A 43,411-nucleotide genomic window follows, 5' to 3' on the forward strand; every position below is an offset into this window, starting at 1 on the left:
CAGTGTCGCTGTACGCCTGGCCAGCATCGCTCTGGTCGTCGAGGATGACCGGAATACCTTGGTTGGATGCCTTGAGAACCGCTTGAGATTCGGGGATGACACCCAGCAGCTCGACCGAGAGGATTTCCTTGACGTCTTCGACGCCCAGCATTTCGCCTTTCTCGACCCGCTCCGGGTGGTAACGGGTGATCAGCAGATGCTCCTTGATCGGATCATCGCCTTGCTCTGCGCGACGCGACTTGCTCGACAGCAGGCCGATCATGCGGTCGGAGTCACGTACCGAGGACACTTCCGGGTTGGTCACGACGATGGCTTCATCGGCGAAGTACATCGCCAGGTGAGCACCTTTTTCGATACCGGCCGGGGAGTCGCAGACGACGAAGTCGAACTGCTCCTTGAGCTCCATCAGCACTTTCTCGACGCCTTCCTTGGTCAGCGCGTCCTTGTCGCGGGTCTGGCTGGCGGCCAGCACGAACAGGTTCTCGAGGCGCTTGTCCTTGATCAGGGCCTGTTGCAGGTTGGCTTCGCCGTTGACCACGTTGACGAAGTCGTACACCACGCGGCGCTCGCAGCCCATGATCAGGTCGAGGTTACGCAGGCCGACGTCGAAGTCGACGATGACGGTCTTGTGGCCGCGCAGTGCGAGGCCGGTGCCGATGGCGGCGCTGGTGGTGGTCTTGCCCACACCCCCCTTGCCGGAAGTAACGACGAGAATCTTGGCCAAGGTGTTTCACCCCTAAATAAGTCGGGACACGTGTCCCAGCAAAATGCAAAAAACGGCAACAGATAAAAAAGTTGCTCTAAAAATGACGGCAAGTATCCGTTAAAGACGGGTGATGTTCAACACATCACCGGACAGGCTGACTTGCACGCCGGCACCCCACAGCGGGTCGCGGCGCAGGTCCTCGCAGACCTTGTACTGCCCAGCGATGGAGACCATTTCGGCAGTCATCTGCTGGCAGAAGATACGGGCCTTGGTATTGCCCTTGATGCCGGCCAGGGCGCGGCCGCGCATGGGGCCGTACACATGGATGTTGCCATCGGCGAGAAGTTCCGCACCCGGGCTGACCGAGGCTGTGACCACCAGGTCGCCACCCTGGGCGTAGATCTGCTGGCCACCGCGCACCGGCGCGGTGATGATCCGGGTCGGGCGGATTTCCGGTTCCACCACCGGCGCCGGGGCCGGTGCAGGTTCGGGTTTCTTCACTTCAGGCTCCGGCTCCAGCGGCCGCTCGCGGGCGCCGGAGGGCGGCAGCACGGGCAGGTCGATGGCGATCGCCGCGGCGATGTCCTCGATGCGGTTGGCGCGGATGGCCAAGGTGCGCAGGCCGTGGTGGCGGCAGATGCGCATCAGCCCCGGCAGGTCGATGGCGCTTTCGTCGGCCGGCAACTTGTCCAGGGCCAGCACCAGCGGCGTGTTGCTGAAGAAGTTCGGCGCCTGGGCCACTTTCGCCGCCAGTTGGCGGTCGAGGGCTTGCAGGTCGTTGCGCCCCAGTTCCAGCACAGTGATGGCGAGCATGCTGCCCTTGAGCTGGAACACGGAGGCGGTGTCGGGTGTGTGGTTTGGGCTCATGGTCTGCATAGACGGCAAGTTGCGAAAAAAGTGCCCTGACTTATAACGATAAGACCGGTTGGCCGCAACCGGCGCAGATCCGATGTAGAATGCTCGGCCTTTGTCCTACCGGAAGCTTCAATGGAACGCCCGCGTTTTCGTCCCTATTTCCTGCACCCACGGTTCTGGGGCCTGTGGCTTGGCCTGGGCCTGCTGTGGCTGGTGGTGCAGCTGCCGTACCGGGCCCTGCTGTGGCTCGGCAGTGCCCTGGGCGCGCTGATGTACCGCGTGGCCGGCGAGCGTCGGCGCATCGCTGCGCGCAACCTGGAGCTGTGCTTCCCGGAACTGTCCGTCGACGAACGGCGCCGGTTGTTGAAGGCGAACTTCGCCTCCACCGGCATCGCCTTCTTCGAAATGGCCATGAGCTGGTGGTGGCCCAAGGCCAGGCTGGCACGCCTGGCGCACATCGAGGGCATCGAGCACCTGCAGGCGGCGCAACAGGCCGGGCAGGGCGCGATCCTCATGGCGGTGCACTTCACCACCCTGGAGATTGGCGCCGCGCTGCTGGGCCAGGCCCACACCATCGACGGCATGTACCGCGAGCACGGCAACCCGCTGTTCGACTTCATCCAGCGCAGCGGCCGCGAGCGGCACAACCTCGATTCGCTGGCGGTGGAGCGCGAGGACGTGCGCGGCATGCTCAAGCTGCTGCGCGCCGGCCGCGCCATCTGGTACGCACCGGACCAGGACTACGGCGCCAAGCAGAGCCTGTTCGTGCCGCTGTTCGGCATCCCGGCAGCCACGGTCACCGCCACCACCAAGTTCGCCCGCCTGGGCAAGGCGCAGGTCATTCCCTTCACCCAGAAGCGCCTGGAGGATGGCAGCGGCTATCGTCTGGTGATCCACCCGCCGCTCGAGGACTTCCCCGGTGAAAGCGAAGAGGCCGATTGCCTGCGCATCAACCAGTGGATCGAAGGTGTGCTGCGCGCGTGCCCCGAGCAGTATCTGTGGGCGCACCGGCGCTTCAAGTCGCGGCCCGAGGGTGCGCCGCGGCTGTATGACAAGAAAAAGCGCTGAGGGCGCGTTTGCAGGCCCGGCCCTATCGCCGGCAAGCCGGCTCCCACAGGTTTTGAAAAGTGTCGGGTAACTGTGGGAGCCGGCTTGCCGGCGATAGGGCCGGTGCTGACAACTTGAATCCAGGAAGGAATCGATGACCCCAACCACCGGCCTGATCCTCTCCGGCGGCGGCGCCCGAGCCGCCTATCAGGTCGGCGTACTGGCCGGCATCGCCGACCTGCTGCCCCCCGGCGCGGCCAACCCGTTCCCGGTCATCGTCGGCACCTCGGCCGGCGCCATCAACGCCGTGGCCCTGGCCAGCGGGGCCACGCGTTTCAGCGAGTCGGTGCAGGCGCTCACCCAGTTCTGGCAGGCCTTTCGCAGCCACCTGGTGCTGCGCAGCGACTGGCCGGGGGTGATCCGCCAGGCCAGCCGCTTCGTCGGCCATAGCCTGCTGGGCCTGGGTGGCCACGCACCGGTCGCCTTGCTCGACAGCAGCCCGCTGCGCCAGCTGCTGGAATCACGCCTGGACCTGGATGGCATCAGCCATGCCCTGGCCGCCGAGCACCTGCGCGCGGTGGCGGTGACCGCGTTCGGCTACGAATCCGGGCAGGCGGTGACCTTCTACCAGGGCCGCGGCACCATCGACCCCTGGCTGCGCCATCGGCGTATCGGCGTGCCCACGCCGCTGAGCATCGACCACCTGCTGGCCAGCGCGGCGATTCCGCTGCTGTTCGCGCCGGTGCGCCTGGGCGATGAGTACTACGGGGACGGCGCGGTGCGCCAGTCGGCGCCGATCAGCCCGGCGCTGCACCTGGGGGCCAGCCGGGTGCTGGTGGTCGGGGTCAGCGGCAACCCGCAGCGGCCGGCGCCGCCCTCGCCATCCCAGCGCGTGTTCAGCGGCCAGCAACCGAGCCTGGCGCAGATTGGTGGGCATATGCTCAACAGCACCTTCATCGACAGCCTGGAAGACGACATCGAGCTGCTGCAGCGGCTCAACCACCTCAGCCACCTGTTGCCCGCGCACCTGGATGCCCGGCGCTTGGGCCTGGCGCCGATCGAGGTGCTGGTGGTGGCGCCCAGCCAGCCGCTGGACGAGATCGCGGCGCGCCACCGGCGTGAGTTGCCGGCGGCGTTGCGCCTGTTCCTGCGTGGGCCGGGGGCGACGCGCACCAGTGGGGCGGGGGTGTTGAGCTACCTGCTGTTCGAGGCCAGCTACTGCAGCGAGCTGATCGAGCTGGGGCGGCGCGATGCGTTGGCCAAGCGCCGGGAGCTGGAGCAGTTTCTGGGGATTTGAGGGTGTTGCGGCTGGCCCTATCGCCGGCAAGCCGGCTCCCACAGGTACTGCACAGCGCTTGAAAGCTGCAGGGTACTTGTGGGAGCCGGCTTGCCGGCGATAGGGCCGCTGGCCATCACTCGGCTATCTGCAACTTGCGCGCCTGGGTATACACATACCGCACCTTCTCGTACTCGAACGGCGAGTTGAGCTGGCCATAGCGGAATTTGGTGGTATAGCGCTTGTCCACCGCCCGCAGCAGGAAGATCTCCGGGTGGTCGGTACTGGCTTCGGCCACGCCCAGGTAGTTGATCGCCTGTTCCCCGGCATAGTCCACCACCACCCCGGTGGTGTCGCGCAGGTTCGAAGGCCCCAGCACCGGCAGCATGATGTACGGCCCTTCCGGTACGCCATAGAAGCCCAGGGTCTGGCCGAAGTCTTCGCTCTGGCGCGGCAGGCCCATCTTGGTTGCCGGGTCCCACAAGCCGCCCACGCCGATGATGGTGTTGAACATCAGGCGTGCGGTGATTTCCGCCGAGCGCTTGGCCTTGAGCTGCAGCACGCTGTTGAACAAGTTGGGCACATCGCCCAGGTTGTTGAAGAAGTTGCTCACCCCGGTGCGCACGAAGCTTGGCGTCACGTACTGGTAGCCGCTCACCAGCGGCAGCAGCACCCATTGGTCGAGGCGGTAGTTGAAGTGGTAGATGCGCCGGTTCATCGACTCCAGCGGGTCGTACACGTTCAGCGCTTCCAGGGTCGAGCGCTCGAACTCGCGCTGGTCCAGCCCTGGGTTGAATTTCAGTTCGCGCAGCGGGTCGATGAAGCCGTCGGGCTCCGGTGCCAAGGGCTGCGCGGTCACTTGCGGGTCGGCTTCGATCACGCTGGCACGGGGTGCGGTTTCGGCGGCCAGGGCGTTGCCGGCAACCAGCAGGGCAGCGGCGAGGAGGCATTTGTTAACCACGGAAGAACTCCAGCATGGCGTCGCTGTTGACGCGATAGTTGAGGTTGCCGCAATGGCCGCCATGGGGGTAGAGGGTCAGGCGATCGCCGAACACCTTGCGCAGGAAACCGATATCGCCAGGGCCGAGGATGACGTCGTCGGCGTTGTGCATCACGGCGATCTTCGGGCTGTCGCGCAGGTAGTCCTCCAGCGCGTACAGGCTCACCTGGTTGACCAGCTGCAGGATGCTGTTGCCGTCGGTGCGCGCGCGCCACATCGGGATCACCTGCTCGGTCAGGTAGCAGTCGAAGTCGCACTGCAGGGCACGTTTGAAGAACGGCGTCAGGCTGCTGCCTTCGGTGATCGGAAACTTCGGCGGAATGATCAGGCCACGGCGGTTGATCAGGTCGGAGGTGAAGGCGATATCGGCCGCCGAGAAGCGGAACGAGGTGCCGATGAGCATCGCCATCTGCTCGTTGGACAAGTGCTGGCGCGACTGCTGGAAGTCGTACAGCAGGGCGTCGTTGAGGTCGATGTAGCCCTTGTCCTGGAAGTAGCGGGTGAGCTTGTTGAGCATCAGCTCGTAGAAGGTGGTGCTGCGGTCGATACCCTTGACCTGGGTCTGCACCAGCTTGTCGAGGTTGTTGATCGAGGTGTACAGGTTGACCGGCGGGTTGAGCAGCAGCACGCGCTTGAAGTTGAAGCTGCGCCGGGTTTCGTCCAGGCGGCTGACGAACGCCGCGTCCAGCGCCCCGAGGCTGTAGCCGGTGAGGTAGAACTCGCTGATCGGCAGGCGCGGGTGCTGGGCGCGCACGGCCTGCATCACCCGGTACATGTCTTCGGCGTCGTCCTGGCTGATGCCGGGGGTGGCGAAGCGCGAGGCGGCGCTCATGAAGTCCCAGCTGGTCGGCGACGACAGCTGCACCACGTGGAAACCGGCCTGGTAGAACAGCTTCTTGAGGTATTCGTTGATGCTGCTGGAGTAGGGTGCGCCGGTGCCGGCGATGAGGAAGATCAGCGGCGCCTCGTGGTCCTGGCGGGCCAGGCGGTACTTGAGCTTCTTCACCGACCAGAAGTTGTCGGGCAGGGTGAATTCGCGCTCCGGGCGCAGGTTGAGGCTGTAGTCGGACTGGTCGATTTCATCGTCGCTGGGCAGCGTCGGCCGCTGGTCGGGCGGCGTGGTGGCGATGGTCGCCTCGAACGGGTTGGTCAAGGGGAAACCGTAGCTTGCGGCGTCGATATCACGCGCCGATGCGGCTGCAGCCATGAGCAGGCCGCCAAGAAGGGCGGCAAGGCGCCAAGATCGAAGCATGTAATCCCCCAGAAGGAACAAGGTCGTGCAATACGCAGGCTAGGACCACCGGTGTGCCATCAAAGTTGCCAAGTGCGCTGGCCTTTGGTGTGCGGGTTATCTGCAACATAGCTGCAAGGCCATGATTTTGCCTTAGTGCAGGGCTTGGGCGATCATGTTTGTTTTTGCTCACCGCATTGGGAGAACTGGATGTCTCGTTCGCTGCCGGCCGCTTTGCTGCTGCTGTTTCTGGCGCTTTGGCTCGCTGCCAGTTATGGCGTGCGCTATGGCTTGATGGAGGATGGCCAGTGGGTCGGGCTGTGTAGCGCGCCTGGGGAGTACTGGCAGTGCCAGGTGCGCGCGCTGCTGGGGCTGGGGATTCATTTCCAGGTGCTGGCCTGGGCCGGGTTGGGTTTGGCCTTGCTGGCGCAGCTGGTGGCGGGCCGGGCCGGCTGGTGGTTGGCGGTGCTGGGGCTGGTGTTCGGGGTGCCGGCATTGGTCTTGTATACCGCGAGCATTGCGGTATTTGCGGTGGTGCTGGCGGGGTTGCGCCTGGTTCGGCAACCGCGGCGTGGCTGAGAGGGGCTGCTCTGCAGCCCATTCGCGGGGCAAGCCCGCTCCCACAAAGTGGACTGCTCCCGCAGGTACAGGTGATGAGGGTTCTGTGGGAGCGGGCTTGCCCCGCGAAGAAGCCGCCGCTGTCATCGCGCCTTGCGCAATCGCAGGCTGCGCCACAAGGCCGCAGTCATCAGCACACTGACCAGCGCCCAGCCCCAGGCCTGCTGATTCTCCAACCCCTCCCGATAGAGCTGTGGCATCACCCCAGCCCCCACGATAAACGCCAGCAATGCCACCTCCGCCCGCGCCGCCGGCACCGGCCGCAGCAGGTACACCACGGCCGGCAAGGCCAGCGCCGCGGTGGGGAAGCTGCGATAGCGCGGGTCGAACACCATCGCCAGCATGCTCACCGCCGCGGCAAAACCTGCCGCCAGCAACAGCCACCCGGCACGCGCCTGCAAACCGGCGAACAGCCGCTCGCGCCAGCCGGCCCGGCGCGCCAGGGCCAGCACCGCGTGGGCCAGCACCAGCAGGTTGAGCCCGGCCAGCGACACCGCCCACAGCCATTCCCCGGCAAAGCGGGCATGGGTGCGCATCAACTCGCCCCACAAGCCCAGGCAAGCTGCGCCAAACGCCGCCAGCAGCGGTAGCAGCAGGGCACTTGCAGCCGAGGCGGGGCGCCCGGCGAACACCAGCATGGCCGCCATCAGCGCCGCGCTGGCCAGCAACCACTGCGGCCAGTAGTGCAGGTTGCTCACCGGCCCTTCGAGCACGCCCTTGTCTTGCCGGTCGGCATCGAACAGCCCCCAGTAGCCGCCCACAGCCCCTTCATTGGCGCGCTTCCAGGGCTGGTCGAAGGCTTCGATCAGGTTGTAGTGCCAGCCGTTGGCCTCGGCCATGGCGACGAAGCCGCGCACGAAACGCGCTTCGTTGGCCCGGCTGGGGATGGCGGTTTCGCGCTGGCGGCCTTCGCTGGGCCAGCCGGTTTCACCGATGAAGATGTCCTTGGGCGCGAAGCGGTTGGCGAACACCTGGTGCACCTCGGCCACATGCGCCAGGGCGTCATCGATGCCGCGCGGGTCGTCTTCCCAGTAGGGCAGCAGGTGGATGGTCAGGAAGTCCACCGCCGGCGCCACCTGCGGGTGCTGCAGCCAGAACTCCCAGACATCGGCATAGGTCACCGGCACCTTGACCTGGCGCTTGACCTGGCCGATCAGCGCGGCCAGGCGCTCGCCGGTGACTTCCTTGCGCAGCAGCGCCTCGTTGCCGACGATCACCGCGCTGACCACGTCGGGGTTGGCGTTGGCCGCGTCGATCAGCAGCTGCACTTCCTTGTCGGTATCGACCGGGTTGGCATTCACCCAGGCGCCGAGCATCACCTTCAGGCCGTGCTTGCGCGCCAGCGCCGGGATTGCCTCAAGGCCGGTCATCGAATAGGTGCGGATGCACTGGAATCGCTCGGCCAAAAGCGCAAGGTCGGCGTCCATGCGTGCCGGGCGCAGGCGGAAGGGCTGGTCGTAGGGCGACTGGTCCTTGTCGAACGGGGTGTACGAGGCGCACTGCAGCTTGTGCGTGGGGCTGGCGGCGTCGGGCAGCTGCACGGGCTTGCCCAGCCCGTACCAGAGCGCCCCGAGCCCGAGCAGGGCGAGCAGGCAGGCGAGCAGGTAGAGCGGCAACAGCAGGCGGGCAGGGTTTGGCATCGGGCGGTCCATCGTCAGGCGCAAAACGGTAGATAGTAGCCCGGCGCCAAACCTTTGGCATGCAAGGATCGCGCAGAACCCAATGGCGGGGTGCCGCTAATGGCACAGTGCTGTCGCAATGGGTTGGGTACAGGTCGCAGCTGGAGCAGGTCGAGCGAAGTTGCAGGCACATGATGCAATCTCCAAGACCTGACGAGGGGATGGTTTGATGACTACGAAGAAAGTGCGACGTTTCCTGGGGGTGGGTACTGCCCTGGTATTGGCCATGAGCACTGCGCAGGCAATGGCCAAAGAGGTAAGCATCGGTTACGTGGATGGTTGGGCCGACAGCGTGGCGACCACCAACGTGGCTGCCGAAGTGATCAAGCAGAAGCTCGGCTATGACGTGAAGCTGCAGGCGGTGGCCGCAGGGATCATGTGGCAGGGCGTGGCCACCGGCAAGCTCGATGCCATGCTGTCGGCGTGGTTGCCGGTCACCCACGGCGAGTACTGGGCCAAGAACAAGGACAAGGTGGTCGACTACGGCCCCAACTTCAAGGACGCCAAGATCGGCCTGATCGTCCCCGAGTACGTCAAGGCCACCAGCATCGCCGACCTCAAGACCGACGACAGCTTCAAGCAGAAGATCGTCGGCATCGACGCAGGCTCGGGTGTGATGATCAAGACCGAGCAGGCGATCAAGGACTACGACCTCACCGGCTACAAGCTGCAGGCCAGCTCCGGCGCCGGCATGACCGCCGAACTTGGGCGCGCTTACCCCAAGCAGCAGTCGATTGCCGTGACCGGCTGGGTGCCACACTGGATGTTCGCCAAGTGGAAGTTGAAGTTCCTGGATGACCCTAAAGGGGTTTATGGCGCGGCGGAAACCGTCAACAACATCGGCAGCAAAGAGTTGGACAAGAAGGCGCCGGAAGTTGCCGCGTTCCTGAAGAAGTTCCAGTGGCAGTCCAAGGATGAGATCGGCGAAGTGATGCTGGCGATCCAGGATGGCGCCAAGCCTGAGCAGGCGGCCAAGGACTGGGTGGCCAAGCACCCGGACCGGGTCAAGGAGTGGACGGGCAAGTAACTGTTTCGAGGGCCAGTGTGGCCTTGTCGCCGGCAAGCCGGCTCCCACATTGGGGGCGCCGGCTTGCCGGCGATAAGGTCAAACTGGCCGCTACTTTGTTACTGATCCTGTAAAACAGTGTTGCATCTAAGACTAAGGTCGTCTGGTTGGCGTTCAACGGCAGCATAAAGTGACGGTGTGGGTTCCATCCCCTACCTGTGCTGCTAGGACAAAAACAATGAACGACAGCATTTACCTCTCGATACAAAACAGCCCCCGTTTCAAGGAGCTGGTCAGCAAACGCGAACGGTTCGCCTGGGTTCTCTCGGCGATCATGCTCGGCCTCTACTGCGCCTTCATCCTCCTGATCGCCTACGGTCCTCATCTGCTGGGCGCCAAGCTCAGCCCCGAGTCGTCGATTACCTGGGGCATTCCCCTGGGCGTCGGCCTGATCGTTTCGGCATTCGTCCTGACCGCCATCTACGTGCGCCGCGCCAACGGTGAATTCGATGAGCTGAACAAGGCCATCCTGAAGGAGGCGCAACAATGATTCGCCACGCCAAAGCCCTGGCCGTCCTGGCCTGCGGCGCTTTCGCACCCGCCGTGTGGGCCGCCGATGCCATCAGCGGCGAGGTGCAGAAACAGCCGCTTAACATTTCCGCGATCGCCATGTTCGTGGCCTTCGTCGCCTTCACCCTGGGCATCACCTACTGGGCCTCCAAGCGCAACAAGTCGGCCGCCGACTACTACGCCGCCGGCGGCAAGATCACCGGTTTCCAGAACGGCCTGGCGATTGCCGGCGACTACATGTCGGCGGCCTCGTTCCTGGGTATTTCCGCGCTGGTGTTCACCTCCGGCTACGACGGCCTGATCTACTCGATCGGCTTTCTGGTCGGCTGGCCGATCATCCTCTTCCTGATCGCCGAACGCCTGCGCAACCTGGGCAAGTACACCTTTGCCGACGTGGCCTCGTACCGCCTCGGGCAAAAGGAAATCCGCACCCTGTCGGCCTCTGGCTCGCTGGTGGTGGTGGCCTTCTACCTGATCGCGCAGATGGTCGGCGCCGGCAAGCTGATCGAGCTGCTGTTCGGCCTGGACTACCACGTGGCGGTGATCCTGGTGGGCATCCTGATGTGCCTGTACGTGCTGTTCGGCGGCATGCTGGCCACCACCTGGGTGCAGATCATCAAGGCGGTGCTGCTGCTCTCCGGTGCCAGCTTCATGGCGCTGATGGTGATGAAGCACGTGGGCTTCGACTTCAACACGCTGTTCTCCGAGGCGATCAAGGTGCACGCCAAGGGCGAGGCGATCATGAGCCCGGGCGGCCTGGTCAAGGACCCGATCTCGGCCTTCTCCCTGGGCCTGGCGCTGATGTTCGGTACCGCTGGCCTGCCGCACATCCTGATGCGCTTCTTCACCGTCAGTGACGCCAAGGAGGCGCGCAAGAGCGTGCTCTACGCCACCGGCTTCATCGGCTATTTCTACATCCTGACCTTCATCATCGGCTTCGGCGCGATCCTGCTGGTCAGCACCAACCCGGACTTCAAGGACGCCGCCGGCGCCCTGCTGGGCGGCAACAACATGGCGGCGGTGCACCTGGCCGATGCCGTGGGTGGCAGCATCTTCCTCGGCTTCATCTCGGCGGTGGCCTTCGCCACCATCCTGGCGGTGGTGGCCGGCCTGACCCTGGCCGGTGCCTCGGCGGTGTCCCATGACCTGTACGCCAGCGTATGGCGCAAGGGCAAGGCCAACGACAAGGACGAGATCCGCGTGTCGAAGATCACCACCGTCGCCCTGGGCGTGCTGGCGATCGGCCTGGGCATCCTGTTCGAGAAGCAGAACATCGCCTTCATGGTGGGCCTGGCGTTCTCCATCGCCGCCAGCTGCAACTTCCCGGTGCTGCTGCTTTCGATGTACTGGAAGAAACTGACCACCCGCGGCGCCATGATCGGCGGCTGGCTGGGCTTGATCAGTGCAGTGACGCTGATGATCCTCGGCCCGACCATCTGGGTGCAGATCCTCGGCCACGAGAAGCCCATCTACCCCTACGAGTACCCGGCGCTGTTCTCGATGGCCATCGCCTTCGTCAGCATCTGGTTCTTCTCGGTCACCGACAAGTCCAAGGCGGCCGACGACGAGCGTGCGCTGTTCTACCCGCAGTTCGTCCGTTCGCAAACCGGCCTTGGGGCCAGTGGCGCGGTTTCGCACTGATACCTGGCTGCACCTGAACCACGCCCCGGCTTGCCGGGGCGTTGTCGTTTCTGGGTGGTGGCATTTTGCATCGCTTGGGAAATTTCTTACATTCGCTGGGAACGGTCTTACTCAACGCACCTGGGCAACCACGAATAATTCGCCTTGCCAACTGCAATAACGCAGTTGCGCCAACACCCCCCTTTCAAGGAGATCTATTCGTGAAACGTCTTTTCATGGCCCTTCCCCTGGCATTGTTCACCGCCGCCGCCGCCCATGCCGCTGACCCCATCGAAAAGCAGGTTCAAGTCACTGCCCAGGTACCGACCGACAGCTTCTACGTTGAGCCGGTGGGCGGCAACTGGATGAACGACCCGCAGGAACTCGCCTGGAACTCGTTCCGCAGCGAGCTGCAACCGGTCAGCAAGCAGCTGCAGGTCAAGAGCACCATCGGCCCGATCTCGGCCTACCTGCTGTCGCCTGCAGCCATCACCAGTGGCGTCAACAGCATCGGCCTGGATGTGAAAGTGGCCGACACCACCCTGTCCACCACCCCCACCGAAGTGATCTCGCAAGCCCAGGCTGCACCGGGCGCGCTGGTTGGCTTCGAGATCGCCGCTCAAGCGGCACCTTCCACCGGCTATGTACCGGGCAGCTACCAGGGCCTTGTCAGCATGATGTTCGAAACCGCCGCGCCGTAAGGCCTGCGACGGCTCAACCTTTCATTCGTTGTGTTACCCGTCCTTCACCCCGGGGGTTGCCTCGGCGGTGAAGGTGGGGCCTGCCTGCCAATAAGAAAATGACCAAGAACTCATTCATCGCTGCGCTGCGCGGTTTGTTTGGCGTAGGCGCGTTGTCCGCTGCCTTGCCTGCGTGGGCAGATGCACCCCGCTCGGTGGTCCCCGGCCTGGTCCAGGCCGAGGGCCTGCCGCGCGAATTCGAAGGGCACTTTTTCGAGGTGCCGCTGGCGGTCCGGGTCGACCTCGATGGCCGCTACCTGGGCGACGCGATGGTGGTGCTGTCGCGCGACCAGCGCGTGCAACTGCTCGAATTCACCGAAACCCTGGACAGCACCGAGCCTGAAAGCCTGCGCCGTCGCTGGCAGGAGCGGCTGGCTGACGGCCGGCCGTTGGGCGATTGCCAAAGCGACTGCGTCGATGGCTTGCGCGCCTTGCACTACAGCCTGGTCAACTCGCAGTTGTCGGTGCTCACCGACCAGGCCGAAGCCAAGGATGTTGCCGCCCGCTATCACCGCCTGCCTGAGCAGGGCAGCCATGGCCTGCTGCTGCGCAACCAGCTCAACCTGGTTGGCGATGGCCGCGAGACCAGCGGCCGCTATGCCTTGCAAGGCCAGACCAGCCTCGGCAACTGGACCGGCGTCGCCGATGGCCAGCTCGACCGTGGCAGCGACAGCGAGCAGGGCACCCGCTACCGCCTCGACCAGCTGTACAGCGAACGGCTGCACGAGGACCACTTCTACCGCCTGGGCTACTTCACCCCGGCCGCTCAAGGCCTGGCGCGCCAGCCGCGTTCATTCGGCAGCAGCCCGGATACCACCTTGGGCGTGATGTTCGGCAGCAGCGACAGCCTTGCCATCGACATCGCCAGCCCCAGCGCCACCCCCATCTACGTCACCCCGGACCGCCCGGGCGTGGTGGAGATCTACCGCAATGGCGTGCTGATCAACAGCCAGCCGGTACAACCCGGCCTGCAGACCCTGGACACGCGGGTGCTGCCCGGCGGCATCTACGAGGTCGAGGTGCGCCTGGTCGAAGATGGCCAGGTCAGTTCACGCACCCAGGAATTCATCTACAAGCCGTCCAACTGGAGCGCCACCGATTCACGCTGGCGCTACAACGCCTACCTCGGGCGCCAGGACAGCCTGCTGAACAATTGGCAGGACGATTACCAGGACAGCCTCAGCGCCGGCCTCATGGCCAACTACCTGCTGCACCCGCGCGCCGTGCTGGGGCTTTCGGCACAGCGCATCGACGATCGCCTGCAATACGGCACCTCGCTGGACTGGACCCCGCGCGACCGCACCACGCTGTACGCCAACGTCTTCGAGACCCAAGGCTACGGCACCGGATACGACCTGCAGGGCATCTTCAGCCACGACCTGGGGTCGCTGGTGCTCAGCCACAACCGCTCGTGGATCGAGGCGGCGCGCGACCTCGATGGCGGCCCGGTCCGCCAGCAGAACAGCCAGACCTCGCTGTCGCTGAACCAGCGCCTGGACTCGCGCCACACCGCGACCGTGCGGGTGGCGCGCAGCAGTGGCGAGTCCAGCGGCATGAGCTATGACGTGGGCTGGTCGTACTTCGGCAAGCTCGGCGGCTCCGATGCCACCTGGCGCTTGTCGCTGTTCGACCGGCCGGGTACCCGTGCCACCGACGAGCAGCGCAGCCGCGGCGTCAACCTGAGCCTGAGCATGAGCCTGGGCGAGCCGGGCAAGCGCATTTCGGCGAGCGTCGGCAGCCGCACCTCGCGCGATGGTGGCCGCGACCAGAATGCCTCGGTGTCGTACCAGCAGGATGTCGAGCTCGGCGCGCTGCGAACGCTCACCGCCACCACCACGCTGGACCGCTACGGCGCAGGCCTGGCGGGCCATGCCAACTTCGAGAACCCGTTGCTGCATGGGGATGCCTATGTCCAGCAGTCGTCCTACAACGGCGAGGTCAGCGGCGGGCTGAACCTGGAAAGCATGGTGGCGGTCGGCGCTGGCAAGGTGGCCATGAGCGGCCAGTACCTGCCCCACGAAGCCGGCCTGATCGTCGACGTCGACACCGACTTGCCCGACCTGCGCCTGCGTGCCGATGACCACCTGGGAAGCAGCGCACGGCTGCATCCAGGGCGCAACATCATCCCGGTCACCGCGTTCAAGTCGGGCCATGTGCAGTTCGACTTCGAAGAAGGCGAGAGCACGGCGGCGGTGATCCAGCCTTCGAGCGTCGACTACCACCTCAACCGCGGCGGCGTGGAATATCGCCAGCTGCACGTGATGCGCACGGTCACCGTGCTGGGGCGCCTGCTCGATGCACAGGGGCAACCCATGCGCGGTGCGTTGGTGATGAACCACGCCAGCCGCGGGGTCAGCGAAGTGGACGGGCACTTCACCGTGGAAATGAGCGAGTCCACCCCGACCCTGGAGATCCGCAGCGCCGGCGCCGCTGCCTGCCTGCTCAAACTCGACCCGGCGGGCCTGCAGCGCGAAGACGACGTACTGCTGGCCGGCGACTTGCGCTGCGTGCCCAAAGGTTGGGCCAGCACGGCGGCCAACGGCGAGGGAGGGGAGAGCTGATGAGGCTGCTTACCATTGGCGCCCAGCCAGTGCCGGGCCAGGCCCTGCACGCCATCGCACACACAAGGAACTTGCCGATGCCCGCTGTACCTGTACCACGCCCGCGCCTGGCGCGCTGGCTCCTGGCCTTGCTCGGCCTGTCGGCGCTGCTGCCAGCCGACGCGGCGCAGGTCACCTTCACCGCCAAGTACCGCGGCGAAGCCAGTGGCCGGTTCGAGAACACCACGCGCCAGGCAGGCTTTTGTGGCCAGTGGCCAACCCACTGCATGGGTGTGCAGACGGTCGGCCTGCCGGTCTCCTATATGAAAACCTCAACTGCCCATGCGCCGGACCTGCGTGACCAGTACTACGTCAAGTTGCCGGGCCGGCGCACGATCCAGGTGACCAACCCGCAGACAGGCGACTCGTATCCGATGACCTTCGAGATCCTGTCCGTCAGCCAGAGGGTGTACGAGGCGAGCGAGAAGAACCCGGTATTCACGCGCTACCCCCAAGGTGGCTGTACCTACAAGGTCACCTACTGGACCAATGTGGGTTGGACCATGTACCTGTGGGATGTGCGCACCCCGCAACAACCCCAGCCCTGTACCTCGCACGCCACCGATGCTGCTTACGGCGAAACCGTGCGCACCTACGTGAGCGATCTGGCGGTGGCCTACCGCTTGAGCATGCCTTCGCCCCTGGCCATGAAGCCTGGGCTGTACCAAGGCAGCGAAACCTACACGGTCGGCGCGGGCATGGACTTCGACTTCGGCAACAACGTCGAAAGCCTCAACACCAACAGCATGACCCTGAACTTCGAGCTGGACGTGCAGCATGCCTTCGTCATCGACTTCCCCCCTGGTTCGGAACGTGCGGTGCTCGAGCCGCCCGGCGGCTGGTCGGGCTGGCTGTCGCGCGGGCAGCCGCCGCAGCGCCTGTCGCGCGACCTGTTGTTCCAGATCTGGTCGAGCGGGCCGTTCACCGCCTACAAGCTGTGCCAGTACCCGGTGGGCGAGCGCTGCGGGATCCGCAATGCGGCCAACCACGAGGTGCCGGTCAAGGTGGGGGTGAGCATGCCCAATGGCGTGCGCCATGCCGGCAATGACGTACGCAAGCTCGACCTGCCCACCGGGCGTGGCTCGGCGCTGTCGTTCGAGGCGGTGGCGACCGTGTTCAACCGTGCCGGGCAGCTGAACTTCGAGGTGGAGCGCGAGCATGTGCAAGAGATGCTCGAGCACCCGGGCAGTACGTACCGCGGTGATGTAACGGTGGTGTTCGATGCCGAGATGTGAGGGGCAGTTTGGGATCCGTCCTACTCGCGTGGGCGACTTTTCCTACTGGTGTGCAAGGGACACTCGGGCGGATTCCCTCGATAATATCAATATGACATCACTCGTTCTCGCTGGAGGCTTGAAATGAATGCCCGTTGCATGATCGCTGTTCTGCTGTGGTTGCCCTCGATTACCCTGGCCGCGCCCGAAATCAATGTGGGTGCGCTGTATGACTACCTCGGCGCAGGCAAGAGCACCCTGCTCAAGCGCGTGCGCAATGGTGGCGATACCACTGCCTTCGTCAAGGTCAGCGTTGCCGAGCTGGTCTACGACCGCGAGGGCAACCCGCGGGAAATCGACCAGGACAGCCTGCCCCTGGCCGAACGTGGCGTGGTGGCGAGCCCGGCACGGCTGATCGTGCCGGCCAAGGGCATGCAGGCGGTACGCCTGCTGTACCGCGGCGACCGGCAGTCCGAGCGCTACTTCCGCCTGCGCTTCGTGCCCGTGCTCCCGGAAACCCAGGACGGCTTCAACCTCTCCGAGGCGCAGGCCGAGGAGTACCGCGAAGGGCTCAAGGCCGGCGTCAACCTGCTGGCCGGCTATGGCACGCTGTTGTTCGTGCGGCCCAACCAGATGCGCTTCGACACCCCGATCGACGAGCAGCCGGCGCAGTTCTCCGTGCGCAACAGCGGCAACAGCACGGTGATCCTCGATCACGTTCGCCATTGCAGCAACGATGGCCAACGCTGCGACACCACCACCAAGCACCACCTGCTGCCGGGCCGCGACCGGGTGTTCCCGCGCCAGGCCGGCTGGGCCTACCAGTTCGAGCTGATCGAGGGCGATCGCCGGCGTGAACTGGCGATCGGCGGCTGAGGGGTGCCCATGTCCAAGGTTCTGGTCGTCGATGATCACCCCTTCATACGCGCCAGCGTGTGCATGCAACTGCGCCAGGACCAGCATGAGGTGGTCGGCCAGGCTGACAATGGCGTCGATGCCGTGCGCCTGGCCCGCGAATGCAGCCCCGACATCGTCATTCTCGACCTGCTCATCCCAGGCCTGGACGGCCTGGAGGTGATCAGCCGAATCAAGGGGCTGGAGCGGCCTTGCAAGCTGCTGGTGCTGACCTCGCAGCCGGCCGAGAACTATTCGCTGCGCTGCATGAAGGCCGGCGCCTCGGGCTTCGTCTCCAAGACCGACGACCTGGTTGCCCTGAGCAAGGCCGTGGTGGCGGTGCTATCGGGCTACACCTTCTTCCCGGCGGTGGCGCTGAGCACGGTCAACCGCCGCGAGCTCGAGGACGACGAGGCGCAAATCATCGCCCGCTTGAGCGACCGCGAACTGGTGATCCTGCAGCAATTGGCCAAGGGCATGAGCAACAAGGCGATCGGCGAGGCCATGCTGCTGAGCAACAAGACCATCAGCACCTACAAGGCCCGCTTGATCGAGAAGCTCAAGGTGGCCTCGCTGATCGACCTGGCCGACTTCGCGCGCCGCAACGGCGTGATTTGAGTGAACAATGCTGTCTGGGGGCAGGCATGGACGTGTGCTGCTTCAAGCCACCGCCTTTGGCCAAGCTGAGGCGCCCGCCGCAGCGCAACGTGGCGGCACGGGCCGAGGGCCTGGGTTTCGACCTTGACGAGTTGAGGCGGCTGACAGGGGGAGACCGGCGCGTGCTGGGCACGCTGCTGCAGGAACTGTTGCGGGTCAACCGCGATGACCTGCGCCGCTTGCGTCAGTACCTGGCCCGGCGTGACCTGGTGGGCCTGGCGGCCATGGCGCACCGGATCAAGGGGGCGGTCAGGATGATTCGTGCGCAGGAAGTGATGGATGCCTGCGAGGGGCTCGAAGCCGTTTGCGAAGAGGTGTCGCAGGTGAACGCCGAAGTGGCCTGCAAGCTGCGCGAGTTGATCAATGCGGTCATCTGCCTTGAGGTTCGCGTGCGGCGTTATCAGGCCAACTTGCGGCAGAAGCCGGCCAAACCGATGGGCTGACCTGGGCTGGCCAGCGGTGAGCCAGCCCAGGCCTGCCCTCGGTCATATGCGGCCGAGCAACAACAGGACCAACAGCACCACCAGCACCACGCCGACGATGCCGGATGGGCCGTAGCCCCAGCTGCGCGAGTGGGGGAAGACCGGCAAGCCGCCGATCAGCAGCAGGATCAGGATGATGATGAGGATCGTGGTCATGGGCGAAGTCCTTGCGTGGTGGGGGGGCAGGGCCTCGTACAACTGGCCTCTTGTAATTCGGACCGGTGCCGCTTGCGAAAGATTCCATCGGCAAGGCACTGACCGCCAGGTCATGCTCGCCCATTCACTACCCTGATGGACCCTGCCACGCGCCAACGCCTTGATTAGACTGGCCTGACAACCCATCAGCACAAGGCTTGCCACCATGCACAACCGCATCATGATCACCGGCGCCGGGTCCGGCCTTGGCCGCGAGATCGCCCTGCGCTGGGCGCGCGAGGGCTGGCGCCTGGCGCTGGCCGACGTCAACGAGCCTGGCCTGCGCGACACCCTGGAGCTTGTGCGCCAAGCAGGCGGCGAGGGCTTCGTGCAGCGCTGCGATGTGCGCGACTACAGCCAGCTCACGGCCCTGGCCCAGGCCTGCGAGGAGAAGTTCGGCGGCATCGATGTGATCGTCAACAACGCCGGCGTTGCCTCGGGCGGGTTCTTCGCCGAGCTGTCGCTGGAGGACTGGGACTGGCAGATCGCGGTCAACCTGATGGGCGTGGTCAAGGGCTGCAAGGCCTTCCTGGCGCTGCTCGAGCGCAGCAAAGGGCGCATCGTCAACGTGGCGTCCATGGCTGCGTTGATGCAGGGGCCGGGCATGAGCAACTACAACGTGGCCAAGGCCGGCGTGCTGGCGCTGTCGGAAAGCCTGCTGGTGGAGCTGCGCCAGGTGGAGGTGGCGGTGCATGTGGTGTGCCCGTCGTTCTTCCAGACCAACCTGCTCGACTCGTTCCGCGGCCCGAACCCGGCGATGAAGGCCCAGGTTGGCAAACTGCTCGAAGGCTCGCCCATCAGCGCGGCGGATATCGCCGACTACATTCACCAGCAGGTGGCGGCGGGCGAGTTCCTGATCCTGCCCCACGAGGCCGGGCGCCAGGCGTGGCAGCTCAAGCGGCAGGCGCCGGAGAAGCTGTACGACGAGATGGCGGACATGGCCGTGAAGATGCGCGCGAAGGCGCAAACGCGCTGATTGCAGGAAACGTCTGTAGGGAATTTTACCTGCGGGCGTAGGGCGCTTCTGGATTTCTCTGGAGGCGTTGAGTTGCGGAATTTACCCATGCAATCTCCGGTTTTTCCTGTTGTCGGAGGGTGCAGCATGTTGGTCATAGGGCGCGAAGTGGGAGAGGTCATCACCATCGGTGACGACATCCAGATCAAGGTGGTGGAAACCCGCGATGGCATGGTGCGCTTCGGCGTCAGTGCGCCGCGCGACGTGTCGGTGCATCGGGCCGAGGTGTACAAGCGGATCAAGGCGGGGGAGGGTCGCAAGCCGGCTTAGGTGTGTCAGTGATGGCCCCTTCGCGGGGCAAGCCCGCTCCCACAGGCACCCCACTGGCCTCAAATGCAGCGGTGAACCCGTGGGAGCGGGCTTGCCCCGCGAAAGGGCCGGTGCTGTCAGTCGAGCAACTCGCGCGGCACATCATGCTTGGCCAGCAGCTGGCACTGCTGGCTCTCCAGGTCGAAGAGGATGAACGCCTGGCCCTTGGCCAACGCCTGGCGCACCCGCAGCACACGGGTTTCCAGCGGCGTGTCGTCGCCATTGTCGGTGCCGTCGCGGGTGACGAAATCCTCGATCAGGCGGGTCAGGGTTTCGGCTTGCAGTTGGTCATAAGGGATCAGCATGGCAGCGTTCGGCTTCGTGGAAGAATCGGCCAATGCTACGCCAAACCCGGTACCCCTTGCTCATCCCTTGTTCCCCACCAGGCTGTCGACGGCCGGCACCCGGGTGTCGCTCTCCATCTGCGCATCGTGTTCGAGCTGGTGGCTGAAGCGCTCGAGCGAGGCATTGGCCGGGTTCGAATCGCTGGCGAACACCGGCGGGCTCAGCAGGTAGCCCGACAGCAGGCGGCTGAGCGCGGCCAGGCTGTCGATGTGGGTGCGCTCGTAGCCGTGGGTGGCGTCGCAGCCGAACGCCACCAGCGCGGTGCGGATGTCGTGGCCGGCGGTCACGGCCGAATGGGCGTCGCTGAAGTAGTAGCGGAACACGTCGCGGCGCACCGGCAGGTCCTGATCGCCTGCCAGCTTCAGCAGGTGGCGCGACAGGTGGTAGTCATAGGGGCCGGAGGAGTCCTGCATCGCCACGCTCACGGCGTGTTCGCTGGAGGCCTGGCCGGGCGCCACCGGGGCGATGTCGATGCCGACGAATTCGCTGACGTCCCAGGGCAGGGCGGCGGCAGCGCCAGAGCCGGTTTCCTCGGTGATGGTGAACAGCGGGTGGCAGTCGATCAGCGGCTGGCGGCCACTTTCCACCACCGCCTTGAGCGCTGCCAGCAAGGCCGCCACGCCGGCCTTGTCGTCCAGGTGGCGGGCGCTGATGTGGCCGCTTTCGGTGAACTCCGGCAACGGGTCGAAGGCGACGAAATCGCCGACTGCGATGCCCAGCGCCTCGCAGTCGGCGCGGGTGGTGCAGTAGGCATCCAGGCGCACTTCCACGTGCTCCCAGCTGATCGGCATCTGGTCGATGGCGGTGTTGAAGGCGTGCCCGCTGGCCATCAGCGGCAGCACGCTGCCGCGGTACACGCCGGTGTCGGTGAACACGCTGACCCGGCTGCCTTCGGCGAAGCGGCTCGACCAGCAGCCCACTGCCGCCAGGGCCAGCCGGCCGTTGTCCTGCACCTGGCGCACGCTGGCGCCGATGGTGTCGAGGTGGGCCGAGACGGCGCGGTCGGGCGAGCTCTGCCGGCCCTTGAGGGTGGCGCGGATGGTGCCGCGCCGGGTCAGCTCGAAGGGGATGCCCAGCTCGTCCAGGCGTTCGGCCACGTAGCGCACGATGGTGTCGGTGAAGCCGGTGGGGCTGGGGATCGCGAGCATCTCCAGGAGCACGCGCTTGAGGTAGTCGAGGTCGGGTTCGGGGTGTTGTGTAGACATGGTTACTCCTTGCCGGCCTCTTCGCGGGGCAAGCCCGCTCCCACAGATACCCCGCTCTGTCAGCTAGCGCACTGTACCTGTGGGAGCGGGCTTGCCCCGCGAAGAGGCCGTGATTGATTCACGCCAACGGCCGGCTATGTGGAAACAGCAGGTCGACAAAACGCTCGGCAGTCGGTTGCGGTTCGTGGTTGGCCAGCCCCGCCCGCTCATTGGCTTCGATGATCACGTAGTCCGGGCTTTCGGCATCGCGCACCATCAGGTCCAGCCCCACCACCGGAATCTCAAGCGCCCGGGCCGCCCGCACGGCGGCGTCGGCCAGCACCGGGTGCAGGCGTTCGGTCACGTCTTCCAAGGTGCCGCCAGTATGCAGGTTGGCGGTGCGGCGCACGGCCAGGCGCTGGCCGGCGGGGAGCACGCTGGCGTAGTCGAAGCCGGCGTCACGCAGCGTGCGCTCGGTCTCGTCGTCCAGCGGGATGCGGCTTTCGCCGCCGGTGGCGGCCTGGCGGCGGCGGCTCTGGGCGTCGATCAGCGCCTTGACGCTGTGCTTGCCGTCGCCCACCGCCTGGGCCGGGTGGCGGATGGCGGCGGCCACCACCTCGTAGCCGATTACCACGATGCGCAGGTCATGGCCTGGGTGGAAGCTCTCCAGCAGCACCCGGCTGTCGAAGCGCCGGGCCTGGTCGATGGCCTGGCTGACTTGGTCATAGCTCGTGAGGTTCACCGCCACGCCCTGGCCCTGTTCGCCATCCACCGGCTTGACCACCACCGCGCCATGCTCGTCGAGAAAGGCCAGGTTGTCGTCGGCATTGCCGGCCAGTTGCTGCATCGGCACCAGCAGGCCGGCCGCATGCAGGGCTTGCTGGGTCAGGCGCTTGTCCTGGCAGAGGGTCATGCTGACCGCGCTGGTCAGGTCGCTGAGCGATTCGCGGCAACGCACCCGGCGCCCGCCCAGGCTCAGGGTGAACAAGCCGCCGGCGGCGTCGTCGACCTGCACCTCGATGCCGCGCCGGTAGGCTTCGTCGACGATGATGCGGGCATAGGGGTTGAGCGTGGCCTCCGGGCCCGGGCCGAGAAACAGTTGCTGGTTGATGCCGTTCTTGCGCTTGACGGCGAAGGTCGGCAGGTCGCGAAAGCCGAGCTTCTTGTACAGGCGCTTGGCCTGGCGGTTGTCGTGCAGCACCGACAGGTCGAGGTAGGCCAGGCCACGGCTCATGAAGTGTTCGATCAGATGGCGCACCAGCACTTCGCCGACGCCCGGGCGGGTGCACTGCGGGTCCACGGCCAGGCACCACAGGCTGCTGCCGTGTTCCGGGTCGTCGAACGCCTTGCTGTGGTTCAGGCCCATCACGCTGCCGATCACCGCACCGCTGTCTTCATCCTCGGCCAGCCAGTACACCGGCCCGCCAAGGTGGCGTGGGGTGAGCAGCTCGGGCTGCACCGGCAGCATGCCCCGGGCCTGGTACAGGCCGTTGATGGCCTGCCAGTCGGCCTCGGCCTGCGCGCGGCGGATGCGAAAGCCGCGGAACACCCGCTGCGCCTGGCGGTAGTCGGTGAACCACAGGCGCAGGGTATCGGAGGGGTCGAGAAACAGCTGGTGCGGGGCCTGGGCCAGCAGTTGCTGAGGGGCCGCCACGTACAGGGCGATGTCGCGCTCGCCGGGCTGCTCTTGTTGCAGCGCCTCGGCCAGGCTCGCCGGGTCCGGGTAGGTGTGCCCGATCAGCAGGCGGCCCCAGCCGCAGTGCAGGGCACGCGGCTGGTCGTGGGGCTCGCTGCCGTCGCCGGCCAGGCGCGCCTGCAGGCGCTCGTAGGACGGCGCCTGGCCACGCAGCAGGCGCTGGCCGTAAGCGATTTCATGGGCTTTCATCGGTCAGATTCCTTGTTCGCTGAGCCACAGGTTCAGCGCCGCCAGCTGCCACAGCTTGGAGCCGCGCAGTGGGGTGAGCTGGCCGTGCGGGTTGCTCAGCAGGCGGTCGAGCATGGCCGGGTTGAACAGCCCGCGGTCCTGGCTTGGGTCGGTCAGCAGCTCGCGCACCCAGTCCAGCGTGGCGCCTTGCAGGTGCTTGAGGCCGGGGACCGGGAAGTAGCCTTTCTTGCGGTCGATCACCTCGTGGGGGATCACCCGCCGCGCGGCCTGCTTGAGCACCTGCTTGCCGCCATCGGGCAGCTTGAAGCGGGCTGGAATGCGCGCCGACAGCTCCACCAGGCGGTAGTCGAGGAACGGCGTGCGCGCCTCCAGGCCCCAGGCCATGGTCATGTTGTCGACCCGTTTGACCGGGTCGTCGACCAGCATCACCGTGCTGTCCAGGCGCAGCGCCTTGTCCACGGCATCCGGCGCGCCGGGGCGGGCGAAATGCTCGCGGACGAAATCGCCGGCGGCGTCGGTTTCCAGCAGCCACGGCGCCTGCACGGTGTCGCGGTATTCGTCGTGGCTGCGGTCGAAGAAGGCCGCGCGGTAGGCGCCAAAGGCGTCTTCGGCGCCGTCCACCTGCGGGTACCAGTGGTAGCCGGCGAACAGCTCGTCGGCGCCCTGGCCGCTTTGCACGCCCTTGCAGTGCTTGGCCACTTCCCGCGAGAGCAGGTAGAAGGCGATGCAGTCGTGGCTGACCATCGGTTCGCTCATGGCGCGGAAGGCAGCCGGCAGCTGGTCGATGATTTCACTTTCGGCGATGCGCAGCTTGTGGTGACGGGTGCCGTAGTGGCGGGCGATCAGGTCGGAGTACTGGAACTCGTCGCCGCGTTCGCCGCCGGCATCCTCGAAGCCGATCGAGAAAGTCGACAGGTCATCCACGCCGACTTCGCGCAGCAGGCCGACCAACAGGCTCGAGTCGACACCGCCGGAGAGCAGTACGCCAACGTCCACGGCGGCGCGCTGGCGGATTGCCACGGCGTCGCGGGTGGCGTCGAGCACGCGGGTGGTCCAGCCTTCCAGGTCGAGCTCGCGTTCGTCCGGGTTGGGGCCATAGTGCAGCTGCCACCAGGTCTGGCGCTCCACTTCACCATGGCGGTCGATGCGCATCCAGGTGCCGGGCTCGAGCTTTTGCACATTGGCCAGCAGGGTGCGCGGCGCGGGCACCACGGCGTGGAAGTTGAGGTAGTGGTTGAGCGCCACCGGGTCGATCATCGGGTCGATGTCGCCACCCTTGAGCAACGCCGGCAGGGTCGAGGCAAAGCGCAGCCGCTCGCCGTTGCGCGACAGGTACAGGGGTTTGACGCCCAGGCGGTCACGGGCCAGGAACAGGCGCTGGTTGTCGCGCTCCCAGATGGCCAGGGCGAACATGCCGTTGAGCTTGGGCAGCAAGGCCGCGCCCCAGGCGTGGTAGCCCTTGAGCAGCACCTCGGTGTCGCCGTCGGAGCAGAAGCTGTAGCCCAGCTCCTGCAGCTCCTGGCGCAGCTCCGGGAAGTTGTAGATGGCGCCGTTGAAGGCCAGGGCCAGGCCCAGGGGGTTGTCGACCATCGGCTGCGCCGAGCCGTCGGACAAATCCATGATCTTCAGCCGTCGATGGCCGAGGGCGATCGGGCCCTGGCTATGGAAGCCCCAGGCATCCGGGCCGCGAGGCGCCAGGTGATGGGTGATGCGCTCTACCGCGGCGAGGTCCGCCGGGCGAGGGGCTTGGTCGATGGGGGTGAAACGCAACTCTCCTGCTAATCCGCACATAGGTCCTTACCGGTTTTTCCGTTGGGGAATCAGTGCCCCGGATTAGGGCACGTGTAAGGAACTGACCTGGGTGAATTGCGAGAGTTTTAGATCGATCTGTTATATGGAAGGGGCCGCGTTGCGGCCCAATCGCCGGCAAGCCGGCTCCCACAGGGGTCTGCACAGGCATATGGAACCGCTGTGGGAGCCGGCTTGCCGGCGATTGGGCTGCCAAGCAGCCCCGTTCACTTACCGCGAATCAATTTGCGCAGCGCAAAGCGGTTCGGGTGGCACGCCTCGGCCACCGCGCGCGGCAACGGCAATGGCTCGGCACTGGCCCACGCCGCGATCAGCTCGCCGGCCAACGGCGCCGTGATCAGCCCCCGCGAGCCATGCCCGCTGTTCACATACAAACCCTCAAGCCATGGGCACGGCACCTCGGGCACCTGCCGTGCATCCTTGGCCAGCGCGGCATAGGCCTGGGCAAAGGCCCCGGCGTCGGCGAGCGGGCCGACGATCGGCAGGTAGTCAGGGCTGGTGCAGCGAAACGCCGCGCGCCCCTGGAGCTGTTCGGGTGCCAATGACGCCGTGCCCAGGCGCTCGGCCAGGTCGAGGGAAATTTCGTCGAGCATCGCCAGGTTGCCCTGGTGCTCGGCCACGGTCGGCGTCAGGTCGTCGCTGTGGAAGTCGAAGCTGGCGCCCAGGGTGTGTTCGTCGCCCCGTGGCGGTGCCACATAGCCCTCGGCGCAGACCACGGTGTGCAGTGCGCGGCTTGCCGCAGTGGCCGGCAAGCGGGTGATCTGCCCGCGGATGCGCTTGAGCGGCAATGCCGCGCACGGCTCGAAGCGCCGCACGTCGGCGGCACCGGCGAGCACCACCAGTGGCGCGCTGGCCAGCAGCTGTTCGCCCTCCCAGGCTTGCCAGAGGCCGTCGACCTTGCGCAGCTCGACCACGTCTTGATGCAGCCGCACTTGAATGTTCGGATGCTGCAGTTGTGCCTGGCACAAGGCCGGCGGGTGCACCCAGCCGCCCTGCGGATAGAACAGCCCGCCTGCAGGCAGCGCCACACCGGCAATCGCCTCGGCTTCAGCCTGCTCCAGCGTGCGCAGCAGGCCGCTGTCAAAAGCCTCGGCGAGCTTGGCCTGGCGCTCGGCTTCCTTGCTGTCGAAGGCCAGTTGCAGCACACCGCAAGCGTCCCAGTCCTGGCCTTTGGGTAAGCGTTCGAGCTGGCGGCGGGTGTAGCCGAAGCCGGACAGGATCATCTGCGACAGCGCCGTGCCATGGGCCGACAGCTTCAGGTATAGCACCCCTTGCGGGTTGCCCGAGGCTTCCTGGGCAGGGGCGGCGTGGCGCTCCAGCACGATGACCTGCCAGCCACGGCGGGCCAGGCTGGCGGCCGTGGCGCTGCCAGCGAGCCCGGCGCCGATCACCAGTGCCTGGCGCGGGCCTGGCAACGGGGCAGGGCGCGCGTACCAGGGGGCGGCGGGGCCGGGGAGGGGGCCGACGTAGGCGCCGCTCATCACCTCCCACTTCTTGCCGATGCCCGGCACCTTCTTCATGGCAAAGCCCGCCTCGACCAGGCTGCGGCGCACCCAGCCGGTGGTGGTGAAGGTGCCCAGCACAGTGCCCGGGTGCGACAGCCGCGCCAGCTGCGCGAACAGCTCCGGTGTCCACATGTCGGGGTTCTTGGCGGGGGCGAAGCCGTCGAGGAACCACACGTCGATCTGCGCATCGAGTTGCGGCAGCTGTTCCAGCACATCGCCGATCAACAGGGTGAGGGTGACCCGGCCTTCGGCGAAGGTGAATTGCTGGAAGCCCGGGTGCACCGCCACGTACTGCGCCAGCAGCGGTTCGGTGTAGGCGGCAAGCTCTGGCCACAGGCGGACGGCGCGGGCCATGTCGGCGTGGCCGAGGGGGTATTTTTCGACGCTGACGAAGTGCAGGCGCGCATCGCTGTGCGCGTGCTGCTCGAACAGCTGCCAGGCGCAGAAGAAATTCATGCCGGTGCCAAAACCGGTTTCGCCGATCACCACGCAGGCGTTCGGCGCCAGGTTGGCAAAGCGCTCGGCCAGGCGGGTCTGGCCGAGGAACACGTGCTGGGTTTCCTCGATGCCTTCGTTGACCGCGAAATAGACGTCGTCGTATTGCCGCGAATGGGGGCGGCCCTGGTCGTCCCAGTCGATCTGGGCGTGTTGCAGAAGGGTGGACATGGTTGGCTCGGTTGCAGCGGATGTGCGGATTTTATGCCATCTGCCGGATTTGCGCTGTGCCAGTAATGGCCCTGTCGCCGGCAAGCCGGCTCCCACCAGGAACCTGCCGAACCTTGTGGGAGCCGGCTTGCCGGCGATTGGGCCTTTACAGCCCCCGAGGAAAATCCGCTAGTCTTGCTAATCCAATGAAGGAGCCCAGCATGTTCGAATCCGCGGAAATCGGTCACAGCATCGACAAGGAAACCTACGAGGCCGAAGTGCCCGCCCTGCGCGAGGCGCTGCTCGAAGCCCAGTACGAACTCAAGCAGCAGGCGCGGTTCCCGGTGATCGTGCTGATCAACGGCATCGAAGGCGCCGGCAAGGGCGAGACGGTCAAGCTGCTGAACGAGTGGATGGACCCGCGCATGATCGATGTGCTCACCTTCGACCAGCAGACCGACGAAGAACTGGCCCGGCCCCCGGCCTGGCGTTACTGGCGCGCCCTGCCGCCGAAAGGGCGGATGGGCGTGTTCTTCGGCAACTGGTACAGCCAGATGCTCCAGGGGCGGGTGCACGGGGTGTTCAAGGATGCCGTGCTCGACCAGGCCATCGCCGGTGCCGAGCGCCTGGAGCAGATGCTCTGCGATGAAGGCGCGCTGATCATCAAGTTCTGGTTCCACCTGTCCAAGAAACAGATGAAGGCGCGCCTCAAGGCGCTCAAGGACGACCCGCTGCACAGCTGGCGGATCAGCCCGCTGGACTGGCAGCAGTCGGAAACCTACGACCGTTTCGTGCGCTTCGGCGAGCGCGTGCTGCGCCGCACCAGCCGCGACTACGCGCCCTGGCACATCGTCGAAGGCGCCGACCCGCACTACCGCAGCCTGGCGGTCGGGCGCATCCTGCTGGACAGCCTGCAGGCGGCGCTGGCGGTCAACCCCAAGGGCAAGCACCAGGGCAACATCGCCCCGCTGGGCCGCAGCATCGATCAGCGCAACCTGCTTGGCGCGCTGGACATGACCCTGCGCCTGGACAAGCAGGACTACCAGGAGCAACTGGTGACCGAACAGGCGCGCCTGGCCGGTTTGCTGCGCCACAAGCACATGCGCCGGCATGCCCTGGTGGCGGCCTTCGAAGGCAACGATGCCGCTGGCAAGGGCGGCGCCATCCGCCGCGTGGCGGCCGCGCTGGACCCGCGCCAGTACCGCATCGTGCCGATTGCCGCGCCCACCGAGGAGGAGCGTGCGCAGCCCTACCTGTGGCGCTTCTGGCGGCATATCCCGGCACGCGGCAAGTTCACCATCTTCGACCGCTCGTGGTACGGGCGGGTGCTGGTCGAGCGGGTCGAGGGCTTCTGCACGCCCAATGACTGGATGCGCGCCTACAGCGAGATCAACGACTTCGAGGAGCAGTTGGTGAACGCCGGCGTGGTGGTGGTCAAGTTCTGGCTGGCGATCGACCAGCAGACCCAGCTGGAGCGCTTCGAGGAGCGTGAGCAGATCCCGTTCAAGCGCTACAAGATCACCGAGGACGACTGGCGCAACCGCGACAAGTGGGACCTGTACGTCGATGCAGTGGGCGACATGGTCGACCGCACCAGCAGCGAGATCGCGCCATGGACATTGATCGAAGCCAATGACAAGCGCTGGGCCCGGGTGAAGGTGCTGCGCACCATCAACGAGGCGCTGGAAGCGGCGTTCGCCAAGCACAAGAAGTAAGCCTGCATGCCGCCGGGGAATGAACTGATGAATTCTTTTCCCGGCAGTTTTCCCTCAAGCCCTTAGAATCCAGCCTACCCCCACCACGGGCTCGATCGAGGACTTTATGCACACAACATCCGGCCGCTGGGGCTATGGCCTGTTCCTGGCACTGCTTACCGCGCTGCTCTGGGGCATCCTGCCCATCAAGCTCAAGCAAGTGCTGCAGGTGATGGACCCGGTGACAGTCACCTGGTACCGCCTGATGGTGTCCGGTGGTTTGCTGTTCGCCTGGCTGGCGATGCAGCGGCGTTTGCCGGCCGTGGGCAAGCTGCCGGCCAGGGGCAAGGGCCTGCTGGTGGTCGCGGTGTTCGGCCTGCTCGGCAACTACGTGCTGTACCTGTTCGGCCTGAAGCAGCTCAGCGCTGGCACCACGCAGCTGGTGGTGCAGATGGGCCCGGTGTTGTTGCTGGTGGCCAGCGTGCTGGTGTTCAAGGAGCGCTTCAGCCTGGGGCAGGGCGTCGGCCTGTTAATCCTGCTGGGCGGCTTTGGCCTGTTCTTCAATCAACGCCTGGAAGAGCTGCTGACTTCGCTGGGCATCTACACCACCGGGGTGCTCACGGTGCTGCTGGCCACCAGCATCTGGGTGTTCTACGCGCTGAGCCAGAAACAGCTGCTGACGGTGTGGCATTCGCAGCAGGTGATGATGGTGATCTACCTGGGTTGCGCCGCGCTGCTGACGCCTTGGGTGCACCCGCTGCAGGCGCTGCAGCTGTCGCCGCTGCAGGGCTGGCTGTTGCTGGCCTGTTGCCTGAATACCCTGGTGGCTTATGGCGCCTTTGCCGAGGCGCTGGCGCACTGGGAAGCCTCGCGGGTGAGTGCCACGCTGGCGATGACGCCGCTGGTGACGTTCGTGGCGGTGGCGGTGGCGGCCTGGGTGTGGCCTGACTATGTGCAGGCCGAGGACATCAATGCCTTGGGGTATGTGGGGGCGGTGACGGTGGTGCTGGGGTCGACGCTGGTGGCGGTGGGGCCTTCGCTGATGGCGGGGTGGCGGGCGCGCACGGCCAGGGTGGCGGGTTGAGGCTAGCGGCCCTATCGCCGGCTTGCCGGCGATAGGGCCAGTACAGATCAGCCTTTGCCACCGGGTGCCAGCATGTTTTCCGGCCGCACCCACTGGTCGAACTGCTCGTTGGTGAGGTACTTCAACTCCAGCGCCGCCTCGCGCAAGGTCTTGCCTTCGCTGTAGGCCTTCTTGGCGATTTCCGCCGCCTTGTCATAGCCGATATGCGGGTTCAGCGCCGTCACCAGCATCAGCCCGCGCTCCAGGTGCGCAGCCATCTGTTCGGCATCCGGCTCGATCCCGGCCACGCAGTGCAGCTGGAAGTTGCGACAGCCATCGGCCAGCAACTCGATCGACTGCAGCAGGTTATGGATGATCACCGGCTTGAACACGTTCAACTGCAGGTGCCCTTGGCTGGCGGCAAAGCCGATCGCCGTGTCGTTGCCCAGCACCTGGCAGGCCAGCATCGACAGCGCCTCGCACTGGGTCGGGTTGACCTTGCCGGGCATGATCGAGCTGCCCGGCTCGTTGGCCGGCAGGCGCACCTCGGCCAGCCCCGCGCGCGGGCCGGAACCGAGCAGGCGCAGGTCGTTGGCGATTTTCATCAAGGCCACCGCCAGGGTCTTCAGGGCGCCGGCCAGGCTGGTCAGCGGCTCGTGGCCGGCAAGCGCGGCGAACTTGTTCGGCGCGGTGACGAAGGGCAGGCCGGAGAGGGCGGCAAGCTCGGCGGCGATGGCTTCGGCAAAACCGTGCGGGGCATTCAGCCCGGTGCCCACCGCCGTGCCGCCCTGGGCCAGCTCGCACACCGCCGGCAAGGTGGCGCGGATGGCGCGCTGGGCATAGTCGAGCTGGGCGACGAAGGCCGACACCTCCTGGCCGAAGGTGATCGGCGTGGCGTCCATCATGTGCGTGCGGCCGGTCTTGACCAGCTTGTGGTGGCGCGCCGACAGCTCGGCCAGGCCCGAGGACAGCTCGGCCACCGCCGGCAGCAGTTGCTCGTGCACCGCTTGCGCCGCAGCGATGTGCATGGCGGTGGGGAAGCAGTCGTTGGAGCTCTGCGAGCGGTTGACGTGGTCGTTCGGGTGCACCGGCGCCTTGCCGCCGCGGCCCTTGCCGGCCAGCTCGTTGGCGCGCCCGGCGATCACCTCGTTGACGTTCATGTTGCTCTGCGTGCCGCTGCCGGTCTGCCACACCACCAGCGGGAACTGGTCGTCATGCTCGCCATCGAGCACTTCGTCGGCGGCCTGCTCGATCAGCCGGGCGATATCGGCCGGCAGGTCGCCATTGCGGTCGTTGACCCGCGCCGCGGCTTTCTTGATCAGGGCCAGGGCGTGCAGCACCGCGAGCGGCATGCGTTCCTTGCCGATGGCAAAGTTGATCAGCGAGCGCTGGGTCTGCGCGCCCCAGTAGGCGTTCTCCGGAACTTCGACTGGGCCCAGGCTGTCTGTCTCGATACGGCTCATGCTGCGTTCACTCCTTTGTCAGTCAGAATCAGCAGTTTAGGCCCTCATGCGAACGTGCGGTTCAATCGCTCGTCGTGCCACTTGAGCGCTGCGCCCCTGCGGGAGCAGAATGCTCTACTCTGAGGTACCGCCTCCCCCTCCTGAAGGAAATGCAATGACCCGTCTTCGTGTCCTCTGTGCCGCCGTCGCCCTGGCCTGTGCCAGCGGCCAGGTACTCGCTGCCACCGCCAGCCACAACGCTGCTGCCGAGAAATTCCTGACCCTGGCCAACGCCGACAAGCTGGGCACTCCGGTGTACATGCAGGTCCAGCAGATGTTCGCCCAGCGTTTCGCCCAGACCAAGGCGCCGTCTTCCAAGCAGCCGGTGCTGGAAAGCTACCAGGCCAAGGCCAACGCCGCCCTGGACAACGCCATCGGCTGGAACAAGCTGAAGCCGAAGATGGTCGACCTGTACACCCAGACCTTCACCGAGCAGGAGCTCAAGGACCTGGTCAAGTTCTACGAGTCGCCACTGGGCAAGAAAGTGCTGCGTGAAATGCCCAAGGTCACCCAGCAGTCGGCCCAGCTGACCCAGCAGAGCCTGGAACCTGCGGTACCTGTGGTCAACAAGCTGCTCGAAGACATGACCAAGGAACTGGACCCCAACGCTGGCAAGGCCGCCGCCCCGGCGAAGAAGTGAGTAGCGAGCGATGAGCATGCAGCAACGCATCGAGCAGCAGTTGGCCGCGCTGGCCCCGCAACACCTTGAAGTGCTCAACGAAAGCCACATGCACAGCCGTGGCCAGGAGACCCACTACAAGGCGGTGATCGTCAGCGAGCAGTTCGCCGGGCTCAATAGCGTCAAGCGCCACCAGAAGGTGTACGCCACCATGGGTGAGCTGATGGGCGAGATTCACGCCCTGGCGATCCACACCTACACCGCCGAGGAGTGGGCCAAGGTCGGTGCTGCACCGGCCTCGCCGGTGTGTGCTGGCGGCGGGCACTGAATCCGTTCCGTCGTTCTGGTACAATCTGCAACATCCCAAGGGGGCCGCTGAGCGGCCCATCGCCGGCAAGCCGGCTTCCACAGGTACAGCGCACGCCGCACCTGTGGGAGCTGGCTTGCCGGCGATGGGCTGCGCAGCAGCCCCCTGTTTCATGTCAAACCTGGTCCGCCCCTTACGAGGGCAACCACCTGGAGATTCACTTACATGTCCCAACCGATCGTCGTGGCGGCGCTGTACAAGTTCGTCACCCTGGAAGACTACGTCGAACTGCGCGAGCCGCTGCTCAAGGCCATGCTCGACAACGGCGTCAAAGGCACCTTGCTGATTGCCCATGAAGGCATCAACGGCACCGTCTCGGCCACCCGCGAAGGCATCGACGGCCTGCTCGCCTGGCTGCGCAGCGATGCGCGCCTGGTGGATGTCGACCACAAGGAGTCGTACTGCGACGAGCAGCCGTTCTACCGCACCAAGGTCAAGCTCAAGAAAGAGATCGTCACCCTGGGCGTGCCGGGCGTCGACCCGAACCAGGCGGTCGGCACCTATGTCGAGCCCAAGGACTGGAACGCGCTGATCAGCGACCCGCAAGTGCTGCTGATCGACACCCGCAACGACTACGAAGTGGCCATCGGCACCTTCAAGGGCGCCATCGACCCGAAGACCGAGACCTTCCGCGAGTTCCCCGAGTACATCAAGGCCAACTTCGACCCGAGCAAGCACAAGAAGGTGGCGATGTTCTGCACCGGCGGCATCCGCTGCGAAAAAGCCTCCAGCTACATGCTCGGTGAAGGCTATGAGGCGGTCTATCATCTTAAGGGCGGCATCCTCAAATACTTCGAGGAAGTGCCTCAGGAAGAGAGCCTGTGGGACGGCGACTGCTTCGTCTTCGACAACCGCGTCACGGTGCGCCATGACCTGAGCGAAGGCGAGTACGACCAGTGCCATGCCTGCCGCCACCCGGTCAACGTGGAAGACCGCGCGTCCGAGCACTATTCGCCAGGCGTGAGCTGCCCGCACTGCTGGGACAGCCTGAGCGAGAAGACCCGGCGCAGCGCCATCGACCGGCAGAAGCAGATCGAGCTGGCCAAGGCCCGCAACCTGCCGCACCCGATCGGTTACAACTACAAAGCCGAGGCCTGATGCATGACCGCACGCCTGCTCTATGTGATGGACCCGATGTGCTCCTGGTGCTGGGGGTTCGCGCCGGTGGCCGCGGCCCTGATCGCCCAGGCGGCTGAGGCGGGCGTGCCGACGCGGCTGGTGCTGGGTGGCTTGCGCAGCGGCGGCAGCGCCCTGGATGCCTCCACCCGGCGCTACATCCTCGAGCATTGGCAGGCGGTGAGCGAGGCCACCGGGCAGCCGTTTCGTTTCGACGGTGCCATGCCCGACGGCTTCGTCTACGACACCGAGCCGGCTTGCCGGGCCCTGGTCACCGCCCGCGAGCTGGACGCCGAGCGCGTATGGCCGCTGCTGGCGCTGATCCAGGCGTCGTTCTACGAGCAGGGCGTGGACGTCACCACTGCCCCGCACCTGGTCGAGCTGGCCGAGCGGGCCGGTTTTGACCGCGCGCTGTTCGCCGAGGCCTTCGCCCGCGCCGATATGCGCGCCGCCACCGCCGCCGATTTCAGCTGGGTGCAGGACTTGGGCATCGCCGGCTTCCCGACGCTGCTGGCCGAACGCAATGGCCAGCTGGCGCTGCTGACCAACGGCTACCAGCCGCTGGAGAGCCTGCAACCGTTGCTCGGCCGCTGGCTACAGCAGGCCGTCTGTGCTTGATTTGCCAGGGTCGCCCGACCCTGTGCCAGGGAAGCCCGCTGCTGTGCCCGACCGCCTGAGCTGGGCGGAAATCCGCCGCCTGGCCCTGCATCACAAGAAAAACCTGTGGACTGCCAACCTGGTGGCGGTGCTGGCTGCCTGCTGCAGCGTGCCGATCCCGTTGCTGCTGCCGTTGCTGGTCGACGAAGTGCTGCTGGGCCATGGCGACGCCGCCCTGAAGTTCATGAACCACCTGCTGCCCAGCGGCTGGCAGGTGGCGGCCGGCTACATCGGCCTGATGCTGGTGGTGACGCTGTGCCTGCGCCTGGCCGCGCTGGCGTTCAACGTGGTGCAGGCCAAGCTGTTCGCGGGCTTGGCCAAGGACATCGTCTACCGCCTGCGCATCCGTCTGATCGAGCGGCTCAAGCGCATCTCGCTCAAGGAATACGAAAGCCTGGGCAGCGGCACCGTGACCACCCACCTGGTCACCGACCTGGACACCCTGGACAAGTTCGTCGGCGAAACCCTCAGCCGTTTCCTGGTGGCCATGCTCACGCTGACCGGCACCGCGGCGATCCTGATGTGGATGCACTGGAAGCTGGCGCTGCTGATCCTGCTGTTCAACCCGCTGGTGATCTACTTCACTGTGCAGTTGGGCAAGCGCGTCAAGCACCTGAAGAAGCTCGAGAACGACAGCACCTCGCGCTTTACCCAGGCGCTGGCGGAAACCCTCGATGCCATCCAGGAAATCCGCGCCGGCAACCGCCAGGGCTACTTCCTCGGCCGCCTTGGCCTGCGCGCCCGCGAAGTGCGCGACTACGCCGTGGATTCGCAATGGAAGAGCGACGCCAGCGGGCGCGCCAGTGGTCTGCTGTTCCAGTTCGGCATCGATATCTTCCGCGCGGCGGCGATGCTCACGGTGCTGTTCTCCGACCTGTCGATCGGGCAGATGCTGGCGGTGTTCAGCTACCTGTGGTTCATGATCGGCCCGGTCGAGCAGCTGCTCAATCTGCAATACGCCTACTATGCGGCCGGTGGCGCGCTGAGCCGCCTCAACGAGCTGCTGGCGCGCGATGACGAGCCGCAGTACGCGGCGGCCAGCGACCCGTTCGCCGGTCGTGAAACCGTGGGCATCGAAGTGCGCGACCTGCGTTTTGCCTATGCCGACGAGCCGGTGCTCGAGCACCTCGACCTGTCCATCGCGCCGGGTGAGAAGGTGGCCATCGTCGGTGCCAGTGGCGGCGGCAAGAGCACCCTGGTGCAGTTGCTGCTGGGCTTGTACAGCGCCCAGGCCGGCACTATCCGCTTCGGCGGTGCGAGCCTGCAGGAAATCGGCCTGGAAACCTTGCGCGAGAACGTCGCGGTGGTGCTGCAGCATCCGTCGCTGTTCAACGACAGCGTGCGCGCCAACCTGACCATGGGCCGCGAGTGCACCGATGAAGCCTGTTGGCAGGCTCTGCGCATCGCCCAGCTGGACGCCACCATCGCCGCCTTGCCCCAGGGCCTGGACAGTGTGGTGGGGCGTTCCGGGGTGCGCTTGTCTGGCGGGCAGCGCCAGCGCCTGGCGATTGCCCGCATGGTCCTGGCCGAGCCCAAGGTGGTGATCCTCGACGAGGCCACCTCGGCGCTGGACGCTGCCACCGAGTACAACCTGCATCAGGCCCTGGCGCGTTTTCTCAGTGGCCGTACCACGCTGATCATCGCCCACCGCCTGTCGGCGGTGAAGCAGGCTGACCGGGTGCTGGTGTTCGATGGCGGGCATGTGGCCGAGGACGGAGGCCATCAGCAGCTGATTGCCGAAGGCGGGCTGTATGCCAAGTTGTATGGGCATTTGCAGCAGACCTGAATCCTGATATCCCTGGCAAAATTCCCCGTCATGCAGATGGCAAATGGCCTACGCTGTGCTTGTCTGGGTTGAATCGAGCCTTTTCTGCTCTGTGACAGGGACTACATGAAGGGATATCGCACGCTAGAGGCGCCAAGGTTGCTGGGTATCATCTGGCCCTTCATCGCCGTTGTAGTCTTCCAGGTCTTGCTGGGCAGCCTCAGCCTTTATGCGTTGTCGGCCGTGCGGGCCTACGTCGCGGGCGAAAGCCTGTGGTCCAAGGCGCAGAAAGATGCCATCTACTACCTGAACCTGTATGCCGACAGCGGCGACGAGCGCACCTACGAGCGCTACCGCCAGGTCATCACCGTGCCCCAGGGCGACCACTTGCTGCGCGAGGTCCTCGACCAGCCCGACCCGGACCTGGAGGCCGCGCGCCAGGCCGTGCTGCAGGGCGGCAACCACCCCGACGACGTCGACCGGATCATCTGGTTCTACCGCAACTTTCACCAGATCAGCTACATGCAGACCGCCATCGCCTACTGGAACATCGGCGACGACTACCTGAACAAGCTGGACGTGCTGGCCAACGAAATGCGCGACGGCTTCGCCAAGGGGCAGGCCACGCCTGAGCGGGTGGACGACTGGCGTGCCCGCATCGTCTTCATCAATGAAGGCGTAACGCCGGCAGCCAAGGCCTTCAGCGATGCCCTGGGCGAGGGCTCGCGCATGCTGCTGCGGGTGCTGCTGATCACCAACCTGCTCACCGCGCTGTTCCTCATCACCATCGCCTGGCGCCGTTCGAGCAAGTTGCTGGCCCAGCGCCAGGCCTTCGCCAGCGCCCTGCAGGAAGAAAAGGAACGGGCGCAGATCACCTTGCAGGCGATTGGCGATGCGGTGATCACCACCGATGTCGACGGCTGCATCGGCTACATGAACCCCGCCGCCGAGCAACTGACCCACTGGCAGGCCGGGCAAGCCCTGGGCCTGCCGCTGACGGCGCTGTTCAGCCTGGTCGAGGAGCAGGCCGAGAGCGATGGCAGGGGGCTGCTCGAGCAGGTGCTCAGCGGCAACCTCAAGGGCGGTGCCGAGCATGCGCGGCTGATCCAGCGCCTGGACGGCACCACGGTGTCGATCAACCTGGTCGGCTCGCCGATCATCAATGACGGGCAGGTGGCCGGCATCGTGCTGGTGCTGCACGACATGACCCAGGAGCGCCAGTACATCGCCAACCTGTCATGGCAGGCGACCCATGACGCCCTGACCGGCCTGGCCAACCGCCGCGAGTTCGAGTACCGCCTGGAGCAGGCGCTCAATGGCCTGGTGCGCCAGGCCGGGCGGCACGCGCTGATGTTCCTCGACCTCGACCAGTTCAAGCTGGTCAACGATACCTGCGGCCATGCCGCCGGCGATGAGCTGCTGCGGCACATCTGCGCCGTGCTGCAGTCGGGGCTGCGCGAGGGTGACACCCTGGCCCGCCTGGGCGGCGACGAATTCGGCGTGCTGCTGGAAAACTGCCCGCCCGAGCAGGCGGAAAAGATCGCCGAAAACCTGCGCCAGGCCGTGCAGAGCTTGCACTTCGTGTGGAAGGGGCGGCCCTTCGTGACCACCGTGAGCATCGGCCTGGTCAACATGGCGCAGGCGCCTTCCACCCTGGAAGCCTCCCTGCGGGCGGCCGACATGGCCTGCTACATGGCCAAGGAGAAGGGGCGCAACCGGGTGCAGGTGTACCACGCCGATGACAGCGAGCTGTCCATGCGCTTTGGCGAGATGGCCTGAATCCAGCGCCTGCACGTGGCCCTGGAGGAAAACCGCTTCTGCCTCTACGCCCAGGAAATTGCTCCGCTCGCGGCCATCGACGGGCCTGGCCATATCGAAATCCTCCTGCGCCTGCACGATGAAAGCGGCCGCACCATCCTGCCGGACAGCTTCATCCCGGCGGCCGAGCGTTATGGCCTGATGACGGCGCTCGACCGCTGGGTGGTGCGCAATGTGTTCCAGGTCATCCGGCAAAGCCTGGACGAAGGCCGGGAAGGCCCGCTGGCCATGTGCGCGATCAACCTGTCGGGTTCGAGCATCGGCGATGACAAGTTTCTCGAGTACCTGCGGCGGCTGTTCGTCGAATATGCCATCCCGCCCCGGCTGATCTGTTTCGAGATCACTGAAACCAGCGCCATTGCCAACCTGGGCAGCGCCATCCGATTCATCAACGAATTGAAAGGGCTGGGCTGCAAGTTCTCGCTGGATGACTTCTGTGCCGGAATGTCGTCATTCGCCTATTTGAAACATTTACCTGTCGACTTCTTGAAGATCGACGGAAGTTTTGTCAAAGATATGCTGGATGATCCGGTCAACCGGGCCATGGTCGAGGTGATCAACCACATCGGCCATGTCATGGGCAAACGGACCATCGCCGAGTTCGTTGAAACACCGTTGATCGAGCAGGCCTTGCAGGAGATCGGCGTGGACTACGCCCAGGGCTATCTGATCGAACGACCGCAGGTGTTCACCTGCGACAGTCTGCAGCGCCAACGGATTGCTGCACGGCCCCTGCTGCATCGGGCGCCTGGAACCTTTCGCTGAATACATGCCGGCAAGATCACAGGGATCAAGGAGCTGAAAGTGATTGATGCATTCGTTCGTATCGGGCCATTGATGGACCCCGCCAGTTACCCCCAATGGGCTCAGCAGCTGATCGAAGATTGCCGGGAGAGCAAGCGCCGGGTAGTCGAGCATGAGTTCTACCAGCGCTTGCGCGATGGTCAACTGCGCCAGTCGACCATTCGCCAGTACCTGATCGGTGGCTGGCCGGTGGTGGAGCAGTTCTCGCTGTACATGGCCCATAACCTGACCAAGACCCGCTACGCCCGCCACCCCGGCGAGGACATGGCGCGGCGCTGGCTGATGCGCAATATCCGCGTCGAACTCAACCATGCCGACTACTGGGTGCACTGGTGCCACGCGCACGGTATCCACCTGCACGAACTGCAGGGCCAGGAAGTGCCGGCGGAGCTCAACGGGCTCAACGACTGGTGCTGGCGAGTGTGCACCACCGAGTCGCTGGCCATTGCCATGGCGGCCACCAACTACGCCATCGAAGGGGCGACGGGGGAGTGGTCGGCGGTGGTCTGCGCCGAAGACACCTATGCCATGGGCTTCCCGGAAGACCAGCGCAAGCGCGCCATGAAGTGGCTGAAGATGCATGCCCAGTATGATGACGCGCACCCGTGGGAGGCGCTGGAAATCATCTGCACCCTGGCCGGCGAGAACCCCACCCAGGGGCTGCGCAATGAACTGCGCAAGGCGATCTGCAAGAGTTACGACTGCATGTACCTGTTCCTGGAACGGTGCATGCAGATGGAAGGGCGGCAGCAGGGGCGTATGCGCCCGGCGTTGGCTGCGGGTTGAGACTGGGCCGGCCCTATCGCCGGCAAGCCGGCTCCTACAGGGAGCTGGCTTGCCGGAGGCGACACAGGCTCACTGGGCGTTGAACGCCTGCCCATTGACCCCGGTGCTGTCCGGCCCCATCAGGTATAGGTACACCGGCATGATCTCTTCAGGCAGCGGGTTGTTCTGCGGGTTCTCGCTCGGATAGGCCTGGGCCCGCATCGCCGTGCGCGTGGCGCCCGGGTTGATGCTGTTGGAGCGCACCGGCGCAACCCCTTCAAGCTCGTCGGCCAGGGTCTGCATCAGCCCTTCGGTGGCGAACTTCGACACCCCATAGGCGCCCCAGTAGGCACGGCCCTTGCGCCCGACGCTGCTGGAGGTGAACACCACCGAGGCGTCCTCCGACAGCTTGAGCAGCGGCAGCAGGGTGCTGGTGAGCATGAAGGTGGCATCGACGTTGATGTGCATCACGCGCATGAAGTTGTCGCCCGAGAGCTGCTCCAGTGGCGTGCGCGGGCCGATGATCGAAGCGTTGTTGAGCAGGCCGTCGAGGCGCCCGAACTGGTCCTCGATCATCACCGCCAGCTCGTCGTACTGGTGGGGCAGGGCGGTTTCCAGGTTGAACGGGATCACCACCGGCTGCGGATGGCCGGCGGCCTCGATCTGGTCGTAGACCTCGTTGAGGTTGGCTTCGGTCTTGCCCAGCAGCAGCACGGTGGCGCCCAGGGCGGCGTAGGCCTTGGCAGCGGCGGCGCCGATGCCGCGGCCGGCACCGGTGACCAGGATGACCCGGCCTTTGAGCAGGTCGGGGCGGGCGGTGTAGTCGAACATTGAATATTCCCTATCTCTATGGGCTGACACGGGCCTTGTGGGAGCGGGGCAAGCCCGCTCCCATAGAGTTCGCGTTGATCGTCAAGCTCAGCAACCGCACAGGGCGCTGTCGATCACCTTGCGCAACTCCAGCGGGTGGTCCACCACCACATCGGCACCCCAGTTGTTCGGGTTGTCTTCTGGATGAATATAGCCATAGCGCACTGCCGCGGTGCGGGTGCCGGCGTCGCGGCCGGACTCGATGTCGCGCAGGTCGTCGCCGACGAACAAGACGCTGGCCGGGTCCAGGTTCAAGGTCTTGCAGGCCAGGATCAGCGGCTCGGGGTCGGGCTTGCTGTGCTTGACGTGGTCCGGGCAGATCAGCAGGGCCGAGCGCTCGGCCAGGCCCAGGCGCTGCATAATAGGTTCGGCGAAGCGCACCGGCTTGTTGGTGACCACGCCCCACAGCAGGTTGCCTTTCTCGATGTCGGCCAGCAGTTCGCCCATGCCGTCGAACAGCTTGCTGTGCACCGCGCAGTCGCGCTGGTAACGCTCCAGGAACTCCAGGCGCAGCGCCTCGAAGCCATCGTCTTCGGGGGCCATGGCGAAGGTCGCGGCGACCATCGCGCGGGCGCCGCCGGAGATCACGTCACGGATCAGCTTGTCGTCGACGGCCGGCAGGCCGCGTTCGGCCAGCATGGCCTGGCAGATGGCGATGAAGTCCGGCGCCGTGTCGAGCAGGGTGCCGTCCATGTCGAAGAGTACTGCTCGCAAACGCATGCTCATTCCTCGCGCAGGGTCTGGATCATGTAGTTGACGTCGACGTCGCTGCACAGTTTGTAGTGCTTGGTCAGCGGGTTGTAGGTCAGGCCGATGATGTCCTTCACTTCAAGGCCGGCAACGCGGCTCCAGGCGCCCAGCTCGGACGGGCGGATGAATTTCTTGAAGTCGTGGGTGCCGCGCGGCAGCATCTTGAGGATGTATTCGGCGCCGACGATGGCCAGCAGGTAGGCCTTGGGGTTGCGGTTGATGGTCGAGAAGAACACCTGGCCACCGGGCTTGACCATGCGGTAGCAGGCGCGGATCACCGACGACGGGTCGGGCACGTGCTCGAGCATTTCCAGGCAGGTGACCACATCGAACTGCTCGGGCATTTCTTCGGCCAGGGCCTCGGCGGTGATCTGCCGGTACTCCACTTGCACGCCCGATTCCAGCTGGTGCAGCTGGGCCACGGCCAGCGGCGCTTCGCCCATGTCGATACCGGTGACGCTGGCACCGCGCAGGGCCATGGCCTCGCTGAGAATGCCGCCACCGCAGCCCACGTCGAGGACTTTCTTGCCGGCCAGGCTGACGCGCTCGTCGATCCAGTTGACGCGCAGCGGGTTGATGTCGTGCAGCGGCTTGAACTCGCTTTCGCGGTCCCACCAGCGGTGCGCCAAGGCTTCGAACTTGGCGATTTCGGCGTGGTCGACGTTGCTCATTGAACAATCCTCTGAATCTTCTACGAATTGCGCCGGAGTATACCCGAGCGCCCAAGGCCCAGGGTCGCTATAATCGCCGGCTTTTGATATCCGAATGACGGGGAGAGGGGATGCGCGAGCGACTTTTGGCGGCACAGAAGGTGACCGGGATTCGCTGGCAGCACCGCGTCCTGCACCTGCTCGACCAGCGCCTGCTGCCGTCGCAGGAGCGCTGGCTGGCCTGCGACAATGTCGCGCAGGTGGCCGCAGCCATTCGTGACATGGCCGTGCGCGGCGCGGCGGCCATCGGCATCGCCGCGGCCTATGGCCTGGTGCTGGCCCTGGAAGAGCGCCTGGCCGAGGGCGGCGACTGGGAGATGGACCTGGAAGAGGACTTCCTCACCCTGGCCGAATCGCGGCCCACCGCCGCCAACCTGTTCTGGGCGCTCAACCGCATGCGCGAGCGCCTGCAGCGGCTGCGCCCCGACGAGGACGTGCTGGCGATCATGGAGGCGGAGGCGGTGGCCATCCACGAAAGCGACCGCGAGGCCAACCTGACCATGGCCCAGTACGGCATCGAGCTGATCCGCCGGCACCAGGGCAACGCGCAGACCCTGCTGACCTACGGCAATGCCGGGGCGCTGGCCAGCGGCGGCTTCGGCACGGCGCTGGGGGTGATCCGCGCCGGCTACCTGGAGGGCATGGTCGAGCGTGTGTATGCCGGCGAAACCCGCCCTTGGCTGCAGGGTTCGCGCCTGACCGCCTGGGAGCTGGCCAACGAAGGCATCCCGGTGACCCTGTGCGCCGACTCGGCGCTGGCCCACCTGATGAAGACCAAAGGCATCACCTGGGTGGTGGTCGGTGCCGACTGCATCGCGGCCAACGGCGACATGGCCGGCAAGATCGGCACCTATCAGCTGGCGGTCAGCGCCATGCACCACGGGGTGCGCTTCATGGTGGTGGCGCCAAGTACCAGCATCGACCTGAACCTGGCGACCGGCGAGGACATTCCGCTGGAAGAGCGCGATGCCGACGAGTTGCTCGATTATGCCGGCACCCGGGTGGCGCCGGATGTCGAGGTGTTCAACCCGGTGTTCGACGTGACCCCGGCGGACCTGATCGATGTGATCGTGACCGAGCGTGGCATCGTCGAGCGGCCGGATGCGGCCAAGCTTGCCCAGCTGGTGTGCCGCAAGCGTTTGCACTAGGCCGGTCGGGCCCTATCGCCGGCAAGCCGGCTCCCACCGGCTTACCACAGGCCCAAGCTTCCTGTGGGAGCCGGCTTGCCGGCGATAGGGCCGCCGCGAACCCCTCATATTCTTGCCCAGCGGCAGGCTGCCACATCTCCCCACCGCCACTGCCTTTGTGATAACATCCGGCAGTTTCCAAGACCGCCCATCACGGCGGCCAATTTTGCGCAGATCCATGGCACAACTCATTGATTTGTCGTAAGTCGTCGCACCCCTAAGCGCTGCGGCGGCGAGCTTCGTTCGGCCCTTGATGGAGCTACGAAGTTTCACCAGAAAAAGGAATCAGGCTTCTCATGGGCGAACTGGCCAAAGAAATCCTCCCGGTCAATATCGAAGACGAACTGAGACAGTCTTACCTCGACTACGCGATGAGCGTGATTGTCGGGCGAGCGCTGCCCGATGCGCGTGACGGCTTGAAGCCCGTGCATCGTCGCGTTCTCTATGCGATGAGCGAACTGGGCAACGACTGGAACAAGCCGTACAAGAAATCCGCCCGTGTGGTCGGTGACGTGATCGGTAAGTACCACCCGCACGGCGACACTGCGGTCTACGACACCATCGTGCGTATGGCCCAGCCGTTCTCGCTGCGCTACCTGCTGGTCGACGGCCAGGGCAACTTCGGTTCGGTCGACGG

General features: G+C 65.7%; 39 protein-coding genes and 1 pseudogene. 25 read left to right on the forward strand and 15 right to left on the reverse strand.

What is annotated here, in order from left to right; all coding sequences use genetic code 11:
- Both minD and minC read right to left on the reverse strand, forming a co-directional pair.
- Positions 1–724: septum site-determining protein MinD (gene minD, locus B3E94_RS15820; protein WP_286914239.1), on the reverse strand; the 724-nt coding region annotated here is incomplete at its 3' end.
- Between the two features lie 99 nt (positions 725–823).
- Positions 824–1,582 carry a septum site-determining protein MinC gene (gene minC, locus B3E94_RS15825; RefSeq protein ID WP_286914240.1) on the reverse strand — a complete coding sequence of 253 codons (759 nt, stop codon included), beginning with the start codon at positions 1,580–1,582 and terminating at the stop codon, positions 824–826.
- A 111-nt stretch (positions 1,583–1,693) separates the two neighbouring features.
- Here minC and B3E94_RS15830 point away from each other — a divergent pair, with 111 nt between their 5' ends.
- Together B3E94_RS15830 and B3E94_RS15835 are read left to right on the forward strand one after the other, a co-directional pair.
- Complete coding sequence (locus B3E94_RS15830; protein ID WP_176517214.1) at positions 1,694–2,629, forward strand: lipid A biosynthesis lauroyl acyltransferase; 936 nt, start codon at positions 1,694–1,696, stop codon at positions 2,627–2,629.
- A 133-nt stretch (positions 2,630–2,762) separates the two neighbouring features.
- Positions 2,763–3,905 carry a patatin-like phospholipase family protein gene (locus B3E94_RS15835; protein WP_286914241.1) on the forward strand — a complete coding sequence of 381 codons (1,143 nt, stop codon included), beginning with the start codon at positions 2,763–2,765 and terminating at the stop codon, positions 3,903–3,905.
- A gap of 115 nt (positions 3,906–4,020) precedes the next feature.
- Here the strand turns inward: B3E94_RS15835 and B3E94_RS15840 are convergent, their stop codons facing one another.
- Complete coding sequence (locus B3E94_RS15840) at positions 4,021–4,845, reverse strand: MlaA family lipoprotein (RefSeq protein WP_176517216.1); 825 nt, start codon at positions 4,843–4,845, stop codon at positions 4,021–4,023.
- On the reverse strand, positions 4,838–6,136 hold the full coding sequence (locus B3E94_RS15845) for a serine/threonine protein kinase (RefSeq protein ID WP_176517217.1): 1,299 nt from the start codon (positions 6,134–6,136) through the stop codon (positions 4,838–4,840). The genes B3E94_RS15840 and B3E94_RS15845 overlap by 8 nt, the downstream gene beginning before the upstream one ends.
- A gap of 189 nt (positions 6,137–6,325) precedes the next feature.
- On the opposite strand from B3E94_RS15845, the gene B3E94_RS15850 reads away from it, so the two are divergent.
- Positions 6,326–6,694: a hypothetical protein gene (locus B3E94_RS15850; protein WP_286914242.1), complete on the forward strand. Its 369-nt coding sequence runs from the start codon at positions 6,326–6,328 to the stop codon at positions 6,692–6,694.
- A gap of 122 nt (positions 6,695–6,816) precedes the next feature.
- On the opposite strand, the gene B3E94_RS15855 is transcribed toward B3E94_RS15850, so the two are convergent.
- Positions 6,817–8,385 carry a glycosyl hydrolase family 17 protein gene (locus tag B3E94_RS15855; RefSeq protein ID WP_286914243.1) on the reverse strand — a complete coding sequence of 523 codons (1,569 nt, stop codon included), beginning with the start codon at positions 8,383–8,385 and terminating at the stop codon, positions 6,817–6,819.
- A 193-nt stretch (positions 8,386–8,578) separates the two neighbouring features.
- On the opposite strand from B3E94_RS15855, the gene B3E94_RS15860 reads away from it, so the two are divergent.
- The 9 genes from B3E94_RS15860 to B3E94_RS15900 all read left to right on the forward strand — a co-directional run bounded on the left by B3E94_RS15860 (position 8,579) and on the right by B3E94_RS15900 (position 18,156).
- Positions 8,579–9,439 carry a glycine betaine ABC transporter substrate-binding protein gene (locus B3E94_RS15860; protein ID WP_286914244.1) on the forward strand — a complete coding sequence of 287 codons (861 nt, stop codon included), beginning with the start codon at positions 8,579–8,581 and terminating at the stop codon, positions 9,437–9,439.
- A 217-nt stretch (positions 9,440–9,656) separates the two neighbouring features.
- Positions 9,657–9,968: a DUF485 domain-containing protein gene (locus B3E94_RS15865; RefSeq protein ID WP_176517221.1), complete on the forward strand. Its 312-nt coding sequence runs from the start codon at positions 9,657–9,659 to the stop codon at positions 9,966–9,968.
- The gene (locus tag B3E94_RS15870) at positions 9,965–11,629 is read left to right on the forward strand and encodes a cation acetate symporter (protein WP_176517222.1); all 1,665 of its coding nucleotides are present in this window, start codon (positions 9,965–9,967) and stop codon (positions 11,627–11,629) included. Before B3E94_RS15865 ends, B3E94_RS15870 begins: the two co-directional genes overlap by 4 nt.
- A 200-nt stretch (positions 11,630–11,829) precedes the next feature.
- On the forward strand, positions 11,830–12,309 hold the full coding sequence (locus tag B3E94_RS15875) for a CS1 type fimbrial major subunit (protein ID WP_176517223.1): 480 nt from the start codon (positions 11,830–11,832) through the stop codon (positions 12,307–12,309).
- Between the two features lie 98 nt (positions 12,310–12,407).
- Positions 12,408–14,909, forward strand: a complete 2,502-nt coding sequence (locus B3E94_RS15880; RefSeq protein WP_286914245.1) for a TcfC E-set like domain-containing protein — start codon at positions 12,408–12,410, stop codon at positions 14,907–14,909.
- A gap of 77 nt (positions 14,910–14,986) precedes the next feature.
- On the forward strand, positions 14,987–16,183 hold the full coding sequence (locus B3E94_RS15885) for a hypothetical protein (protein ID WP_286914247.1): 1,197 nt from the start codon (positions 14,987–14,989) through the stop codon (positions 16,181–16,183).
- Between the two features lie 123 nt (positions 16,184–16,306).
- Positions 16,307–17,038: a molecular chaperone gene (locus B3E94_RS15890; RefSeq protein ID WP_286914248.1), complete on the forward strand. Its 732-nt coding sequence runs from the start codon at positions 16,307–16,309 to the stop codon at positions 17,036–17,038.
- A gap of 9 nt (positions 17,039–17,047) precedes the next feature.
- On the forward strand, positions 17,048–17,674 hold the full coding sequence (locus B3E94_RS15895; protein WP_286914249.1) for a response regulator transcription factor: 627 nt from the start codon (positions 17,048–17,050) through the stop codon (positions 17,672–17,674).
- Between the two features lie 26 nt (positions 17,675–17,700).
- Positions 17,701–18,156 carry an Hpt domain-containing protein gene (locus B3E94_RS15900; protein ID WP_286914250.1) on the forward strand — a complete coding sequence of 152 codons (456 nt, stop codon included), beginning with the start codon at positions 17,701–17,703 and terminating at the stop codon, positions 18,154–18,156.
- 42 nt (positions 18,157–18,198) lie between these two features.
- On the opposite strand, the gene B3E94_RS15905 is transcribed toward B3E94_RS15900, so the two are convergent.
- Positions 18,199–18,351, reverse strand: coding sequence for a DUF3309 family protein (locus B3E94_RS15905; RefSeq protein ID WP_009682861.1), 153 nt, complete (start codon positions 18,349–18,351; stop codon positions 18,199–18,201).
- A 205-nt stretch (positions 18,352–18,556) separates the two neighbouring features.
- Between B3E94_RS15905 and B3E94_RS15910 the strand changes: the two genes are divergently transcribed.
- Both B3E94_RS15910 and csrA read left to right on the forward strand, forming a co-directional pair.
- Positions 18,557–19,366: an SDR family oxidoreductase gene (locus B3E94_RS15910; protein ID WP_286914252.1), complete on the forward strand. Its 810-nt coding sequence runs from the start codon at positions 18,557–18,559 to the stop codon at positions 19,364–19,366.
- A gap of 126 nt (positions 19,367–19,492) precedes the next feature.
- Positions 19,493–19,675 carry a carbon storage regulator CsrA gene (csrA, locus tag B3E94_RS15915; protein ID WP_286914253.1) on the forward strand — a complete coding sequence of 61 codons (183 nt, stop codon included), beginning with the start codon at positions 19,493–19,495 and terminating at the stop codon, positions 19,673–19,675.
- 116 nt (positions 19,676–19,791) lie between these two features.
- On the opposite strand, the gene B3E94_RS15920 is transcribed toward csrA, so the two are convergent.
- The 5 genes from B3E94_RS15920 to mnmC all read right to left on the reverse strand — a co-directional run bounded on the left by B3E94_RS15920 (position 19,792) and on the right by mnmC (position 27,108).
- Positions 19,792–20,019: a YheU family protein gene (locus B3E94_RS15920; protein WP_003252629.1), complete on the reverse strand. Its 228-nt coding sequence runs from the start codon at positions 20,017–20,019 to the stop codon at positions 19,792–19,794.
- A gap of 60 nt (positions 20,020–20,079) precedes the next feature.
- Positions 20,080–21,264 carry an osmoprotectant NAGGN system M42 family peptidase gene (locus B3E94_RS15925; protein WP_236237448.1) on the reverse strand — a complete coding sequence of 395 codons (1,185 nt, stop codon included), beginning with the start codon at positions 21,262–21,264 and terminating at the stop codon, positions 20,080–20,082.
- Between the two features lie 118 nt (positions 21,265–21,382).
- Positions 21,383–23,128, reverse strand: coding sequence for an N-acetylglutaminylglutamine synthetase (ngg, locus tag B3E94_RS15930; RefSeq protein WP_286914254.1), 1,746 nt, complete (start codon positions 23,126–23,128; stop codon positions 21,383–21,385).
- 3 nt (positions 23,129–23,131) lie between these two features.
- Positions 23,132–24,919: an N-acetylglutaminylglutamine amidotransferase gene (locus B3E94_RS15935; RefSeq protein ID WP_286914255.1), complete on the reverse strand. Its 1,788-nt coding sequence runs from the start codon at positions 24,917–24,919 to the stop codon at positions 23,132–23,134.
- A 224-nt stretch (positions 24,920–25,143) separates the two neighbouring features.
- Positions 25,144–27,108, reverse strand: a complete 1,965-nt coding sequence (gene mnmC, locus B3E94_RS15940) for a bifunctional tRNA (5-methylaminomethyl-2-thiouridine)(34)-methyltransferase MnmD/FAD-dependent 5-carboxymethylaminomethyl-2-thiouridine(34) oxidoreductase MnmC (protein WP_286914256.1) — start codon at positions 27,106–27,108, stop codon at positions 25,144–25,146.
- Between the two features lie 200 nt (positions 27,109–27,308).
- Between mnmC and pap the strand changes: the two genes are divergently transcribed.
- Both pap and B3E94_RS15950 read left to right on the forward strand, forming a co-directional pair.
- Positions 27,309–28,802 (forward strand): polyphosphate:AMP phosphotransferase, encoded by a 1,494-nt coding sequence (gene pap / locus B3E94_RS15945; protein WP_236237451.1) that lies wholly within the window; start codon positions 27,309–27,311, stop codon positions 28,800–28,802.
- 106 nt (positions 28,803–28,908) lie between these two features.
- Positions 28,909–29,865, forward strand: coding sequence for a DMT family transporter (locus tag B3E94_RS15950; protein WP_286914258.1), 957 nt, complete (start codon positions 28,909–28,911; stop codon positions 29,863–29,865).
- A gap of 47 nt (positions 29,866–29,912) precedes the next feature.
- On the opposite strand, the gene B3E94_RS15955 is transcribed toward B3E94_RS15950, so the two are convergent.
- A complete protein-coding gene (locus B3E94_RS15955; RefSeq protein ID WP_236238079.1) occupies positions 29,913–31,307 on the reverse strand; it encodes a class II fumarate hydratase in 1,395 nt (464 codons plus the stop codon).
- Positions 31,308–31,461: 154 nt separating this feature from the next.
- On the opposite strand from B3E94_RS15955, the gene B3E94_RS15960 reads away from it, so the two are divergent.
- The 7 genes and pseudogenes from B3E94_RS15960 (at position 31,462) to B3E94_RS15990 (ending at position 39,278) form a co-directional block, all read left to right on the forward strand.
- Positions 31,462–31,986: a DUF2059 domain-containing protein gene (locus tag B3E94_RS15960; RefSeq protein ID WP_176517088.1), complete on the forward strand. Its 525-nt coding sequence runs from the start codon at positions 31,462–31,464 to the stop codon at positions 31,984–31,986.
- Positions 31,987–31,996: 10 nt separating this feature from the next.
- Positions 31,997–32,293 (forward strand): BolA family protein, encoded by a 297-nt coding sequence (locus tag B3E94_RS15965; RefSeq protein WP_110639591.1) that lies wholly within the window; start codon positions 31,997–31,999, stop codon positions 32,291–32,293.
- Positions 32,294–32,497: 204 nt separating this feature from the next.
- Positions 32,498–33,430, forward strand: coding sequence for a rhodanese-related sulfurtransferase (locus tag B3E94_RS15970; RefSeq protein ID WP_176517090.1), 933 nt, complete (start codon positions 32,498–32,500; stop codon positions 33,428–33,430).
- 3 nt (positions 33,431–33,433) lie between these two features.
- Entirely contained in the window at positions 33,434–34,066 is a 633-nt protein-coding gene (locus B3E94_RS15975) for a DsbA family protein (RefSeq protein WP_286914260.1), read from the forward strand.
- A complete protein-coding gene (locus tag B3E94_RS15980; RefSeq protein ID WP_176517092.1) occupies positions 34,059–35,891 on the forward strand; it encodes an ABC transporter ATP-binding protein in 1,833 nt (610 codons plus the stop codon). Before B3E94_RS15975 ends, B3E94_RS15980 begins: the two co-directional genes overlap by 8 nt.
- A gap of 105 nt (positions 35,892–35,996) precedes the next feature.
- A pseudogene (locus B3E94_RS15985) lies at positions 35,997–38,453 on the forward strand (EAL domain-containing protein).
- 39 nt (positions 38,454–38,492) lie between these two features.
- Positions 38,493–39,278, forward strand: a complete 786-nt coding sequence (locus B3E94_RS15990; protein ID WP_236238074.1) for a TenA family transcriptional regulator — start codon at positions 38,493–38,495, stop codon at positions 39,276–39,278.
- A 69-nt stretch (positions 39,279–39,347) separates the two neighbouring features.
- Here B3E94_RS15990 and B3E94_RS15995 read toward each other — a convergent pair whose 3' ends face one another.
- The 3 genes from B3E94_RS15995 to ubiG all read right to left on the reverse strand — a co-directional run bounded on the left by B3E94_RS15995 (position 39,348) and on the right by ubiG (position 41,548).
- Complete coding sequence (locus B3E94_RS15995; protein WP_176514228.1) at positions 39,348–40,088, reverse strand: YciK family oxidoreductase; 741 nt, start codon at positions 40,086–40,088, stop codon at positions 39,348–39,350.
- A gap of 87 nt (positions 40,089–40,175) precedes the next feature.
- Complete coding sequence (mupP, locus tag B3E94_RS16000; protein ID WP_176514226.1) at positions 40,176–40,847, reverse strand: N-acetylmuramic acid 6-phosphate phosphatase MupP; 672 nt, start codon at positions 40,845–40,847, stop codon at positions 40,176–40,178.
- Positions 40,848–40,849: 2 nt separating this feature from the next.
- Complete coding sequence (gene ubiG, locus B3E94_RS16005) at positions 40,850–41,548, reverse strand: bifunctional 2-polyprenyl-6-hydroxyphenol methylase/3-demethylubiquinol 3-O-methyltransferase UbiG (RefSeq protein ID WP_176514224.1); 699 nt, start codon at positions 41,546–41,548, stop codon at positions 40,850–40,852.
- A 110-nt stretch (positions 41,549–41,658) separates the two neighbouring features.
- Between ubiG and mtnA the strand changes: the two genes are divergently transcribed.
- Both mtnA and B3E94_RS16015 read left to right on the forward strand, forming a co-directional pair.
- Positions 41,659–42,735 (forward strand): S-methyl-5-thioribose-1-phosphate isomerase, encoded by a 1,077-nt coding sequence (gene mtnA, locus B3E94_RS16010; RefSeq protein WP_176514222.1) that lies wholly within the window; start codon positions 41,659–41,661, stop codon positions 42,733–42,735.
- Between the two features lie 335 nt (positions 42,736–43,070).
- Positions 43,071–43,411 (forward strand): DNA gyrase subunit A (locus B3E94_RS16015; protein ID WP_286914261.1); only part of this gene is annotated, 341 nt, incomplete at its 3' end.

This window comes from Pseudomonas sp. UBA6315 (genome assembly GCF_002438125.1).
GTDB classification, from domain to species: Bacteria; Pseudomonadota; Gammaproteobacteria; order Pseudomonadales; family Pseudomonadaceae; genus Aquipseudomonas; species Aquipseudomonas faucium.

Excerpts from the sequence above, each read along its gene's own strand:
- minC (WP_286914240.1), bottom strand. The coding sequence starts at position 1,582 with ATGCAGACCATGAGCCCAAACCACACACCCGACACCGCCTCCGTGTTC.
- B3E94_RS15830 (WP_176517214.1), top strand. The coding sequence starts at position 1,694 with ATGGAACGCCCGCGTTTTCGTCCCTATTTCCTGCACCCACGGTTCTGG.
- B3E94_RS15835 (WP_286914241.1), top strand. The coding sequence starts at position 2,763 with ATGACCCCAACCACCGGCCTGATCCTCTCCGGCGGCGGCGCCCGAGCC.
- B3E94_RS15845 (WP_176517217.1), bottom strand. The coding sequence starts at position 6,136 with ATGCTTCGATCTTGGCGCCTTGCCGCCCTTCTTGGCGGCCTGCTCATG.
- B3E94_RS15850 (WP_286914242.1), top strand. The coding sequence starts at position 6,326 with ATGTCTCGTTCGCTGCCGGCCGCTTTGCTGCTGCTGTTTCTGGCGCTT.
- B3E94_RS15855 (WP_286914243.1), bottom strand. The coding sequence starts at position 8,385 with ATGGACCGCCCGATGCCAAACCCTGCCCGCCTGCTGTTGCCGCTCTAC.
- B3E94_RS15865 (WP_176517221.1), top strand. The coding sequence starts at position 9,657 with ATGAACGACAGCATTTACCTCTCGATACAAAACAGCCCCCGTTTCAAG.
- B3E94_RS15870 (WP_176517222.1), top strand. The coding sequence starts at position 9,965 with ATGATTCGCCACGCCAAAGCCCTGGCCGTCCTGGCCTGCGGCGCTTTC.
- B3E94_RS15880 (WP_286914245.1), top strand. The coding sequence starts at position 12,408 with ATGACCAAGAACTCATTCATCGCTGCGCTGCGCGGTTTGTTTGGCGTA.
- B3E94_RS15885 (WP_286914247.1), top strand. The coding sequence starts at position 14,987 with ATGCCCGCTGTACCTGTACCACGCCCGCGCCTGGCGCGCTGGCTCCTG.
- B3E94_RS15890 (WP_286914248.1), top strand. The coding sequence starts at position 16,307 with ATGAATGCCCGTTGCATGATCGCTGTTCTGCTGTGGTTGCCCTCGATT.
- B3E94_RS15895 (WP_286914249.1), top strand. The coding sequence starts at position 17,048 with ATGTCCAAGGTTCTGGTCGTCGATGATCACCCCTTCATACGCGCCAGC.
- B3E94_RS15900 (WP_286914250.1), top strand. The coding sequence starts at position 17,701 with ATGGACGTGTGCTGCTTCAAGCCACCGCCTTTGGCCAAGCTGAGGCGC.
- B3E94_RS15905 (WP_009682861.1), bottom strand. The coding sequence starts at position 18,351 with ATGACCACGATCCTCATCATCATCCTGATCCTGCTGCTGATCGGCGGC.
- B3E94_RS15910 (WP_286914252.1), top strand. The coding sequence starts at position 18,557 with ATGCACAACCGCATCATGATCACCGGCGCCGGGTCCGGCCTTGGCCGC.
- csrA (WP_286914253.1), top strand. The coding sequence starts at position 19,493 with ATGTTGGTCATAGGGCGCGAAGTGGGAGAGGTCATCACCATCGGTGAC.
- B3E94_RS15920 (WP_003252629.1), bottom strand. The coding sequence starts at position 20,019 with ATGCTGATCCCTTATGACCAACTGCAAGCCGAAACCCTGACCCGCCTG.
- B3E94_RS15925 (WP_236237448.1), bottom strand. The coding sequence starts at position 21,264 with ATGTCTACACAACACCCCGAACCCGACCTCGACTACCTCAAGCGCGTG.
- ngg (WP_286914254.1), bottom strand. The coding sequence starts at position 23,128 with ATGAAAGCCCATGAAATCGCTTACGGCCAGCGCCTGCTGCGTGGCCAG.
- B3E94_RS15935 (WP_286914255.1), bottom strand. The coding sequence starts at position 24,919 with ATGTGCGGATTAGCAGGAGAGTTGCGTTTCACCCCCATCGACCAAGCC.
- mnmC (WP_286914256.1), bottom strand. The coding sequence starts at position 27,108 with ATGTCCACCCTTCTGCAACACGCCCAGATCGACTGGGACGACCAGGGC.
- pap (WP_236237451.1), top strand. The coding sequence starts at position 27,309 with ATGTTCGAATCCGCGGAAATCGGTCACAGCATCGACAAGGAAACCTAC.
- B3E94_RS15950 (WP_286914258.1), top strand. The coding sequence starts at position 28,909 with ATGCACACAACATCCGGCCGCTGGGGCTATGGCCTGTTCCTGGCACTG.
- B3E94_RS15955 (WP_236238079.1), bottom strand. The coding sequence starts at position 31,307 with ATGAGCCGTATCGAGACAGACAGCCTGGGCCCAGTCGAAGTTCCGGAG.
- B3E94_RS15960 (WP_176517088.1), top strand. The coding sequence starts at position 31,462 with ATGACCCGTCTTCGTGTCCTCTGTGCCGCCGTCGCCCTGGCCTGTGCC.
- B3E94_RS15965 (WP_110639591.1), top strand. The coding sequence starts at position 31,997 with ATGAGCATGCAGCAACGCATCGAGCAGCAGTTGGCCGCGCTGGCCCCG.
- B3E94_RS15970 (WP_176517090.1), top strand. The coding sequence starts at position 32,498 with ATGTCCCAACCGATCGTCGTGGCGGCGCTGTACAAGTTCGTCACCCTG.
- B3E94_RS15975 (WP_286914260.1), top strand. The coding sequence starts at position 33,434 with ATGACCGCACGCCTGCTCTATGTGATGGACCCGATGTGCTCCTGGTGC.
- B3E94_RS15995 (WP_176514228.1), bottom strand. The coding sequence starts at position 40,088 with ATGTTCGACTACACCGCCCGCCCCGACCTGCTCAAAGGCCGGGTCATC.
- mupP (WP_176514226.1), bottom strand. The coding sequence starts at position 40,847 with ATGCGTTTGCGAGCAGTACTCTTCGACATGGACGGCACCCTGCTCGAC.
- ubiG (WP_176514224.1), bottom strand. The coding sequence starts at position 41,548 with ATGAGCAACGTCGACCACGCCGAAATCGCCAAGTTCGAAGCCTTGGCG.
- mtnA (WP_176514222.1), top strand. The coding sequence starts at position 41,659 with ATGCGCGAGCGACTTTTGGCGGCACAGAAGGTGACCGGGATTCGCTGG.